The following is a 43,612-nucleotide window of genomic DNA, read 5'->3' as shown; positions in this document are numbered from 1 at the left end:
GCGCTGCATGCCGAAAAGGACGGCGTCGTTGCCGAGGTGCTGGTCCGGGCCGGCGACCAGATCGATGCCAAGGATCTGCTGGTGGTGTTTGGTGGTTGATGCCCTCATACGGCATGGTCGGCTCCGCAGTGTTACTGTAAGGGAGCCGGTTGCCGCCGAACTGATCGGGGTTACCACGTGAGCGAGTTGTTCGAAGGCGGCTGTCAATGTGCCGGCTGCCGCTACCGCGTCAGCGGCAAGTCGTTATCGCTGTTTGCCTGCCATTGCCGCTAATGTCAGAAGCAATCCGGCAGTGCCTCGGCATGGCGCTATGGATCCAGGCTACGGAAATCACGCTGCTCTGCGGCAAACTCGCGTCATGGACACGTGAGACCGCAGGCGCCCGGCGCATGATTTGCGAGTTCTGCCCTGAATGCGGCACCCGCTTGTTCCATCGCCAGGAGAGCCGGCCCGACACGATCAGCATCAAACCGGGAACACTCGACGATACCGCGTCCTTGGCTCCGATTGCCCATATCTGGCTCGACAGCGCTAAGCCGTGGAGCCGAGTGAGCGACGAGTGCCTGCAATACCCGGGCAATCCAGAGGACTTCGCGCTGCTGTTTGCGCGTTGCGACGAGCGTCGAATGCTACCCGAACGAGTTGATGGGAATGCGCTCTAGAATTGACGCTTACGAACCAGGGCCGGTCTCGGACGAGGAGGATGGCGGGGAGAGAAGTGCCACCTGCCGTCGGCGACGGCGCCCGGCTCGCCTCCGACTATTCAAATATCATAGCTCATCGGCGCGCTCAGCGATGCTATGAATCTCTTGGTCCGCTCCCGCTCCGGCGTCGAAAAGATCTTGCGCGGCGGACCGCTTTCGACGACGACACCGGCGTCGAGGAAAACGACGTGGTCAGCGACGCGGGAGGCGAGGCGGAGGTCGTGAGTGGCCATGATCATCGTCGTGCCTTCGCGGGCGAGGCGGCTCAACACTTCCACCACTTCTTCCGCCAATTCCGGGTCGAGCGCAGAGGTCGGCTCGTCGCAGAGGAGGACGCGCGGCGAGGGGGCGAGCGCACGGGCGATTGCCACGCGCTGCTGCTGGCCGCCGGAGAGCGTCGCCGGCCAGGCATCGGCCTTATGGGCCATGCCGACCTTTTCGAGGAGTTCGAGCGCCCGGGTGCGGGCCCGGTCGGCCGGCCATTTGAGCACGGTCACAAGGCCTTCCATGACGTTGCCGAGGGCGGTCTGGTGCGGGAAGAGCTGGAAGTTCTGGAACACCATGCCGGTCTGGCGGCGCAGCCGCTGGATCGCCTGCCAGCCGACCTTGCGGGCTGGAGCGAATTCCAGCCGCTCGTCGCCGAGCCGGATCGCGCCGCTGGTCGGGATTTCCAAGAGGTTGACGCAGCGCAGAAGCGTGCTCTTGCCGCCGCCCGACGGGCCGACGAGCGCAGTGACGGTTCCTTCCGCCAGGCTGACGCTGATGTCGTTCAGGACCGTGTTGGTGCCGAAGCGCTTGACGATGTGCGCGAGCTCGATCATGCGCGCGCCTCCAGGAAGCCGCCATAGCGGGCGAAGCGTTTCTCCAGCTTCACCTGCAGAGCGGAAAGCACGGAACTCATCACAAGGTAGATCAGCGCTGCCTCGATATATAGGATCAGGGGTTCATAGGTGGTGGCGACGATGCGCTGCGCCGTCTGAAAGAGCTCGGGAACGGTGATCGCCGCGGCGAGCGAGGTGTCCTTGACGAGCGATATGAAGGTGTTCGACAGCGGCGGCACGGCGACGCGGCCGGCCTGCGGCAGGATGGTGCGGCGCATCGCCTGGCTCCAGCTCATGCCGATCGAATAGGCGGCCTCCCATTGCCCGCGCGGCACGGAGGAAATCACCGCACGGATGATCTCGGAGGTATAGGCGCCGATATTCAGGGTGAAGCCGATCAGCGCCGCCGGAAAGGCGTCGAGCAATATGCCCATGCTCGGCAAGCCGTAGAAGATGACGAAGAGCTGCACCAGCAGCGGCGTGCCGCGGATCACCCAGACATAGTAGCGCGCCACGGCGACGAAGGGCGCCGGTGCGAACAGCCTGACGATGGCGGTGACGAGGCCGAGCAGCAGCCCGAGGACGAAGGAGAGCAGGGTTAGCGGCACCGTGAAGATCAAGCCGGCCCAAAGCAGGGTCGGCAGCGATTCGGCCATGAGGTTCAGCCAGTTGGGCAAGGGGAAGCCTTTCAAATGCGCGGATCCGCCCCGGGTTCGGAGTGGATCGTAATTCATGGAGAGGGATGGGGAAAGCCGTGGAGCCTCTGCAACTGTTCTGCTGGCCTTGGCACGCAGGAAGTTGATCCTGCCGCGGAAAAAGTGTCGACGCGGTCTGCGATTGCCCCTCACCCTAGCCCTCTCCCCGCACGCGGGGAGAGGGGGCTGGAGCCGGCGCGGCATCGCCCCTTCTCCCCGTCAGTACGGGGAGAAGGTCGCGGCAGCGGGATGAGGGGGCCGACGCGGCGTCTTCAACATCCCTACCTGGAGACGTCGGCGCCGAAATATTTCTGCGAGATTTTCTCGTAAGTGCCGTCTGCCTTGATTTCCTTGAGCGCCTTGTTGATGGCTTCGAGCAGTTCCGGTTCGTCCTTGCGGATGATGATGCCGGAATAGTCGGCATCGGCCTGCTCGGCAGCGATCTTCACCGGGGCGTCCGGCTTCTGCTTCTTGAAGTCGAGGAAGGACAGACTGTCGTTGATGGTCGCGTCGGCGCGGCCGGTCAGCACGAGCTGGATCGACTGGTCGAAGCCGTCGGTGCCGACGAGCTCGGCGCCCGAGGCTTGTGCAAGCTTGCCGAAGTTGCTGGTCAGCGACTGGGCCGACTTCTTGCCCTTCAGGTCGGCGAAGTCCTTGATCTCCTCGTTGTCGGCCTTGACGATCAGCACCGCCTTGGAAGCGATATAGGGCTCGGAGAAATCGTATTTCTTCTTGCGTTCCTCGGTGATGCCGACCTGGTTGATGACGGTGTCGTAGCGGTTGGCGTCGAGGCCGGCGATCAGGCCGTCCCACTTGCCTTCGAGGAACTCGGCCTTGACGCCGAGACGCTCGGCGACCGCCTGGCCGATCTCGACGTCAAAGCCGACGAGCGTGCCGTTCGCATCATGATAGGTGAAGGGGGCATAGGTGCCCTCGGTGCCGATCTTCAGCACGCCGGCCGATTTGATGTCGTCGAGATTCGACCCTGCCTCGGCCGGCGCAAAGGCGGCAAGTTGCAGCAGGGCGGCAGCGAAAAGTGTCGGAAGGAGCTTCATTGTCTTGTTTCCATCTTTGTTGTCTCCGGCCCGTCATCCGGATTGCGGGCGAGACTCGCACAAAATCCGGGCCGCCAGAGCGCATAAAAGACCAATCCCCAGCCGGTTCGGTAGAATATTTTCTCAGGCGAACCGTCCGCCGCCGGAACGGACCCCATAAGAACCGTCAGGCGGCGTGCCTGTTCCCATTGTTCGAAGGTTGAAACCGCAAGGCAAGGATGGTACTCACGTTTTCAGCGATTCATGCACGTTTATGCACGATTAGGAAAATGCCCGTCGAACTGCTGCTCCGCGAAAGAAAATCCCTGATCCGGGAGCGCCTGAGGACCGATGGCCGCGTTCTCGCGGCAGACCTGGCGCGCGAACTCAACGTTTCCGAGGACACGATCCGGCGCGACCTGCGCGAAATGGCCGCGGCAGGCCTCTGCGAGCGCGTCTATGGCGGCGCCCTGCCGATCGCTCCGGACGCAGGCTCGTTGAGCGAGCGGGCAGCACTCGCCCCGGGCCGCAAGGCGGCGCTGGCGCGGGCCTCGGTCGGCTTTATAGAGGGCGGCATGACGGTGTTTCTCGATGCGGGCTCGACCAATCTGGCGATTGCGCGGGCGATCGCCCCGGACCTGTCGGCGACGATCGTCACCCACACGCCGCTGATCGCCTCCGCTTTGATGGAGAAGCAGGGTCTCGACCTCATCCTGATCGGCGGCGCGCTCGACCGAGCCGTCGGGGCGTCGGTCGGGGCAAGGGCACAGCGCGATGCGGAATTGCTGCGACCCGACCTCTGCGTCCTTGGGACCTGCGGCGCCGACGCTCAAGCGGGCCTCACCGCCTTCCATTACGAGGACGCGGAGTTCAAGCGGCTGATCGCCTCGCGCAGCTGTTCGGTGCTCGCCGCCGTCATGAGTGACAAGCTGGGGACTGCCGCACCACACGCGGTGATCGGCATCGACGCCCGTTCAACGCTCGTCCTCGAGGCCGACGCGCCGGAGGCCCAGATCGCCGCATTCACCGAGCGACGGGCAAGCGTCATCCTTGCGGGCGAGCGCGCCGGATGAGCATGGCGCCGCGGCCGCAAGCTTATCGAAATCAATGTGAGCCGGAGTTAACAATGGATCAGCGCACAGACACCGCCCCGAAGGCCGCAGTCCGGCAGGGCTATATGTCGAGGAACCGGCTCGCCGTCTCCCTCCTGTTCCTGATGAACGGCTTCGTCACCGGCAGCTGGGCCCCGAAAATCCCCGAATTCAAGGATCGGCTCGGGATCGGCGAGAGCGTGCTCGGTCTGTTGATCCTGGTGTTCGGCATCGGTTCGCTGGTGCTGATGCCGATCGCTGGCGGTTATATCGCCCGCATCGGCTCGCAGAAGGTCGCCAAGGTCACGGCGGTCGTCCTGTCGCCGCTACTCCTCGTCCTGACGCTGGTGCCGAACGTCTGGACGGCGGCGATCGGCATGTTCCTGCTCGGCGGCTTCGTCGGCGCCATGGACGTGGCGATGAATGCCAATGCCGTCGAGGTCGAGAAATCGATGCGGCGCGCCATTATGTCCTCCTGCCACGCCTATTGGAGCCTCGGCGGGCTGATCGGCGCGGGCATCGGCGGCTTCCTGATGGCCCGCGTCGGCGTGCTGCCGCATGCGATCTTGGTGACTTGCCTCTGCGCTGCCATTCTAGCGGCGGCCTGGCCGATGATCCTCGCGGATCAGCCGCATCCCGCGGCCGCCAAGGGGGAGCTCAAGCTGCCGTTGACGCCGCTGCCCTGGTTGGTCGGCCTGATGGCGCTGTTCTCGATGGTGCCGGAAGGGGCGGTGCTCGACTGGGGCGCGCTTTATCTGCGCAACGAACTCGGCGCCTCGGTCGAGCTATCGGGCTTCGGCTTTGCCGCCTTCTCGGCGACGATGGCGGCGATGCGTTTTGCCGGCGATCATGTGCGCGATCGCTTCGGGGCGACGACGACGCTGCGCGTCTGCACCGTCACGGCGCTGGTGGGAATGGTTCTGGCGGGGCTTGCGCCGAACGCAGCCTTCGCGGTTCTCGGTTTTGCCATCGCCGGCATCGGCATTTCCAACATGGTGCCGATTGCCTTTTCGGCCGGCGGCAACATGCCCGGCCTGCAGCCGGGCATCGGCCTAGCCGTCGCGACCACGATGGGCTATTCCGGCATGCTGTTCGCCCCGTCGCTGATCGGTTTCATTGCCGAGCACAGCGGCTTCGCGGTGATCTTCGCATCGCTCCCCGTTCTCTTCGTCGTCGTGCTTCTTCTGTCGCACCACGCCATTCATGCGGATCAGGGCAGGGAGCACTGACGCGGGCGCGCCATCAATTCGCCGTCAGCGCATGATGTTGCCGTTGACAAGCAGGTTTTCCTTCGCCACCTGAAGGGCAAACGCAGCAAAAGGGACCAAGAAGAGGCCTTCATGTCTTCTGCCTTCGATTTCGAGCCAAAGCCGCGCCGTGCCTCGGTCGCCGTCGATGTCGGCGGCGTGATCGTCGGCGGTGCCGCGCCGGTCGTCGTCCAGTCGATGACGAACACGGATACGGCCGATATTGATGCGACGGTCGCCCAGGTGGCAGCACTCTCGAAGGCCGGTTCCGAACTGGTGCGCATCACCGTCGACCGCGACGAAAGTGCTGCCGCCGTGCCGAAGATCCGCGAAAGGCTGCTGCGGCTCGGCATGGACGTGCCGCTCGTCGGCGACTTCCACTATATCGGCCACAAGCTCCTGGCCGACCATCCGGCCTGCGCCGAGGCGCTCGCCAAATACCGCATCAATCCGGGCAATGTCGGCTTCAAGGACAAGAAGGACAAGCAGTTCGCCGAGATCATCGAGATGGCGATCCGCTACGACAAGCCGGTGCGCATCGGGGTGAACTGGGGCTCGCTCGACCAGGAACTGCTGACGCGGCTGATGGACCAGAACCAGGCCGCCGGCTCGCCGCTGACGGCGCAAGAGGTGACGCGCGAGACGATCGTGCAGTCGGCGCTGCTCTCGGCGGAACTGGCGGAAGAGCTCGGCCTGCCGCGCAACCGCATCATCCTTTCCGCCAAGGTCTCCGGCGTCCAGGACCTGATCGCCGTCTATGCGATGCTCGCCGCGCGCTGCGACCATGCGCTGCATCTCGGGCTTACCGAGGCCGGCATGGGCACCAAGGGCATCGTCGCCTCCTCGGCCTCGCTCGGTATCCTGATGCAGCAGGGCATCGGCGACACGATCCGCATCTCGCTCACTCCGGAGCCCGGCGGCGACCGCACCCGCGAGGTGCAGGTGGCGCAGGAGCTCCTGCAGGTCATGGGCTTCCGCCAGTTCATTCCCGTCGTCGCCGCCTGTCCCGGCTGCGGCCGCACCACGTCCACGGTCTTCCAGGAGCTCGCCCAGAAGATCCAGGAGGACATCCGCGCCAGCATGCCGGTCTGGCGCGAGAAGTATCCGGGCGTCGAGGCGCTGAAGGTCGCCGTCATGGGCTGCATCGTCAATGGCCCCGGCGAGAGCAAGCATGCCGATATCGGCATTTCGCTGCCCGGCACCGGAGAGATGCCGGCTGCACCGGTCTTTATCGACGGCCAGAAGGCGATGACCTTGCGCGGGCCAAAGATCGCCGAGGAGTTCCAGCTTCTCGTTGCCGACTATATCGAAAAGCGCTTCGGCCACGGCCAGGCGGCGGCCGAATAAGTCAGCGTCAGAGAATCTCGTCGAGCGCCGCGACCAGCCTTGCACATTCCTCGTCGGTGCCGATGGTGATGCGCAGGAAGTCCGAGATTCGCGGCTTGGCAAAATGGCGCACGATGACGGCGCGTTCGCGCAGCTTCGCGGCCAGCGCCTGTCCTTCATGGCCCGAATGACGGGCGAAGACGAAATTCGCCTGCGACGGCAGGACTTCGAAGCCGCGTCTTTCGAGCTCGCTCCTCAACCTCGCGCGCGTCGCGATGATCTTGCCGCGCGTCGTCTCGAACCATCGCTCGTCCTTGATCGCAGCGGTGGCACCGGCCTGGGCAGCGCGGCCGAGCGGGTAGGAATTGAAGCTGTCCTTGACCCGCTCCAGTGCCTCGATCAGCACGCGCTGGCCGATTGCGAAGCCGACGCGCAAGCCCGCCAGAGCCCGCGACTTGGAGAAGGTCTGGACGACCAGCAGGTTGTCGAATTTCGGCACGAGCGCGGCCGCGGATTCGCCGCCGAAGTCGATATAGGCCTCGTCGATCACCACCGGCTGGTCGGGGTGCTCCGCCACCAGTCTTTCGATCTCGGCAAGCGGCAGGCCGATGCCGGTCGGCGCGTTGGGATTGGGAAGGATGATCGCGCCTGAGGCGCGGCGATAGTCGGCAATGTCGATGCGGAAGGCCGCATTGAGCGGCACTTCGATCGCTTCGATGCCGAAGAGCCCCGCATAGGTCGGATAGAAGCTGTAGGAGATATCCGGATAGAGCAGCGGCTCGTCGTGCTTCAGCAGCGCGGCGAAGGCGTGCGCCAGCACCTCGTCGGAGCCGTTGCCGACGAAGACCTCGCCGGCCGAGACGCCATATCTAGCGGCGATCGCCTCCCTCAGGCCGAGCGCGACCGGATCCGGATAGAGCCGGAGATCGGCGCTTGCCGCCGCCCGGATCGCCTCGAGCGCCTGTTCCGAGGGGCCGTAGGGGCTCTCATTGGTATTGAGCTTGACGAGATTGGCGATGCGCGGCTGTTCGCCCGGAACATAGGGCTTCAGCGTGGAAACGATCGGCGACCAGAATTTGCTCATTTCAGTTCATTTCCTCCGGTTCGCGATGAAGCGGGCTGTTTCGACGAGAACGGCCGAACGGCTGCCGTAGGGCGCCAGCAGTTCTTCCGCCTCGACCACCAGCCTTTCAAGCTCTCGTTCGGCCCAGGACTGGCCGTGCAGGGCGACGAGCGTGCCCTTGCCGCGGGCGGCGTCCTTGCCGGTGGCCTTGCCCATGGCCTCGGCGTCGGCGGTGAGGTCGAGAAGGTCGTCGGCGAGCTGGAAGGCAAGGCCGATCTTCTCGCCGAAGGCGCGCATGCGCCTGCGATCCTCGGCCGTCGCGTCGGCAATGATCGCCCCCGCCTCGCAGGCGAAACGGAGGAGGGCGCCGGTCTTCATCGCCTGCAGCGTGACGATCCCCGCCTCGTCCGGCGCCGCCGTCTCGGCGGCGAGGTCGAGCGCTTGGCCGCCCGCCATGCCGCCATGGCCGGCGGCGCGCGCCAGCGCTAGCACAAGCGCCGTCTTCTGGCGGTCAGCAAGCGGCGTTTTCGGTGCCGCGATGATGTCGAAGGCGAAGGTCAGGAGACTGTCGCCCGCAAGGATCGCCGTCGCTTCGTCGAAGGCGATGTGCACCGTCGGCTGTCCGCGCCTCATATCGTCGTCGTCCATCGCCGGCAGATCGTCATGGACGAGCGAATAGCAATGCACGCATTCGAGCGCCGCGCCGATCCTCAGTGCGGCGTCGGCGCTTCCGCCGAGAAGGGCGGTGCTTTCGGTCACGAGAAACGGGCGCAGCCGCTTGCCGCCGTTGAGCACGCCGTGGCGCATCGCCTCGAGAAGCCGTGCCGGGCGGACAATTTCGTCCGCTTGGGCGGTAGGCTCGAGGAGAATGGAAAGCAGGCTCTCCACCGCCAGCGCCGCGGCCTTGAGGCGTTGCGCAAAAAATGATGTCTCGTCTTGCATGAAAGGCTCTTTGGCACGTGGCAGAGCCGCTTTCAACGGACTTTCTAGTCGCAGTTCGCGCGTTTTGTTCGGGATGAGTGCACAGCCGCCCTTGTCTTTCTCCAAGAAAGGCCGTTCAACTTTCGCGTTTCATGAAATAAGAGTGGGCCATGAGATAAGAGCGGGGAATGGACAGAGGGGTGGACAGTCAGGCGGTGGACATCGTTCCGGAAGAACGCGAGGAGGGCGAGTTGCCCGCCGGCCGCTGGTCCACCTTGCGCCGCACCTGGCGAACGCGGCGCCGGCGTCTCGTTCTCGCGGCCCTCTCAATTCTCCTGCTTCCCTACCTGCTGATCTTCGTCTACCTGGTCGATTTCATCCATCCTGTTTCGACGTTGATGCTACGCGATCTCGTGCTGCTGCGCGGCTACGACCGGCAGTGGGTGGAGTTCGACGATATCGCGTCGGTTCTCGTCCAGTCGGTGATGATGTCCGAGGACGGCCAGTTCTGCGCTCACAACGGGGTCGACTGGACACAGATGCGCGGCGTCGTCGAGGATGCGCTGGATGGCGAGCAGACCCGCGGCGCCAGCACCATCCCGATGCAGACGGTCAAGAACCTCTATCTCTGGAACGGCCGCTCCTTCATTCGCAAGGGATTGGAACTGCCGCTCGCCGTCGTCGCCGATCTCGTCTGGAGCAAGCGGCGGATGATGGAAATTTACCTGAATGTCGCCGAGTGGGGCGACGGCATCTACGGCATCGAAGCCGCGGCACAGCATCATTTCGGCGTTTCCGCCGCCAAGCTTTCGCGCCGCCAGGCCGCTCTGCTCGCTGTGGCGCTCCCCAATCCGATCGACCGCAATGCCGGCAAGCCGGGGCGGGGATTGAGGCGCCTGGCCTCGGTGATCGAGCGCCGCGCCGGCCGGTCCGGCGACTACATCACATGTCTTTATGATTGAGATGAAGGCAATTCATTGGTCCTGCCGCCGGTGATGTGGCAATCCTCTGGCCGAATCAAGCGCAATGGGGGATCTATGGCCAAGCTCGCTCTTTATGTCGGCAATAAGAATTATTCGTCCTGGTCGCTCCGGCCGTGGCTGGCGCTCGAAGGCTGCGGCATCCCGTTCGAAGACGTCGTCATCCCCTTCGACTTTCCGGCGGGAAACCCGAAGTTTCGTGAAATCTCCCCGACTGGCCGCGTGCCGGTACTCCACCACGGAGAAATCCGCGTCTGGGAATCGCTGGCCATTATCGAATATGTCGCGGAGCTTTACCCGCAAGCCGGTATCTGGCCCGAGAACCGCGAGGACCGGGCCCGGGCGCGCAGCTATTCGATGGAGATGCTTGCCGGCTTCCGGGCGCTGCGCGGCGCCTGCCCAATGAACATTCGCCGGCCCGTGAAGGCGATTGCCCTTCCCGATGGAGTCATGGACGACGTCGCGCGGATCGAAACGATATGGCGCGAGGCGATCGCCCGCTCCGGCGGACCGTTCCTCTTCGGCCGCTTCACCGCCGCCGACGCGATGTTCGCCCCGGTCGTCAACCGCCTCGAGGTCTACGAACTGACGACCGATCCGGGGACGCTTGCCTATATGGAGGCCGTCAAGGCGCATCCGGCCTTCCGCAAATGGGAGGAAGCCGCAAGGGCGGAACCGTGGATCGTGCCGGAGGACGAGGCCTGAGGTTCCCAAGGAGAGCGGGCGGTTGCGCTTGCTGGCCGATTCGAAAATTTGCGCGCAGGGACTGGTCAAACCGTGGTCGGGCATGTATAAGCGCGCGAAATTCCGAGATCGACATCTGTTTGACCCGGCCATTTTCGGCTGCTGAACAGTGTTTTGCCCGATAAGTGGAGAATGAAATGGCTGTACCCAAAAGAAAAACGAGCCCGTCCAAGCGTGGCATGCGCCGCTCTGCTGACGCCCTCAAGGCTCCGACCTACGTCGAAGACAAGAACTCCGGCGAACTGCGCCGCCCGCACCACATCGACCTGAAAACCGGCATGTACCGCGGCCGCCAGGTGCTGACGCCGAAGGAAAACGCATAAGCGTTTCCGTCTGCGGATGAAGTTCGAAGGGTCGGCTTTGCCGGCCCTTTTTCGTTGGTGCGGTCGGGATCATCCTAAAACCCCTCCCGAGCCCTGCCTACAAGGCGGAGGGCTGGCGAGGGGTTCTTCGTTCGCGAGGACGCTTGGACCTCAGCCCAAATTGTCGAGCTTCGTCTGCAATGCGCGCAGTTGTTCCTTGAGCTCGTCGATGTCTTTCGCCTCGGCCTTCTTGCTTTCCTTTGCCGGAGGAGCGGCCATGAAAGGCGAGAACATCTGCATCGCCTGATGGAACATTTCAGTGTTGCGCTTGACCTGCTCCTCGACGAGCTGCAGGGGCACCTGCAGGTTCTTGCCGAGCGGCGTGTCGCCGAAGGCCTTGTTGATCTGCTCGCGCATCTGCGCCTGCTGTTCGGTGAAGGCCTGCATGGAGTGCTCGAGGTAGCTCGGCACCACCATCTGCATCTGGTCGCCATAGAAGGAGATCAACTGGCGCAGGAAGGAAATCGGCAGAAGCGTGTTGCCGGTCTTCGACTCCTGCTCGAAAATGATCTGCGTCAGCACGGAATGCGTGATGTCCTCGCCCGACTTGGCGTCCTGGACGATGAAGTCCTCGCCCCTCTTCACCATCACGGCCAGATCGTCGAGGGTTACATAGGTGCTCGTGCCGGTATTGTAGAGCCGCCGGTTCGCGTATTTCTTGATAACGATCTGGCCTTCGTTCTTCGCCATCAGGGTCTCCTCTACCCATCGTCCCGTCTTTATTGTGTTTTTTAAGAGTATCCGCAAAAGAACGCCGCTGACAATCTCTTTGTGCGTTGCGGCGACGCAGGTGCAAAAGGTGATGGACGGCGGTGCCCGTGAAGCTTTTGTTGCAGAGCATCAAGGCGTTTGACTTGCGCTCCTGCCTTTGCCAGTCTGCTCGTCCAGGCAAAGGAAACAAGAGGAAACGTCCCATGAGCAATCCCTCCATCGTGATCGCCAGCGCCGCTCGCACCGCAGTCGGGTCCTTCAACGGCGCCTTCGGCAACACTCCCGCTCATGAACTGGGTGCAACGGTCATCAAGGCGGTCCTCGAACGGGCCGGAGTCGAGGCGGCAGAAGTGGACGAGGTGATTCTCGGCCAGGTGCTGCCGGCCGGCGAAGGGCAGAACCCGGCCCGCCAGGCGGCGATCAAGGCCGGCCTCCCGCAGGAAAAGACCGCCTGGGGCATGAACCAGCTTTGCGGCTCGGGCTTGCGCGCCGTCGCCCTCGGCATGCAGCAGATCGCCACCGGCGATGCGAACATCATCGTTGCCGGCGGCATGGAGTCGATGTCGATGGCGCCCCATTGCGCGCATTTGCGCGGCGGCGTCAAGATGGGCGATTACAAGATGATCGACACGATGATCAAGGACGGCCTGACGGACGCCTTTTACGGCTACCACATGGGCACGACCGCCGAGAACGTTGCCCGCAAGTGGCAGCTGACCCGCGAGGAGCAGGACGAATTCGCGCTCCGCTCGCAGAACAAGGCGGAAGCCGCGCAGAAGGCCGGCCGGTTCGCCGACGAAATCGTTCCCTTCATAGTCAAGACCCGTAAGGGCGACGTGACCGTCGACCAGGACGAATACATCCGCCACGGTGCCACGCTGGATTCGATTGCCAAGTTGCGCCCGGCCTTCGACAAGGAAGGCACGGTCACGGCCGGTAATGCCTCCGGGCTCAATGACGGCGCCGCGGCGACGCTGTTGATGACCGAGGCGGAAGCCTCCAGGCGCGGCATTCAGCCGCTCGCCCGCATCGTCTCCTGGGCAACCGCGGGCGTCGATCCGCAGATCATGGGCACCGGCCCGATCCCGGCTTCCCGCAAGGCGCTCGAGAAGGCCGGCTGGTCGATCGGCGACGTCGAACTCGTCGAGGCCAACGAGGCTTTCGCTGCCCAGGCCTGCGCGGTCAACAAGGATCTCGGCTGGGATCCGTCGATCGTCAACGTCAACGGCGGTGCGATCGCCATCGGCCATCCGATCGGCGCTTCCGGCGCCCGCGTCCTCAACACGCTGCTTTTCGAGATGAAGCGTCGCGGCGTTTCCAAGGGCCTCGCAACCCTCTGCATCGGCGGCGGCATGGGCGTCGCCATGTGCGTCGAGCGCCTGTAGCAGTTCGTGGCATGCAAGGGCGTCCGCCCTGTTCGATCGAGCGTGCGGCCTGGAACTCCGGGCCGCCGAAGGACAATTTTTGACAATTTTAACCCAAGTGGGAGGCAAAGATGAGCAGGGTAGCATTGGTTACGGGTGGGTCCCGCGGTATCGGCGCTGCGGTTTCTGTGGCACTGAAGGCGGCCGGCTACAAGGTGGCCGCCAACTATGCGGGCAATGACGAGAAGGCCCAGGCCTTCAAGCAGGAAACCGGCATTCCGGTCTATAAATGGGACGTCTCCAGCTATCAGGCCTGCGTCGACGGCATCGCCAAGGTGGAGGCGGATCTCGGGCCGGTCGACATTCTCGTCAATAATGCCGGCATCACCCGCGATGCGATGTTCCACAAGATGACGCCGGAACAGTGGGGCGAGGTCATCAACACCAACCTCACCGGCCTCTTTAACATGACGCATCCCGTTTGGTCGGGCATGCGCGACCGCGGCTTCGGCCGCGTCATCAACATCTCGTCGATTAACGGCCAGAAGGGGCAGATGGGCCAGGCGAACTATTCCGCCGCCAAGGCCGGCGATCTCGGCTTTACCAAGGCGCTGGCGCAGGAGGGCGCGGCCAAGGGCGTCACGGTCAATGCGATATGCCCCGGCTATATCGGCACGGAGATGGTGCGTGCGGTACCGGAGAAGGTGCTGAACGAAAGGATCATCCCGCAGATCCCGGTCGGCCGCCTCGGCGAGCCTGACGAGATCGCCCGCTGCGTCGTTTTCCTGGCCTCGGACGAGTCGGGATTCATCACCGGCTCGACGATCTCGGCGAATGGCGGGCAGTATTTCGCCTGACATCCTCGAACTATCGGTCATCGCGGCGCTCTTCGGCGCGCCGCTTTCCTTTTCCGCCCATTGCCCGAGGGGCGGCGCGGGCGGCACCGGATTCGCGACTGGCGCTCCGACATACTATATCTGGTAGCGGACAAAAGCCGATACCGCGCTGTGGCGGCTTGCAAGGGGAGTTGCTCCGATTCATCCGGCCAGCCGAAGTGGCGATTCCTATTCCCGGAATCGGCGCGGCAGAAAGGGAATCTTGGTCAAAATTTTTCAGCTATACCAGACTCTTGGATTCGAAATCCTTTGGGCGATTGTGCCGATCGGCCGCCAGAAAACGGGCGCTTGGAAGGCGTGGAGCGCGCGCCTCTTCAAAGATTCAGCATATGGATGCGATTCGGCTCGGGGCGTCTATATGTAGCCGTGAACATACAGGGAATCTGCGGGAGTCAGCGATTCGTCTCCGATTCGTTCCATCGCTGTTCCAAGTGCCGATCTTCGTTGAATAACCGAGCCCCAAGATATGGGCCGCAACAGCCCGGTGTTTTTATTGCTCGCGCCCCCTTGCGCTTGGCCTCCTGCATGGGCATCTGTTGCCCGCCGGGTGCCTGGCGCTCCGGCTCCTACTGCATGTTCCTTAAATCGGAGCCGATTTAAGGATAAAACCATGCAGCAATCAGAAGTGCTACAGCGACCTTTGTGCGTCTGAAAGACGTATGGCGCTGTAGAGACTGCCCGGGATCGATGACCTTGTCCTTTCAATCCATGATCCTGAGCGGCCGCGGGGTGACCGCGGTCCTCGGACCCACCAATACCGGCAAGACGCATTATGCCATCGAGCGCATGGTCGCGCATGACAGCGGTGTCATCGGGCTGCCGTTGAGATTGCTCGCCCGCGAGGTCTATACGCGCCTGGTCGAGAAGGTCGGGCACCACAATGTCGCGCTGATCACCGGCGAGGAGAAGATCGCGCCGCATCGCGCCCGCTACTCGGTCTGCACGGTGGAGGCGATGCCGCGCGAAACGACGGCGTCCTTCGTCGCGATCGACGAGGTGCAGCTCGCCGGTGACCTCGAGCGCGGTCACATCTTCACCGACAGGCTCCTGCATCTGCGCGGACGGGGAGAGACGCTCCTCCTCGGTGCCGCGACCATGCGGCCGATTCTCGAGCATCTTCTGCCCGGCATCACGGTGGTCGAACGGCCGCGCATGTCGCAGCTTCTCTATGCCGGCTCGAAGAAGATCACCCGGTTGCCGCATCGCACGGCGATCGTCGCCTTTTCGGCCGATGAGGTCTATGCCATCGCTGAGCTCATCCGGCGGCAGCGCGGCGGCGCTGCGGTGGTGCTCGGCGCCCTCTCGCCGCGCACCCGCAATGCCCAGGTGGCCCTCTACCAGGAGGGCGACGTCGACTATCTGGTGGCGACCGACGCGATCGGCATGGGGCTGAATCTCGATGTCGACCACGTCGCCTTCGCCCAAGACCGCAAATTCGATGGCTACCAGTACCGCAACCTCAATCCGGCCGAGCTCGCCCAGGTTGCTGGCCGCGCCGGCCGGCACATCCGCGACGGCACCTTCGGAGTGACGGGCCGCGTCGACCCCTTCGAGGACGAGCTCGTGCACCGGATCGAATCGCACGAATTCGATCCGGTCCGGGTGCTGCAATGGCGCTCCAAGGCCGTCGACTATTCTTCGCTGAAGGCGCTGAAGCACAGCCTCGAGGCGGCGCCGGCCGTGTCCGGTCTGACGCGCGCCCTTCCGGCCGTCGACCAGCAGGCGCTCGAGCACCTGGCGCGCTATCCGGAAGTCGTCGACGTCGCCACGACGTCGGAGCGGGTCGAGAAGCTGTGGGACGCCTGTGCGCTTCCCGACTACCGCCGCATCACGCCGGCGCAGCACGCCGACCTGATATCGAGCATCTATGCCGATCTTGTCCGCCATGGCACGGTCAACGAGGACTTCATGGCCGAGCAGGTCCGCCGCGCCGACCACACGGATGGCGAGATTGACACACTTTCGGCGCGAATCGCGCAGATCAGGACCTGGACCTATGTGTCCAACCGGCCCGGGTGGCTTGCCGATCCGACACACTGGCAAGAAAAGACGCGGGAAATCGAAGATCGATTGTCCGACGCGTTACATGAAAGGTTGACGAAACGCTTTGTTGACCGCAGGACATCTGTGCTCATGAAGCGCCTGAGAGAGAATGCGATGCTGGAAGCAGAAATCAGTGTGAATGGTGATGTCTTCGTCGAAGGGCACCACGTGGGTCAGCTAGCCGGTTTTCGGTTCACGCTTGTGGCCGGCAGCGAAGGAACGGATGCCAAGGCTGTCCAAGGCGCTGCCCAGAAGGCGCTGGCGCTGGAATTCGAGGCGCGCGCCGCCCGCCTGCATGCGGCCGGCAACAACGATCTGGCGCTTTCGTCTGACGGCCTCGTGCGCTGGCTCGGCGATCCCGTGGCGCGGCTTGCGGCGAGCGACCATGTCATGCGCCCCCGCGTCATCCTGCTCGCCGACGAGCAGCTCCAGGCGAACGCCCGCGACCATGTCGTGGCGCGGATCGAGCGCTTCGTGAACCATCACATCAGCACGGTTTTGAAGCCGCTCGACGACATCTCGCGCGCCGAGGATCTCGAAGGCCTGGCGAAGGGTCTCGCCTTCCAGCTCGTGGAAAATCTCGGCGTTCTCTTCCGCCGCGACGTCGCCGATGAGGTGAAGTCTCTCGACCAGGAGAGCCGGGCGTCGATCCGCAAATACGGTGTCCGCTTCGGTGCCTACCACATCTTCCTTCCGGCGCTCCTGAAGCCGGCGCCGGCGGAGCTGATCACGCTTCTCTGGGCGCTGAAGAACGACGGCCTCGACAAGCCTGGCTACGGCGAACTCATTCCGATGCTCGCCGCCGGCCGGACCTCGGTCGTCACCGACCCGTCCTTCGAGCGGACCTTCTACAAGCTTGCCGGCTTCCGCTATCTCGGCAAGCGCGCCGTTCGGATCGACATCCTGGAGCGGCTCGCCGACCTCATCCGGCCGCTCTTGCAATGGAAGCCGGGCGCGACGCCGCGGCCGGACGGAGCCTATGACGGCCGCCGCTTCACGGCGACCACCTCGATGCTCTCTATCCTCGGTGCGACCCCGGACGACATGGAAGAGATCCTCAAAGGTCTCGGCTATCGCGCCGACAGCGTGACCGCCGAGGAAGCGGCAGCCTTCCTTGCGAAGCAGGACGGTACGCCCGCAGAGGCGGCGGCGACCGACGAGGCGGCCGGGGAGCAGGTCGAAGCCGATGCTGATGCTGAGGCGGAATCTGCCGAAGACAATGCGGCGCCGGCGGAAGCGGTTTCGGCAGAAGCCACTCCGGCGCCGCCAGAAGGCGCACCCGTGGAGGCGACCAGCGACGAATCTGCCGCGGCGGCGCAGCCGGAAGAGGCGGCCGAGCCGAAACCGGTGCTTCTGTGGCGTCCCGGCACGCGCCAGGACAACCAGCGCGGCGGCCGCCATCAGGGCGAGCAGCGCCGCGGCGGCCAGCGCCAGGGTGAGCGTCACGGCCAGGGCGAGGCGAGGGAGGGCGGCCGCAAGGGCGGTGCACCGGCGCGCGGCAAGCCTCAGGATGGCAAGCCGGGCGGCCAGCGCAAGGAGCGCCAGGACCGTCACGAGCGGCATGAGCGTCACGACCGGTCTGACCGGGCGGGCAAGTTCGACAGCCGCCCGCCGCGCAAGGAGAAGCCGATCGATCCGGATTCGCCCTTTGCGAAGCTCGCCGCGCTCAAGGAGCAACTGAAAAAGTAGGCGGACCATGGAGAAACAGCCACCCTCATCGCCTGCCGCGCGCCAGCGGCTCGACAAGTGGCTGTTCTTCGCCCGGCTGATCAAGTCGCGCTCGCTCGCCCAGAAGGCCATCGAGGCCGGCCATGTGGCCGTCAATGGTGAGCGGACGACGCAGCCATCGGCACAGGTGAAGGCCGGCGACAGGCTGGAGCTTTCGCTCGAACGTCGAGACCTCGTCGTGCGGGTCCTGCTGCCGGGCAGCCGGCGAGGCCCGTATGAGGAGGCGCGGCTGCTTTACGAGGACCTGACGCCGCCCGCGCCCGCCGAGCGTCGCACAGCCTTCGAACAGGCGACCCGCGATCGCGGCGCAGGACGGCCGACGAAGCAGGAGCGGCGCGAGACGGACCGGCTGAGGCCCGATTTCGGCGACGACGACTAGGGCCCCGTCGGCGTGTTTTGCGGGGCCGTCCGGCAAACTTGGATGCTACGATCCGGTAGCGCGTCGATGCTGGAAAACTCTGCCCTTTTCGCGGCAAAAGGCGAGTGGATTATTCTTGCAAAGGCCGCCCAAAGCCTTTACGTCACAAGCCATGTTACAGCCCCGTGTGCCCGTTCGGGCGCGCACGGGTCGCTGTAGGAAATTTGAAATGCTGCATGGTTTTATCCTTGAACCGGTGCCGATTTAAGGAACCATGCAGGAGGTGGCACTTGCGGTTTGCTTCGGGCAGCTATGCGCGCCGGACATTCCTAGCATGCACGGACGATCGAGCGTACCGACTGCCATCTGATGAGAGCATTGGCTGGAGTACCTCATGACGTATGTCGTGACCGACAATTGCATTCGCTGCAAGTACACGGACTGCGTGGAAGTCTGCCCGGTGGATTGCTTCTACGAGGGCGAGAACTTTCTCGTCATCCATCCGGACGAGTGCATCGATTGCGGCGTGTGCGAACCGGAGTGTCCCGCGAACGCGATTAAGCCGGATACCGAGCCAGGCCTCGACATGTGGTTGAAATTGAACGCCGATTTTGCGACACAGTGGCCGAACATCACGGTCAAGCGGGACCCTTTGCCGGACGCCAAGGAGATGGACGGCGTCGAAGGGAAATACGAGCAGTATTTCTCCGAGAAGCCCGGCCAGGGCGACTGAAGCCTCGGCCGTTCGGTTCGTCGCGGCTGACAAAGGGCCAAAAGCGCGAGGCCGGAAATCTGGGGAAATCCCATCGGTGCCTCGCACGTGCGAGCATGGCGGCTTGATCGTTGCCATGCAGCAAATTATTGATTTCCGCTCTTTTTTGTGATAGGTTCCAGACACTGATCCACAGAGGGTGTTTTTGCGCGCCCGAAAACCAGCACGAAAGCAAATCGATTTCCACGGCGCGGCACTTTCAAAATAGGCAACGTTCCGTTGCTCGTGACTGCGACGCAAGAAGCCGTTTGCATATCGTTGGACGGACCAGGATTGACCCCACCCGGCGGTATCCCCGTCTATCCGGGCCTCACGACCCGGCCCGGCCGATCGAGGCCGGTGCGCACTAGGGAGTGTTTGAAACGTATGACGACCCAGCAGAAAAAATCTTCAACGCGCCAAGGCTTCAAGACCGGTGAATCGATCGTTTATCCGGCTCATGGCGTTGGTCAGATCGTGGCGATTGAGGAGCAGGAAGTCGCCGGCATGAAGCTCGAGCTTTTTGTCATCGATTTCGAAAAGGACAAGATGCGTCTCAAGGTTCCGGTGGGCAAGGCCGTCAGCATCGGCATGCGCAAACTGTCCGAAACAGATTTCGTCGACCGCGCATTGAAGGTTGTGCAGGGCAAGGCACGCGTGAAGCGGACCATGTGGTCGCGTCGCGCGCAGGAATACGATGCCAAGATCAATTCCGGTGATCTCATTTCCATCGCGGAAGTGGTGCGCGATCTCTATCGTGCGGAAAACCAGCCGGAACAGTCCTATTCCGAGCGCCAGCTCTATGAAGCCGCTCTCGACCGCATGGCGCGCGAAATCGCTGCCGTGAACAAGATGTCGGAAACGGAAGCCGTGCGCCTCGTCGAAGCCAATCTGAACAAGGGGCCGAAGCGCGGCAAGGCCATCGAGGAAGACGAGCAGGACGAAGCCGCCTGATCGGCAGCGAAACGCTTCGCAAAGCTTCAGCGAATTGGATCAAGGCCCGGCATCAGCGCCGGGCCTTTTTCTTGCCGTGATGCGGTTCGCGCGCGGCGGCACAGCTTGAAGTGCATGGCTAGCGCGCTGCAATCTAAAATCGTCACTACGAGGGGGAACTTTTCGACCCTGCGCACGTTTCTCGTTCACGGGACAGGCGTGCGCCTGCGTTCCCGCGCGATCGAGGTTCTGTGAGTCCTCACCGTCTCAGGTCTTATTCCTCGATGTAGGGCATTGCTTCAATTCGTCAAGCAGTGCCGGCCGCCCTTCAACCGACCGCCGCGACAGGCGTTCGGCTCTTCTAGGATCAACAGCGTTGGCGTTCGGCGCCAGCCAGGGAGCAATCGATGAAGACCCTTACAGCAGACAGGCGTTTGATCAAGATTGCAATGGATGCCCCTTATCTCGAGCGGGACGAGGAGCATGCGCTGGCCGAGGCCTGGCGGAACGACCACGACCAGGAAGCCCGCAACAAGATCGCCATGTCGCATATGCGGCTGGTGATCGCCATGGCCGCCAAGTTCCGCAGTTTCGGCTTGCCGATGGGCGATCTGGTGCAGGAGGGACATATCGGCCTTTTGGAGGCGGCGGCGCGGTTCGAGCCGAGCCGCGAGGTCCGCTTCTCGACCTACGCCACCTGGTGGATCCGCGCATCCATGCAGGACTTCGTGCTGCGCAACTGGTCGATCGTCAGGGGCGGCACCAGTTCGGCGCAAAAGGCGCTGTTCTTCAATTTGCGCCGGCTCAGGGCGCGCCTCGCCCAGGGTGACCGGCAACTTACATCGCAGGCTATGCACGAGGAGATCGCTGCCGCCCTCGGCGTCAGCCTCGCCGACGTGCAGACCATGGATGCCCGCCTGTCCGGTAACGACGCCTCACTGCAGGCGCCCGTCGGCCACGGCGACGCCGATGGCGGCGCGCGGCTCGATTTCCTGCCGAGCGATGCGCCGCTCCCCGACGAGCAGGTGAGCGACATGATCGACGGCGAGCGGGCGCGCCGCTGGCTGCAGCTCGCACTGACGCAACTGACCGAGCGCGAGATGAAGATCATCCGGGCACGCCGTCTTTCCGAGGACGGCGCAACGCTCGAGGAGCTCGGCCTGGCGCTGGGCATATCGAAGGAGCGCGTGCGGCAGATCGAAACCCGGGCGTTGGAGAAGCTGCGGACGGCACTGGCGGCAAAGGCCCCGGCACTGACTGCCGCCATGCACTGATCCGTTATTGGGCGCTCGTCCCTGTGTCCTCGAGCGCCGTCAGAATTCGGTAGGCGGCCTTCACCCGCGCCGGAATGGGATAGGCCCTGTTGGCAAAGATGACCACGCCGATTCGTTGCGCGGGAACAAAGGCGGCATAGGCGCCGAATCCGCTCGTCGAGCCGGTCTTGTTGATCAGCACGTTCTCCCGTGGCGCCAGCGGCGGATCGTGCCTCGTGACCTTGTTGGGCTTGAAGCTCACCTCGGGCGAGTTGCCCGCCAGTAGCGGTTCAAGCTCGGCCGGGTAGGAATACATCTCCCATCCAAGACCCTGGGTCATGTCGCCGACACTGAAGTAACCGGTGTGCGTTGCGGCAATCGCCCGCCGGAGCGCATCGTCGAGTTCCGCGCCGCCCATGTTTGCCTCGACAAAACGGATCAGATCGGCGGCCGTCGTCTTAACGCCATAGGCTTCCGAATCGAGCACGCCGGGGCTCACACGGATGGGCTTGCCGGCCTTCGAATAGCCATGGGCGTAGGCTTCCATCCGATCTTCCGGCACGCTGATATGGGTCTCGGTCAGACCGAGTGCCGGGAAGAGCGTCTTTTCCATGAGATCGTCGAAGGGCTCGCCGATGCCTCTGGCGGCAAGGTAGCCGAACAGGCCGATGCTGGGGTTCGAATAGAGCCTGTGGGTGCCGGGGGCGTAGTCCGGCCGCCAGCCTTTGAAATAGGCGATCATCTCCTTCTCATCGGTGACCGACGCCGGGAACTGCAAAGGCAGGCCGCCCGCCGAATAGGTGGCGAGATCGAGAAGGCTGATTTTCTCGAAACGGCTTCCGGCGAGCGCCGGCAGGTGCTTGCTGGCCCTATCGGAGAGGGACAGGTCCCCACGCGCTTCGCCATAGGCGGCGAGAGTCGCCGTAAAGGTCTTGCTGATCGAGCCGATCTCGAAAAGCGTCTCATCGCCGACCTTTCGTCCGGTCTCCTTCGAAGCGACGCCGTAGTTGAAGACATATCGTCTCCCCTCGACCGTTACTGCGACAGCCATTCCGGGAATGTCGTATTCCTTCATCACCGGGCCGACCGCCTCGTCAACGGCGCGCTCGATGTTTTCCCGGTTATCGCCGGCGATCGCCTGGGTGCATGCACCGCTGAAAAGTGAAAGCGCCATAACGACAGCAAGTGTCTGAAAGAGCCGGTTTTTCATGCTGATTCATCCCCGTCGAAGACCGTCAGTGGCTACTGCATGTTTCCTTGAATCGTAGCCGAATTAAGGACAAACCAGGCAGCAATTCAAAGTTGCTACACTTTGAGGGTGCGTTGCCGAAGAATGAGGAGAGAGCGCCGGCCAATGATCATCACCTATTCGGAGATGATCTTCACCTTGTCGCCCGGCCTGACGGTGGACGTGACCTGCATCGCGTTGATGAGCCGGAAGAGGTCGAGCTTCCGGTCCGTTCCCATCATCCGCGCCGCCAATGTGGCGCTCGTGTCGCCCGGCCGCACCGTTACCACCCTGATGCGCAGCGGCTTCAGGGATTGGACTTCGGCCGATGACATACGGCGGAAGGAGCTGCGCAACTGGCTCGCCGTTGCGTCAAGCGCGGTCGATCCCTTCGGAACCGCGGTCAGGAAGCGGTATATGCGGTCGCCGAGCCGGATGACGGTGACGTCAAAGTCCCAGCGATCGGCGGAGGCTCGCGCCGTCGCAGCTTCGAGGCCGTTGACGGAAACGGGGCGTATGGTGTCCGGCTGCAGGCCGGTCACCCAGCCGCTGGCAATGTAGTCGGTCAGGTTGCGGCGGGCATTGTCGGAAATGCCGTCGAAGCGGATGGCGACTTCGCCGGGACCTGTCGCCAGCACGGCTTCAGCCTTGTTGTCGATCTGGAAACCCTGGGGCACGTCGAAGCGTATGCCGAGCTGCCCGTGCAGGAAGGTCTGGCCGCGGACATAGCCTTCCTGCGGGCTGTCGCCATAGAGCAGCCCGTCGATCCCTGCCAGATAGTAGTCGCGGCCGCGGTCGCCGCTCGTTCCTTCGGGGCCGAAGGCGCGCGCATGTCGGCGGGCGAGTTCGACGCGTTGCGGCGTATTCGGGTGGCTCGACAAAAAATCGAGGCTCTGGTCCGCCTCCGGATCGACCGCGGTGAAGCGGCTATAGGCAGCCATCGAATCGAGGAAGCGCGCGGCGGCATAGGGGTCGTAGCCGGCTTCGCCAAGCATCCGGACGCCGATCACGTCGGCCTGCAGTTCCTGGTTGCGCGAGAAGGCGGCGAGCCGCAGCTTGCCGCGGGCGAGCGCCTGCTTGCCGGCAAGGTTGGAGGACAGCACTTCCGAGACAACGCGGCTGGCGATCACCTCGGCCTCTTCGCGCTGCTGGCGCTGAATGCCGTGGTTGGCGGTGACATGCGCCATTTCGTGCGAAAGCACGGCGGCGACTTCCGAGGCGTCGTCGGCAAGCGCAAGCAGGCCGCGCGTGACGTAGAGATAGCCTCCGGGCAGCGCAAAGGCGTTGATTGCCGGGGAATTGAGGATGGTGATGCGGTAGGACTGCTGCGGGTTTTCCGAAACCGCCGTCAGGGCGCCGGTGATACGGGCGACGAGCCGTTCTGTCTTGGCGTCCTTGTATTCGCCGCCGTAGCTCGCGACGATGCGCGGATGCTCGCGCGCGCCGAGCTGGGCGCGCGGATCGTTCTTCTGCACCTCCTCGACGATCTGCGGATTGGAGGAGGGCGAGACGGCGGGCTCGTAGGTCTGCTCGATGATCGACTGGCAGGCGGAAAGAAGGCTGAATGAAGACAGCGCAACCAGGGCGCGCAAGGCCATGCCGCCATTCCGCGTCGGAAACCAGTCTCTTGTGACTGTCTGCCTTGCCATTCCTCAGCCCGTTCCATCCGCCGATGCGCCCCGCGCCACCGACGAAAAATCCTACTTTTTCAGCCGCATACGTCACCAGCGCCGGGTTTCTCAGCCATAACTCTGCTGTATCGATTTAACCGGTGCCTGCCTAGCTGATCCCAGTAGAAATAGTTGCCCCGTGGTATCACGGCAACGGATGCGCGAGTAACGCGCGGGTCCGGCCGGACGTTCCGCGCGTCGCACAACGGGGCGGTCAAATTGTGGCGAACCGCGCATTGTCCAAAGATACTGCCGCAGTGCCCGATGGATGGCTCATTCCTTCACCGGATCTCGTCATTGCCAAGAAACCGGTTGATCGCTGCCAGATCCCGCCGCGCAAGAAAACGATCCAGGGGGTCGTGAGCGACGATACGCCCCTCATCGAGGAAAAGCACGCTGTCGGCGAGGCTCTTCACGTCATCGGGATGATGCGTGATCATCAGGATGGTGTTGGCTTCTTCGCGATGAAGGTCGCTCAGAAGGCCGCGCATCTCGGCGCGCATTCCCGGATCGAGAGCGGCAAAGGGTTCGTCGAGCAGCAGCAGCGGCCGATGCCGCACCAGTGCGCGGGCAAGCGCCACCCGCTGCCGCTCGCCGCCGGAAAGCGTCGGCGGCAGCCTTCTGCCGAAGTCGGCGAGCCCGACCCGCGCCAGTGCCTCTTCGATCCTGTCGTGATCGGAGGCGCCGAGCCTCAGCGACGGGCTAATGCCGAGGCCGACATTGGTTGCGACGTCCAGATGGGCGAAGAGATTGTTGTCCTGGAAGATCACGGACACGGGCCGCTCGGCCGGAATGCGGCCGGCCATGTCTTCGCCGAGGATCCGTACGTCGCCCGCCTCCGGCGTTTCGAACCCGGCGATGACGCTGAAAAGCGTCGATTTTCCCGAGCCGGAAGGGCCGACGACGGCGACGAACTGCCCGGCCGGAACCGCACAATCAAAGGCCAGCGCCGCCGTTTCGAAACGGACTTTCACGTCCTTGACCGACAAAGCGAGCGAACTCATGCGCCTCGTCCTTCCGCCTGCTTCTCTCCCGCCGTGCCGAGCACCGTCAAAACGAGGCAGATGAGCCCCAGCATCAAGGCAATACCGGCCGCGTCGGCGGTCCGGTAGCTGCCCATCCGGCTGTAGAGCAGCCAGGGCAGGGTCGCGAGATCCTGCGAACCGAAGAGCGCGACCGCACCGAGATCGCCGAGCGACAACGCGAGCGCAAAGGAGAGCGCCATCAGGAGCGGCTTGCGCAGCGCCGGCCAATCGATCCATCGCAGCCGATGGAAACCATGGATGCCGAGGCTGGCGGCAAGGCGCTCGGTGCGCGCGGCATGGGTGGCCATGGCAGGGGCCAGCACGCGGTGGACAAAGGGCAGCGCCATCAGCGCATTGATCGCGATGACGACGAAGGGGGCAAAGCGGGCGACATCGCCGAAGGGCCGCAGGAGGAGGAACCACCCGGCGCCAAGCACGACGGGCGGGGCAAGCAGGATGAAGGACGTGCTGGCACCGATCGTGCCGGCAAACAGGCGGGCCGGCATTTCACGACGCCGCCTTGCGACGAGCAGCCGTTGCGCCCGGATCATCAGGCCGGCCATCACGACGGAAATGATGGCGGAGGGAAGGGCGATGGCGGCGCTGGTGGCAAGCGCCCGTCGGAATGCCGCTTCACTGACGAGGCGGGGGAGATCGGCCTGCAATCCGGATGCCGCAATGGCGGCGAAGGGCAGACCGACGAAAAGGAGGGCAAGCGCCAGCCAGGTCCTGTCGGCAAGGCGCGAAAGCCGGCTCAGGCCGTCGAACCGACGGGCCGCCCGGCCGCTCGTCTGGCCTTCCTCGGGAGACGGGGCGAGAAATCTCAGGGCGACAAGCAGCGCGCCAGTCAGCGCGACCTGAAGGCCGGAAAGGGCGATCGCCCGGGGCGGGTCGAAGTCGAAGCGCAGCGCCTGGTAGATTGACACCTCGATCGTGCTCGCGGCCGGGCCGCCGCCGAGCGTCAGCACCAGCGTGAAGCTGGTGGCGCAGAGCATGAAGATGAGGCCGGCAATGCCCGGCAGCAGGCCCCGGACCGCTGGCCATTCGATGAAACGAAAGATGGCAAGGGAGCCCATGCCGAGATTGGCGGAACTGCGCCAGTATTCGGCAGGAATGCGCTCGATGCCGGCAAGCATCAGCCGGGCCGCAAGCGGCATGTTGAAGAAGACATGGGCAAGCAGGATGCCGAACAGACCATAGACGCTGATCGGTTGCTGGCCCATTGCCGAGAGAACGTGGTTCAGAATGCCCTGCCGGCCCCAGACCTCGATCAGGCCGAGCGCCGCGACAAGCGCCGGCAGGCCGAGCGGCAAGGCCATCAGCCGCAGCATCCAGATGCGGCCGGGGAAGGACGCCTGCCGTGCCAGCGCGCGTGCGACGGGCATGGCGAAGAGGATCGACAGGGCCGTCGAGAGGCCGGCCTGCAGCAGCGTGAAGCGCGTGACGCGCCAGATATAGGCGTCGAACAGGCCGTTGGCGCCGCTCTCGCCCGTCTGCGTGATGAGGGCTATTCCCGCCATGCCGACGAAAAGCAGGATGCCGCCGAGGCAGAAAGCCGCGGCGGCGATCGTCATCCTGTTCTCGGTGCTGTCGAACAAGCCGGCCTCAGTTCTTGCTCATCGCTGCCAGCCATTCGTCGATCCAGGCCTTGCGGTTGGCCGCGACGTCTTCCGAGGACAGCAGCAAGGTCTTTTCGGGATTGATAAGTTTGCCGAAGGCTTCCGGCAAAGGCTCCTTGGTGGCGCCGACCGGCATCATCCAGTTGGTGGTCGGAATGATCGACTGGAATTCCGGGCCGGTCATGAAGGCCAGGAACTGGCGGGCGAGTTCCGGCTCCTTGGCGTTCTTCGTCGCGCCGGCCACTTCGATCTGGATGTAGTGACCCTCGGCAAAGGCTGCTGCCTGATAGCGATCCGTGTTTTCCGCCACCATGTGATAGGCAGGCGAGGTGGTGTAGGAGAGCACCATCGGCGCCTCGCCCTTGGTGAACAGGCCATAGGCTTCCGACCAGCCGGGGGTCACCGTCAGCACGCGCTCCTTGAGCTTGGCCCAGGCCTCGCCGGCCTTGTCGCCATAGACCGACTTCACCCAGAGCAGCAGGCCAAGGCCGGGCGTCGAGGTGCGCGGGTCTTCGATGACGATCTTTTGCGCAGGATCGCCCTCGACCAGTTCCTTGAGGCTCTTCGGCGGGCTCTTCAGGGTCTCGGTGTCGTAGACCACGGCGAAATGGCCGTAGTCATAGGGCACGAAAGTATCGTCGGAAAAGCCGCCGGGAACCTTGAGACCTTTCGTGTCGAGGCCGTGCGGGGCGAAATAGCCGGTGGCCTTGGCCTCGGCGACGAGGTTCGTGTCGAGGCCGAGAACGATGTCGGCCTTCGAGCCTTCGCCTTCCAGTTTCAGCCGCGTCAGGAGCTCGACGCCGTCGGCAACGCCGACATAATTCACCTTGCAGTCGCAGGTCTTGCCGAAGGCTTCGACGACCTTGGCGCCCGGACCCCATTCGGTGATGAAGCTCTCATAGGTGTAGATCGTCAGCGTCTTTTCGGCCGCTGCGGCGGTTGCGGAAAATGCGGCGGTGGCGAGGGCGGCGATGGCCAACCGGCCAAGGATGTTGCGATGGAGTGAACTGGACATCTGGGCACTTCTCCCTGTTGTTGATGTTGCACGGGAAAAGCGCGTATCGGTCCGATCGCTTCTAATCCCTCCGCCGGTACAAGCCGGATCAGGTTCCGCGGGTTGGCTCGAAGCCTCTCAGCCATTGGAACCGCGAGCGGTTACAGGCACCCCGTTAGAGCACCCCAGATTTAGCTTCGGGCGGCAGCCAAGGCAAGCGGAGTTTCGGCCGGCGCATTGGCCCTTGGCGCTGCCTGCGCTATTAAGAGGTCCGAAGCCCGCAAGGCTCTGGAATTCAAACAACGGCGGCGGCGTTTTGTTCGCCGAGCGGGGGCCATTTTATGCCGGATATGCTCGTTCGCCTCTATGCGTTGCCCGAAGGCCGCGCCTCCCGGCTCGGCCCCGACGTTGCCATTCGGCGCGCCTTGGCGGCCGAGCGCAGGATCGTCGTTCCCTGGATCGAGGAACGCTTCGGCACCCTTTGGGCGGGCGAGGCGGAAGCGGCCTTCTCCTCGACGCCGACGCGGATCCATGTCGCGCTCTGCAAGGGCGAGCTTGCCGGCTTTGCCTGCCATGATGTGACGGCGCTCGGCTTCTTCGGTCCGACGGGCGTCGACCAAGCATTGCGCGGCCGCGGCATCGGCGAGGCTTTGCTTTTAGAGAGCCTCTCCGCCATGCGCGCCGCGGGCTATGCCTATGCGATCATCGGCGGCGTCGGCCCGGCCGAATTTTATGCGCGCGCCGTCGGCGCGGTGGAGATTCCCGATTCAACGCCTGGCATCTATGCGGACATGCTGCCGCCGGAAGAAAGCGGAAGCTGATCCAAGCAGTCGCGTTGGCCAAACGGCCCCGAAAAGGCGTTCTACCCTTTTCCTTCGCTGCCGCTTTGCGCTATGGGCTTCTGCCATGACCCGATCGACGTTCACCATTCTTCTCGGCGGCGCGCTCAGCCTTACGGAGCGGCTGGCGGCGCAGCTTTCCGGCAGCCGGTTCATCGCGGCGGACGGCGGCATGCGCCATGCGAAGACGCTCGGTGTGGTGCCGGATCTCTGGGTCGGTGATTTCGATTCGACCGACGAAACGCTGCTGGCGGCGTTCGCCCATGTGCCGCGGGAAAGCTATCCGGCCGCCAAAAACGCCACGGATGGCGAAATTGCGGTGGAGGCGGCGCTTGCGCGCGGTGCGAGCTCGCTGATCTTCGCCGGCGCGCTCGGCGGCACCCGCAGCGACCATGCCTTCCTGCACCTCTTGCAGCTCGCGGCGCTTGCAGAAGAGGGACACGATGCCTTTATGACCTCAGGCGAGGAGGAGGCCTATCCGCTGAGGCCGGGCACGCGCGAGATCGACCTGCCGAAGGGCAGTCTGTTTTCGATCCTCGGTTTCAGCGAGCTTTCCGGACTGTCGATCGAAAATGTCCGCTACCCGCTCGACGATTTTGCGCTTCCCTTCGGATCCTCCCGGACGATTTCCAATGTCGCGGAAGGTGCGGTCCGCTTTTCCCTGAAATCCGGGCGGGCGGTGATTCTCGCCCGACCCTACGATCTTTCCGGAGCCTGACGCCTTGGCGCCCCCCATCCTGAAGCTTGACGATATCTTCCTGACCTTCGGCGGCACGCCGCTTCTCGGGGGCGCCGATCTGCAGGTCGAGCCCGGCGACCGCATCTGCCTCGTCGGCCGCAACGGCTCCGGCAAGTCGACGCTGATGAAGATCGCCGCCGGACTTGCCGAGGCGCAGTCGGGAGAGATTTTCCGGCACCCCTCGGTGACCATCCGGTATCTGCACCAGGCGCCGGATTTCGACGGCTTCGATACGGTGCAGGCCTATGCGGAGGCCGGTCTCGGCCCCGGCGACGATCACTACCGCGTCACCTACCTGTTGCAGCATCTGGGGCTGACCGGCGAGGAGGATCCAAAGCGCCTCTCCGGCGGCGAGGCGCGGCGCGCCGCGCTTGCCCGTGTGCTCGCGCCGGAGCCGGATATCCTGCTTCTCGACGAGCCGACCAACCATCTCGACCTGCCGACGATCGAATGGCTGGAAGACGAGCTCAGCCGCAGCCGCTCGGCGCTCGTCCTGATCTCGCACGACCGGCGCTTTCTCGAGAAGGTCTCGACCGCCACGGTATGGCTCGATCGCGGCCAGTCGCGCCGGCTCGATCGCGGCTTCGCCCATTTCGAAGCCTGGCGCGACGAGGTGCTGGAGGCGGAGGAGCTCGAACAGCACAAGCTCGGCAAGGCGATCGAGCGCGAGGAGCATTGGCTGCGCTACGGCGTCACGGCGCGGCGCAAGCGCAATATGCGCCGTCTCGGCGAGTTGCAGGACATGCGGGCGCGCCACCGCGGCCACAAGGGGCCGCAGGGCACGATCCAGGCGACCGTCGCCGACGCCAAGGAGTCCGGCAAGCTGGTCATCGAGGCGGAAAAGATCACCAAGGCCTATGGCGAGCGGACGATCGTTGCGCCCTTCTCGATCCGCGTCCATCGCGGCGACCGGATCGGTCTGGTCGGCCCGAACGGTGCCGGCAAGACGACGCTGCTCAAGCTTCTGACCAGGCAGATCGAGCCGGACACCGGCACCGTCAAGCTCGGCACCAATCTGGAGATGGCGACGCTCGACCAGAAGCGCGAGGACCTGAACCTCGACGAGACGCTGGCGCATTACCTGACCGACGGGCGCGGCGAGACGCTACTCGTCAACGGCGAACAGCGCCACGTCACCGGGTACATGAAGGAATTCCTCTTCCAGCCGGAACAGGCGCGGACGCCGATCAGCGAACTTTCCGGCGGCGAGAGGGCGCGGCTGATCCTCGCCCGCATCCTGGCGCGCGCCACCAACCTGCTGATCCTCGACGAGCCGACCAACGATCTCGATATCGAGACGCTGGATCTCCTGCAGGAAATCGTCGCCGGCTTTGCCGGAACGGTGATCCTCGTCAGCCACGACCGCGACTTCCTCGACCGCACCGTGACCTCGACGATCGCGCCGGCCAATCCGGAGGCGCCCGACGGCCGCTGGATCGAATATGCCGGCGGCTATTCCGACATGATGGCGCAGCGCCGCGGCGCGATCGAGGAGCGGCGCCGGGCCGAAAGGGCCGAGAAGGCGAAGCCGAGCGAAGCGCCCGCCGAAGCAGTCGAGCCGCAGAAGGCCAAGGGAAAGCTCTCCTACAAGCAGAAATTCGCGCTGGAAAACCTGCCGAAGGAGATCGCCGGGGCCGAGGCCGAAATCGCGAAGCGCGAAGAGAAGATGCACGACCCGGCGCTCTTTTCCCGCGATCCAGAGGGTTTCAACAGGCTCGCCGCCGAGCTCGAAAAGCTGAAGGAGAAGCTGGCCCGCATGGAGGAGGAATGGCTGGAGCTCGAAATGCTGCGTGAGGAACTGGAGGGCTGAGGTCGGGCCGCGATCCATGAGCGGACTTGCGGCCGAAGGTTCCAGCCGCTATCCCGGGTCGCGGGCTTTACGAGGACGGCCATGACGATATTCCAGGCGCTGTTGCTTTTTGTTGCGGGATTCCTGTCCGGTGCCGTCAATGCGATTGCCGGCGGCGGCACGTTTCTGACCTTCGGCGCGATGACGCTCGGCGGCCTGCCGCCGATCGTCGCCAATGCCACCTCCTCGATCGTGCAGTTTCCGGGCTACGTCACCTCGGCGCTCGCCTATGCCAAGGAGATACGCGCCGACCGCAGGAATGCCGTCCTCCTCGGCATCATATCGGCGATCGGCGGGCTCGCGGGCGCGCTTCTCCTGCTGTCGCTCTCCAACCCGTCATTCCGCGCCATGGTGCCCTGGCTCTTGATCGCCGCGACGGCGATCTTTGCCGCGGGCCCTCTCTTGAAGCCTAAGGTCCGCAGCGACGAGCACCGGATCGGCCCGTTCGGTGTGGCGAGCCAGATGGCGACATCCGTCTATGGCGGCTTCTTCGGAGCCGGCATGGGCATCATGATGCTTGCCGTGCTCGGACTTGCGACCGGCGGCAGCTATCACCGGCTGAATGCGCTGAAGAACTTCATCTCGATCGTCATCGCGCTGATCGCCATCCTCGTCTTTTCGGCGGGCGGCGTCGTTTCCTGGCTGCACGCGGCGATCATGGTGCCGGGTGCCGCACTTGGCGGCTATTGTGGCGTCTGGGCCGCCCGGCGCGTTCCGCAGGCGGTCATTCGCGCCATCGTCGTCGCCGTCGGCCTGCTGCTCGCCGCCTATTATTTCTTCACCGGCTGAACCGGATCATGCTCCAAGTCTTTATTTGCGCGTGATTCTTCCGAAAGCCGGCTCCCGCTTTTCGGATCACGCTCCAGCAGATCCGGCCGGCGCTCCGCCGTCAGCCGCCGCGCTTCGGCCGCGCGCCATTTGGCGACGGCGCCGTGATTTCCTGAAGTCAGTACCGCCGGGATCTCATGGCCTTCGAAGACTTGCGGCCGAGTGTAATGCGGGTGCTCGAGCAGCCCGCCCTCGAAGCTTTCATGCACGCCGGACAAGTCGTTGCCCATCACGCCTGGCAGGATCCGGACGACCGCGTCGAGCAGGACCAGCGCCGCCGGTTCGCCGCCGGACAGGATATAGTCGCCTATAGACACTTCTTCGAGATTGCGCGTGTCAATGACCCGCTGGTCGACACCCTCGAAGCGGCCGCAGACGATGACGGCGCCGGGGCCTGCGGCAAGCTCGCGAACGCGCGCCTGCGTCAGCGGCCGGCCGCGCGGGCTCATCAGCAGGCGCGGCCGCTCATCATCCGCCGAGACGTGGTCGATGGCGCGGGCAAGAACATCCGGCTTCAACACCATGCCGGCGCCGCCGCCGGCCGGCGTGTCGTCGACGGTGCGGTGCTTGTCCCCGGCGAAATCGCGGATCTGCACCGCCTCGATCGACCATTGGCCGCGCTCCAGCGCCTTGCCAGCGAGCGACACGCCGAGATGCCCGGGGAACATCTCCGGGTACAGCGTCAGGACCGTCGCGCGAAAGGGCATTGTTAGACTGGAGCTCACTTGCGCTTCGTCGGGAATTGCTTGTCGAGGCTCTCGTCCTTGTCGTCGACGAGCCCGGCGGCAATCGGATCGACCAGCAGTTTGCCGGCCTCGAGATCGATTTCCAGCACCGACCATTCGGTGAACGGGATCAGCACCGGCCGGCGGCCCGGTCCCTTGAGCTCCAGCAGGTCCCCAGCGCCGAAGCCGAAGACGCCGGTCACCGAGCCGTAGCTCTTGCCGGTGCCGTCGACCGCTTCCAGGCCTTCGAGATCGGCATAGAAAAACTCGTCCTCGTCGAGGTCGTCGTCGGGGAGGTTGTCGCGTTCGATGAAGAGTTCGAGGCCGTTCAGCGCTTCGGCGGCGGTTCGGTCGTTGATGCCGCGGAAGCGGACGATGACCACGTTCTTCGCTTCACGGATTTCCAGCACCTCGAAGACGCGGCCGTCCTCGCTGCGCAGGTTGCCGTAGTCGCCGAGCGCCGTCGGATCTTCCGTAAAGGATTTTACCCGCACTTCGCCGCGCAGGCCTTGCGCCGCGCCGATCGTCGCCATCAGGACAGGGTTATCGAGCTTGGTCATTTTCGGCATCCAGGCAGGAGCGTTCTTGCCACCGCTCCAATTCTTTGCCCACTCCAATTGTTTAATGTGCACATAAAGCAAAACGGGCGGCATGAAAATGCCGCCCGTCTGCCACACCGTTTCGACGGATATTATTCCGCGGCGGATTCCGCAGCGGCAGCGGCTGCATCTTCGGCCTTCTGCTTGGCTTCGGCGGCACGCTCCTGTGCCTTCTTGCCGGGCTGTGCCTTGGTCGGGTTGTTGCGGGTCGGGCGCTTGGCGAGGCCGGCCTGGTCGAGGAAGCGCAGGACGCGATCGGTCGGCTGGGCGCCCTGGGCGATCCAGTGGCTGACGCGCTCTGCGTTCAGCTCGACGCGCTTTTCGTCATCCTTGCCCAGCATCGGGTTCCAGGAGCCGATCTTTTCGAGGAAGCGGCCGTCACGCGGGCTGCGCGCATCGGCAACGACGATCTGGTAATAGGGGCGCTTCTTGGAACCGCCACGGGCGAGACGAATTTTCAGTGCCATTTCAGTTACTCCTTGCAGGCTTTCTTGACCGCTTCGTTCAAGCGGAACGGGTGGTGCCGGCGCTGCCCGCGGGCTGCGAGCGATCGGCGGCGATGGCTTCATGGTGCCGGATGACTTCCTTGATGATGAAGTTCAGGAACTTCTCGGCGAAATCCGGGTCCAGATTGGCGTCCTTCGCCAGATGGCGAAGGCGTTCGATCTGGTATTCTTCGCGCGCCGGATCGGCCGGCGGCAACTTGTGCTTGGCTTTCAGAACCCCGACCGCCTTGGTGCAGCGGAACCTTTCGGCCAGCATGTGGACGAGGGCGGCATCGATGTTGTCGATCGACTGCCGGTAGCCCGCCAATTCCTCTTTGATCTCGGGAGCAAGCATCCGTCGCGATCCTCACTTCTTCTTGGGTAGGCCGGGCAAGCCCGGGAAACCGCCAAGGCCCGGCAGCTTGGCGCCACCCAGGCCTGGCAAACCGCCGCCGCCGAGACTCGGGAGACTGCCCGGCTTGCCGAGGCCGGCGGCTTCCGCCTGCTTCTGCAGCGCTTCCAGCTGTTTCGGGTCCATCTTCGACAGGTCCGGCATGCCGCCGCCCAAACCGCCAAGGCCCATCTTGTTGGCAAGGCCGCCCATCATCTGCTTCATCATGCCGCCTTTGCCCTTGCCGCCCATCATCTTCATCATGTCCGCCATCTGGCGGTGCATCTTCAGAAGCTTGTTGATGTCGGCGGCGTCGGTTCCTGAGCCACTGGCGATGCGCTTCTTGCGCGAATGCTTGAGCAGATCCGGATTGGCACGCTCGGCCTTGGTCATCGACGAGATGATGGCGAGCTGTCGCTTGAACAGGCTGTCGTCGAGGCCGGCGGCGGCCATCTTGTCCTTCATGCCGGCCATGCCGGGCATCAGTCCCATGATGCCGCCCATGCCGCCCATCTTCTGCATCTGGCGCAGCTGGTCGGCGAGGTCGTTGAGGTCGAATTTGCCCTTGGCCATCTTGGCGGCCATGGCGGCCGCCTTTTCGGCGTCGATGTTTTCCGCCGCCTTCTCGACCAGCGAGATGATGTCGCCCATGCCGAGGATGCGGTCGGCAACGCGGCGGGGATGGAACTCCTCGAGTTCGTCCATCTTCTCGCCGACGCCGATCAGCTTGATCGGCTTGCCGGTGACGGCACGCATGGAGAGCGCCGCGCCGCCGCGGCCGTCGCCGTCCATGCGGGTCAGTACCAGACCGGTGATGCCGACGCGGTCGTCGAAATTGCGGGCGAGGTTGACGGCGTCCTGACCGGTCAGCGCGTCGGCGACGAGCAGGATTTCGTGCGGATTGGATTTCCGCTTGATCTCGGCCATCTCGATCATCAGCGGTTCGTCGATATGGGTGCGGCCGGCGGTGTCGAGAATGACGATGTCGTGGCCGCCGAGCTTCGCCGCCTGGACGGCGCGGGCGGCGATATCGGTCGGCGACTGGCCGGCGATGATCGGCAGCGTATCGACGCCGGTCTGGACGCCGAGCTGGCGCAACTGCTCCTGGGCGGCCGGACGACGGGTGTCGAGCGAGGCCATCAGGACCTTCTTCTTGTCGCGCGTCGTCAGCCGCTTGGCGATCTTGCCGGTGGTCGTCGTCTTGCCCGAACCCTGCAGGCCGACCATCATGACGACGACAGGGGCCGGCGCATTGAAGTCGATCGTCACGCCCTCGGAGCCGAGCATGGCGACAAGCTCGTCATGGACGATCTTGACGACCATCTGGCCGGGCTTGATCGATTTCAGGATTTCGGCGCCGACTGCCTTCTCGCGGACCTTTTCGGTGAAGCTGCGCACCACGTCGAGCGCAACGTCCGCTTCGAGCAGCGCACGGCGAACCTCCCGAAGCGCCGCGGAAACGTCAGCTTCCGACAGGGCGCCGCGGCCGGTCAGTCCATTCAATATGGAACCAAGACGGTCCTGGAGGCTCTCGAACATTCTCTCTTCCTTCTGGTTTCCGGTTCGCTTCAGGCTCGCCGAAAACTTGGGTACCCTCGCGCGGAAAACAAGGCGCAAAGCCAAAAACCACCCGAGGGCGCAACGCGCTGTCGGGTGTTGACCTCCGGGCTCTCTTTATACCTTTGCGGGGCCCGGTCGGCGGCTTCGAAGTCATCACTTGCGAAGGAATTTGCCGCGATAAACAGCAAAGCGACCGAAAAGTCAAGTTGGAGGAGAACCTTGCGCGACGCGGAAAGGCGGCGTCAAGTTCCTTCGCTCACCTGCCGGGCGAGCGCCTCGAAGGCGGCGTCGATCCGTGCCATCACTCTCAGCGCCACGACCACCTCGGTCTGGTTGATATCGCCGAGGACCGCATGCAGCATTTCGAGCTCGCGCTGATGCACGGCGTTGAAGAGATCCCTGCCGGCCGGACTCGGTGCGCAGAAATAGGCCCGCCGGTGTTCCGGATTGGGCCTCTTCTCGATCAGCCCTTTGTCGATCAGGCCGGCGGCGACGCGCTGGACGAACTGTCGCTTCATCGACAGCCGCCTTGCTGCCTCCGGCACCGTCAGCGGCTCCTCGCAGAGGAGTTCCAGCACGGCGCGCTCGACAACGCTGATTCCTGCGCCCTCGAGCATCTTCTCAACTGTTCTGCTGACGTTGAGATGTACGGGCCGGACGAGTTTGATCGCCTTGTAAAGTCGTTCCTGTCTGTCGAATCGCGCAAGCATGACGGTATGGTAGCAATCGAGTTGCCGTTCACAAGAAATTCTTAACGGATTTTGCCCCCATACTGTGATCGAGCACTGGAGCGCCTATCTTTTTCAGGCATCAAGGTAATCGACAGCTTGGGACGGCAATGGGCAACGGCGGCAACCGCTACTACAACGGACCCGTTTCGGATCATTTCGACGGCGTTCGCTTTTTCAATCCTGGCGGAATGGCGCCGCGCGGCTTTGCCGACCTGTTGCGCTGGCAGCTGCGCGGCAAGCGCGTTCGGTGGCCGAGATACTACGACAGCCCCTTCGTCGAGGTGCGGCCCGAACTCAGTGTCGACGGAGACCGGCTGCGGGTGACCATGATCGGGCACGCGACTCTCCTGATCCAGGTGGCCGGCCTGAACATCCTCACCGATCCGGTCTGGTCGCATCGGGCGAGCCCTTTCGCCTTTGCCGGGCCGCATCGCCATAATGCACCGGGCATTCACATGGACGACCTGCCGCCGATCGACGTCGTCCTCGTCACCCACAATCACTACGACCATCTCGACGTCGAAACACTCGGCACGCTGCATGCCGAACACGCGCCGCTGATCGCAACGCCGCTCGGCAACGACACGATCATCCGCCGCGCCATTCCGGATGCGGAGATCGCCGTTCTCGATTGGGGCGAGCGGATCACAATCGACGACGGCGTCGTCATCCATGCGGAACCCTGCCACCATTGGTCGGCCCGCGGCACGCGCGACAGGCGGATGGCGCTCTGGGCCGCCTTCGTCATCGAGACCCCGGCTGGCAAGATCTACCATGTCGGCGACACCGGCTTTCACGGCGGCATCAACTATCGCGCCGCCCGGGACAAGCATGGCCCGTTCCGGCTCGCCAATCTGCCCTTCGGCTGCTACGAGCCGCGCTGGTTCATGGAAAGCCACCACCAGAATCCGGAAGAGGCGGTCATGGGCATGCTCGCCTGCGGCGCGGGACACGTGGCGGGACACCATTGGGGCACGTTCCGCTTGACGGACGAGGGCATCGAGGAGCCGTTGCGGGCCCTGGAGGCCGCACTCGACAAGGCCGGCATCGAGCCAGGCCGCTTCCGGCCGCTGCGGCCTGGCGAAGTCTTCGACGTTCCCGCCTCGGCGGAATAATGCGCCACTGGTAATTTCCGGCCTTTTCCGCCATATACAGCCCGAATGAAGGGCGCCCCCGGGGTCGGGAGCCGGGTTTGGACAATCGCGACATGGCCGATCAGGTGCAATTTGCCAGGATGAACGGGCTTGGAAACAAGATCCTGGTCGTCGACATGCGCGGCCGCAAGGATCGCGTCACGCCTGCGGCGGCGATCGCTCTCAATGCCGATCCGGCGACCGAATTCGACCAGATCATGGCGATCCACGATCCCAAGGCCGCCGGCACGGATGCCTGGATCGACATCGTCAATTCCGACGGCTCGATGGCGCAGGCCTGCGGAAACGGTACCCGCTGCGTCGTCCAGGCGCTCGCCGCCGAGACCGGCAAAAAGGCGTTCATGTTCCATACGGTCGCCGGCCTGCTCGAGGCCAAGGAACATGACGGCGGCTTGATCTCGGTTGACATGGGAAGCCCGCGCTTCGGCTGGAACGAGATCCCGCTCGCCGAGGAATTCCACGATACGCGCCGAATCGAGCTGCAGATCGGGCCGATCGACGATCCGGTGCTGCATTCGCCGTCGGTCGCCTCGATGGGCAATCCGCATGCGATCTTCTGGGTGAAGAACGACGTTTGGAGCTACGAGCTCGAGCGCTTCGGCCCGCTGCTCGAAAACCACCCGATCTTTCCCGAACGCGCCAATATCTCGATCGCCCGTGTCCGTTCGCGTGAGGAGATGGACCTGAGGACCTGGGAGCGCGGCGCCGGGCTTACGCTTGCCTGCGGCTCCGCCGCCTGTGCCGCCGCCGCCAGCGGCGCCAGAACCGGCCGCACGGATCGGACCGTGACAGTGAACGTTCCGGGCGGGCCGCTTAAGATCGAATGGCGCGAGCGCGACGACCACGTGCTCATGACGGGGCCGGCCGAATGGGAATGGTCGGGCAGGCTCGATCCCGCCACCGGTGCTTTCGAGCGTGATGCGGCGAGCGGCGCAAACGGAGCGCGAGCGCTTTGAGCGGCGTCGAGGTCATAACCTTCGGCTGCCGTCTCAACACCTATGAATCGGAAGTGATGCGGGCGGAGGCCGAGAAGGCGGGGCTGAACAATGCTGTCCTCGTCAACACCTGCGCCGTCACCGCCGAGGCCGTGCGCCAGGCGCGCCAGGCGATCCGTCGGGCGCGGCGCGACAACCCGCATGCCCGCATCATCGTCACCGGCTGCGCCGCCCAGACGGAGAAGGAAACCTTCGCCGAAATGTCCGAGGTCGACGCGGTGCTCGGCAACGAGGAGAAGCTGAAAAGCGCCTCTTATCGCGCACTGCCGGATTTCGGCGTCTCGGCCGAAGAAAAGCTCCGCGTCAATGACATCATGAGCGTGCGCGCCACGGCACCGCAGATGGTGAAACACATTGACGGCCACGTGCGCGCCTTCATCCAGGTGCAGAACGGCTGCGATCACCGCTGCACCTTCTGCATCATCCCCTATGGCCGCGGCAATTCCCGCTCCGTGCCGATGGGCGCGGTCGTCGACCAGGCGCGCCGGCTCGTCGAAGGCGGCTATCGCGAGATCGTCTTGACCGGTGTCGACGCGACGAGCTACGGCGCCGACCTGCCCGGAACGCCGACGCTCGGGCTTCTCGCCGGGACTCTTCTGAAACAGGCGCCGGAAATTCTCCGCCTCAGGCTCTCGTCGATCGACAGCATCGAGGCGGACAGGCATCTCCTCGACCTCATCGCCGACGAGCCGCGTTTCATGCCGCATCTGCATCTGTCGCTGCAGCACGGCGACGATCTGATCCTGAAGCGCATGAAGCGGCGCCATTCGAGCGCCGATGCCCGCGCCTTCTGCGACGAGGTTCGGCGTTTGCGGCCCGAGATCAGCTTCGGCGCCGACATGATTGCGGGCTTTCCGACGGAAACGGAAGAGATGTTCGAGAGCGCCGCCCGGCTTGCCGAGGATTGCGGCATCGCCCATTTGCACGTCTTCCCCTACAGCCCTCGCCCCGGCACACCGGCCGCCCGCATGCCGCAGCTCGATCGGGCGCTCGTCAAGGAGCGGGCCGCGCGGCTGCGCGTCAAAGGGGCGGAGCTCTACGCTGCCCATCTCGACCGCATGGTCGGCAGCGACCAGACGATCCTCGTCGAGATGAACGGGCTGGCGCACACGGAAAACTTTACCCTCGTCGATGCGGCCGGCCTCGAGCCGCGCTCGCTCGCTAAGGTCACAATCACCGGCCACAATGGCAAGCATCTGACGATGCACAGAGAACAGATGGCTGCGGCCTGACACCCGGACATTCCCATGGCGATTGGTTTCATCAAGAAGATCTTCTCCTTCGGCAAGGACACCGTTGAAGAGAAACCTGTGCCGCAGGCGGAGACGGTGCCCGAGGCCCCAGTTTCCGACGAGACTTTAGCAGCCCCCTCGATCTCATCGGGAAGTCTCCCGGGAGAAGGAGAGACTGAGGCAGCCGCTACCGGGGAGGCAAATGTCGGTGGTGCAGACGAGGGTGCGCCAGCCGCCGAGCGCGCCGCTGAGATTGAAACCGGTCATGAAGGGGCAAGCACCGAGGAAAGCGTATCGATTGAAAACGAGCGCGCGCCGCATCCGATCTCCCCCCCTATGGGGGAGATGCCCGGCAGGGTAGAGGGGGATGAACCCCTCGCCGAAGATGCCATCGTAGCCAATGAGGCCGCGATACCCCCCTCTGTCCCTTCGAGACATCTCCCCCACAATGGGGGAGATCAGGGGGAGATCGAGGCAGCCGCCGACACTAGCCGAACCGTCGTCGAGGAGGCAGAGGCCGGTAGTGCAGGCGAAATTGCGCCGACAGCCGAGCCCGCCCCTGATAAGGCTGGTACCCCTAGCGAAGAAGTTGACGAAAGCGTCGCGATAGACGACGAGAGCGTGCCCCATCCAATCTCCCCCCTTGTGGGGGAGATGCCCGGCAGGGCAGAGGGGGTTGAGGCACCAAATGATCTCGAAGCCGCCCCGAGCCTCCCCAAGGGCTTCGCCGCCTCGGACAAGCGCCCGAAGGAAGCAGCACCCGTCCCACAGCCAAAACTTTCCTGGTATCAGCGGCTGCGCCGTGGCCTTGCCCGCACCTCGTCGCAGCTGACCGGCCAGATCGCCAGCCTCTTCACCAAGCGTAAGCTCGACGAGGCGACGCTGCAGGATCTGGAAGACCTGCTGATCCAGGCGGACCTCGGCGTAGAGACGGCGATGCGGATCACCGACACGCTCGCCTCCGAGCGCTACGGCAAGGACGTGACCGGCGAGGATGTCTCGCGCATCATGGCCGGCGAGATCACTAAGGTGCTCGCGCCGGTGGCCAAACCCCTCGAACTCGATCTCAGTCACAAGCCACATGTAATCCTCGTCGTCGGCGTCAACGGTACCGGCAAGACGACCACGATAGGCAAGCTCGCTGCCAAGCTTTCCGGCGCGGGCTTGAAGGTGATGCTTGCGGCCGGCGACACCTTCCGCGCCGCGGCGATCGAACAGTTGAAGATCTGGGCGGAGCGGACGAAATCCGACATCGTCGCCTCGAAGCTCGGCGCCGACGCCGCCGGCCTGGCCTATGAGGCCTACCAGCTCGCCCGCGAAAAGAAATCGGACGTGCTGATCATCGACACGGCCGGGCGGCTGCAGAACAAGGCCGAGCTGATGGCCGAGCTGGAAAAGATCGTCCGCGTCCTCGGCAAGCTCGATCCGGATGCGCCGCACACGGTCCTGCAGACGCTCGATGCAACGACCGGGCAGAATGCCTTGCAGCAGGTAGAGATCTTCCGCAATGTCGCGGGCGTCAGCGGGCTGATCATGACCAAGCTCGACGGCACGGCGCGCGGCGGCATCCTGGTGGCGATCTCCGCCAAGCACAAGCTGCCGGTCTATTTCATCGGCGTCGGCGAGGGGGTTGATGATCTCGAACCCTTCGAGGCCAAGGATTTTGCCGAGGCGATCGCCGGCGTCGCCGCCGCCTGATCAAGAGACCGAGGTTTGCGGACGCAACCGCGGTTGATATGGTTTTGCCGCAATGCTGGTGTTATGAGCGGCCAGAGCGGGACGAGGAAAAGTGTGAAGCGGTTTTCCGCCCGGTCCCGCTTCAGCAAGGTGATATGACAGAACAGGATCCGCACATGTCGACAATTGAGGCAGAGAAGCCGCGGACGGAGGTAAGCCCGCTCCTGAAGCTCATACTGGAGCTCGGGCCGCTGATGGTGTTCTTCTTCGCCAATTCCCGCGGCGACTGGCTGGCAAGCCGCTTTCCCGTGCTTGCCGAGCTCGGCGGGCCGATTTTTATCGCCACCGGCCTGTTCATGGCGGCGACGGCCGCTGCACTTATCGCCTCCTGGATCATGACGCGTACTCTGCCGATAATGCCGCTCGTCTCCGGCATCGTCGTCTTCGTCTTCGGGGCGCTGACGCTGTGGCTGCAGAACGATACCTTCATCAAGATGAAGCCGACCATCGTCAATACGCTGTTCGGCGCGATCCTCCTCGGCGGGCTTTTGTTCGGCAAGTCGCTGCTCGGCTATGTCTTCCACGCCGCCTTCAAGCTCGACGAGGAGGGTTGGCGGAAGCTGACGATCCGCTGGGGCGTGTTCTTCCTGTTCCTTGCGGTGCTGAACGAGATCGTCTGGCGCTCCTTCTCCACCGACTTCTGGGTCGCCTTCAAGGTCTGGGGAACGATGCCAATCACCATCCTCTTCACCGTTGCCCAGATGCCGCTGATCATGAAGCACTCGCTGGAACAGGAGAGTGCCGAGTGACCATCGCCGCCGGTACGGACGACAACAGACAGCGTGCCTGGATCTGGCTGATCGCCTGCCTTGGCGTCGTCGCGATCCAGATCCTGACGCAGCACCTGATGGGGCGGCTGTGGATCTGCGAATGCGGCTACGTGAAACTCTGGGAGGGCGTCGTCAATTCCAGCGGCAACTCGCAGCACATTTCAGACTGGTACACGCCGTCGCACATCATCCACGGCTTCCTGTTCTACGGCCTCGGCTTTCTGCTGCTGCGCGGCAAACCGCTGAGCGCCCGCCTGCTGCTCGCGACCGTCATCGAGTCGGCCTGGGAGATCGCCGAGAACACGCCGATGGTGATCAACCGCTATCGCTCGGCGACGATCTCGCTTGATTATTTCGGCGACAGCATCCTGAATTCCACCATGGACACGCTCGCCATGGCCGCGGGCTTCCTCATAGCCTCGCGGCTGCCGGTGGCGGTGACGATCACGATCGCCATCATCCTCGAAGTCTTTACCGGCTGGCTGATCCGCGACAACCTGATGCTCAACGTGCTGATGCTCGTCTGGCCGCTCGATGCGGTGAAGGCTTGGCAGGCAGGGCTGTAGGACGCCGGGTTGTCTCTGGGGTTGCGCCCATCATCCCGCATGCCACCTACAATCCGGCAAGCGCCTTCTCGATCGCCGGCATCAATCCTTCCTTCAAGGTCTTTTTGTCGAAGGGGCCGGCGCGCTTGTAAAGGATCGTGCCGTCGGCGGCGACGAGGAAGGATTCGGGGATGCCGTAGACGCCCCAGTCGATCGCCGCCTTGCCGTTCGGATCGATGCCGACCGCCGAGAAGGGGTTGCCGAGTTCGCCGAGGAAGCGCAGCGCGTTGTCGTTCCTGTCCTTGTAGTTGATGCCGACGACGGTCAGGCGCGGGTCCTTGGACAGTTCGAGGATGATCGGATGCTCCTGCCGGCAGGGCACGCACCAGGAGGCCCAGACGTTGACCAGCGTCAGCCTGCCCTTGACCGCCGCATCGGTGAGCGCCGGCATTGGCTGGCCTGAGGGCGTCACGGCGCCTTCGAGCGGCGGCAGATCGAGCTTCGGCGCCTTGGTACCGATGAGCGCCGAGGGAATTTCGCTGATGTCCCGGCCGGAGTTCAACTGGCTCCAGAAGATCAGCGCCAGAGCCGCGAAGATCAGAAGCGGAAGCGCCGCGAGGAGATAGCGCAAGGCTCCGGGCCTGCGCTCGTCAGGCTGCGGCGCCTGTGTGCTGGTCATTGGGCTTCTCCGGCCGTCGCTTCCGCCGAACGGCGGCGGATGCCGGCGGCCTCGAGCGCCTTCAATTCGCGCTGCCGGGCGCGGCCGTCGCCGACAACCCAGACGACGAGGCCTACAACGACCGCGAAGGCGACGGCATAGCTGGCAAAGACATAGGCTGCATGGCTCATCATGGCGCCAAGCTCTCCCGTCC

At 64.2% G+C, this 43,612-nt stretch carries 45 protein-coding genes and 1 riboswitch (1 of these 46 cut by a window edge); of the genes, 25 read left to right on the top strand and 20 right to left on the bottom strand.

Annotated features, from left to right (window positions below; translation table 11 throughout):
* The first annotated feature begins 302 nt into the window (after nt 1–302).
* On the top strand, nt 303–662 hold the full coding sequence (locus tag ATC00_RS07225) for a GFA family protein (RefSeq protein WP_161951901.1): 360 nt from the start codon (nt 303–305) through the stop codon (nt 660–662).
* Nucleotides 663–763: 101 nt separating this feature from the next.
* On the opposite strand, the gene ATC00_RS07220 is transcribed toward ATC00_RS07225, so the two are convergent.
* The 3 genes from ATC00_RS07220 to ATC00_RS07210 all read right to left on the bottom strand — a co-directional run bounded on the left by ATC00_RS07220 (nt 764) and on the right by ATC00_RS07210 (nt 3,275).
* Nucleotides 764–1,525, bottom strand: a complete 762-nt coding sequence (locus tag ATC00_RS07220; protein ID WP_064252375.1) for an amino acid ABC transporter ATP-binding protein — start codon at nt 1,523–1,525, stop codon at nt 764–766.
* Nucleotides 1,522–2,202 (bottom strand): ABC transporter permease subunit, encoded by a 681-nt coding sequence (locus ATC00_RS07215; RefSeq protein ID WP_064252374.1) that lies wholly within the window; start codon nt 2,200–2,202, stop codon nt 1,522–1,524. Before ATC00_RS07215 ends, ATC00_RS07220 begins: the two co-directional genes overlap by 4 nt.
* A 299-nt stretch (nt 2,203–2,501) precedes the next feature.
* Nucleotides 2,502–3,275, bottom strand: a complete 774-nt coding sequence (locus ATC00_RS07210; RefSeq protein ID WP_037390311.1) for an amino acid ABC transporter substrate-binding protein — start codon at nt 3,273–3,275, stop codon at nt 2,502–2,504.
* 269 nt (nt 3,276–3,544) lie between these two features.
* Between ATC00_RS07210 and ATC00_RS07205 the strand changes: the two genes are divergently transcribed.
* The 3 genes from ATC00_RS07205 to ispG all read left to right on the top strand — a co-directional run bounded on the left by ATC00_RS07205 (nt 3,545) and on the right by ispG (nt 6,939).
* Nucleotides 3,545–4,327: a DeoR/GlpR family DNA-binding transcription regulator gene (locus tag ATC00_RS07205; RefSeq protein ID WP_037390312.1), complete on the top strand. Its 783-nt coding sequence runs from the start codon at nt 3,545–3,547 to the stop codon at nt 4,325–4,327.
* Nucleotides 4,328–4,380: 53 nt separating this feature from the next.
* Nucleotides 4,381–5,574, top strand: a complete 1,194-nt coding sequence (locus ATC00_RS07200) for an MFS transporter (RefSeq protein WP_064252373.1) — start codon at nt 4,381–4,383, stop codon at nt 5,572–5,574.
* A gap of 111 nt (nt 5,575–5,685) precedes the next feature.
* A complete protein-coding gene (ispG, locus tag ATC00_RS07195; RefSeq protein WP_064252372.1) occupies nt 5,686–6,939 on the top strand; it encodes a flavodoxin-dependent (E)-4-hydroxy-3-methylbut-2-enyl-diphosphate synthase in 1,254 nt (417 codons plus the stop codon).
* A gap of 7 nt (nt 6,940–6,946) precedes the next feature.
* Here ispG and hisC read toward each other — a convergent pair whose 3' ends face one another.
* Entirely contained in the window at nt 6,947–8,002 is a 1,056-nt protein-coding gene (hisC, locus tag ATC00_RS07190; protein WP_037390315.1) for a histidinol-phosphate transaminase, read from the bottom strand.
* 6 nt (nt 8,003–8,008) lie between these two features.
* Nucleotides 8,009–8,923 carry a polyprenyl synthetase family protein gene (locus ATC00_RS07185; RefSeq protein WP_064252371.1) on the bottom strand — a complete coding sequence of 305 codons (915 nt, stop codon included), beginning with the start codon at nt 8,921–8,923 and terminating at the stop codon, nt 8,009–8,011.
* A gap of 194 nt (nt 8,924–9,117) precedes the next feature.
* Here ATC00_RS07185 and mtgA point away from each other — a divergent pair, with 194 nt between their 5' ends.
* The 3 genes from mtgA (at nt 9,118) to rpmF (ending at nt 10,949) form a co-directional block, all read left to right on the top strand.
* On the top strand, nt 9,118–9,864 hold the full coding sequence (gene mtgA, locus ATC00_RS07180; RefSeq protein WP_072597104.1) for a monofunctional biosynthetic peptidoglycan transglycosylase: 747 nt from the start codon (nt 9,118–9,120) through the stop codon (nt 9,862–9,864).
* 75 nt (nt 9,865–9,939) lie between these two features.
* Complete coding sequence (locus ATC00_RS07175) at nt 9,940–10,587, top strand: glutathione S-transferase family protein (protein ID WP_037390319.1); 648 nt, start codon at nt 9,940–9,942, stop codon at nt 10,585–10,587.
* Nucleotides 10,588–10,763: 176 nt separating this feature from the next.
* Nucleotides 10,764–10,949, top strand: a complete 186-nt coding sequence (gene rpmF / locus ATC00_RS07170; protein ID WP_026186748.1) for a 50S ribosomal protein L32 — start codon at nt 10,764–10,766, stop codon at nt 10,947–10,949.
* Nucleotides 10,950–11,099: 150 nt separating this feature from the next.
* On the opposite strand, the gene phaR is transcribed toward rpmF, so the two are convergent.
* The gene (gene phaR / locus ATC00_RS07165) at nt 11,100–11,678 is read right to left on the bottom strand and encodes a polyhydroxyalkanoate synthesis repressor PhaR (RefSeq protein WP_037390320.1); all 579 of its coding nucleotides are present in this window, start codon (nt 11,676–11,678) and stop codon (nt 11,100–11,102) included.
* 224 nt (nt 11,679–11,902) lie between these two features.
* On the opposite strand from phaR, the gene ATC00_RS07160 reads away from it, so the two are divergent.
* The 8 genes from ATC00_RS07160 to ATC00_RS07130 all read left to right on the top strand — a co-directional run bounded on the left by ATC00_RS07160 (nt 11,903) and on the right by ATC00_RS07130 (nt 21,046).
* Nucleotides 11,903–13,084: an acetyl-CoA C-acetyltransferase gene (locus ATC00_RS07160; protein ID WP_037390321.1), complete on the top strand. Its 1,182-nt coding sequence runs from the start codon at nt 11,903–11,905 to the stop codon at nt 13,082–13,084.
* 110 nt (nt 13,085–13,194) lie between these two features.
* Nucleotides 13,195–13,920: a beta-ketoacyl-ACP reductase gene (phbB, locus tag ATC00_RS07155; RefSeq protein ID WP_064252370.1), complete on the top strand. Its 726-nt coding sequence runs from the start codon at nt 13,195–13,197 to the stop codon at nt 13,918–13,920.
* Nucleotides 13,898–14,047 (top strand): hypothetical protein, encoded by a 150-nt coding sequence (locus ATC00_RS32485; RefSeq protein ID WP_156911501.1) that lies wholly within the window; start codon nt 13,898–13,900, stop codon nt 14,045–14,047. The genes phbB and ATC00_RS32485 overlap by 23 nt, the downstream gene beginning before the upstream one ends.
* Nucleotides 14,048–14,667: 620 nt before the next feature.
* Nucleotides 14,668–17,691 carry a DEAD/DEAH box helicase gene (locus ATC00_RS07150; RefSeq protein ID WP_064252387.1) on the top strand — a complete coding sequence of 1,008 codons (3,024 nt, stop codon included), beginning with the start codon at nt 14,668–14,670 and terminating at the stop codon, nt 17,689–17,691.
* Nucleotides 17,692–17,698: 7 nt separating this feature from the next.
* Nucleotides 17,699–18,109, top strand: coding sequence for an RNA-binding S4 domain-containing protein (locus tag ATC00_RS07145; RefSeq protein WP_037390326.1), 411 nt, complete (start codon nt 17,699–17,701; stop codon nt 18,107–18,109).
* 373 nt (nt 18,110–18,482) lie between these two features.
* A complete protein-coding gene (fdxA, locus tag ATC00_RS07140; RefSeq protein ID WP_064252369.1) occupies nt 18,483–18,821 on the top strand; it encodes a ferredoxin FdxA in 339 nt (112 codons plus the stop codon).
* 405 nt (nt 18,822–19,226) lie between these two features.
* Nucleotides 19,227–19,793, top strand: coding sequence for a CarD family transcriptional regulator (locus ATC00_RS07135; protein WP_064252368.1), 567 nt, complete (start codon nt 19,227–19,229; stop codon nt 19,791–19,793).
* A 386-nt stretch (nt 19,794–20,179) separates the two neighbouring features.
* Nucleotides 20,180–21,046 carry an RNA polymerase factor sigma-32 gene (locus ATC00_RS07130; RefSeq protein ID WP_064252367.1) on the top strand — a complete coding sequence of 289 codons (867 nt, stop codon included), beginning with the start codon at nt 20,180–20,182 and terminating at the stop codon, nt 21,044–21,046.
* Nucleotides 21,047–21,050: 4 nt separating this feature from the next.
* Here ATC00_RS07130 and ampC read toward each other — a convergent pair whose 3' ends face one another.
* The 5 genes from ampC to thiB all read right to left on the bottom strand — a co-directional run bounded on the left by ampC (nt 21,051) and on the right by thiB (nt 27,582).
* Entirely contained in the window at nt 21,051–22,235 is a 1,185-nt protein-coding gene (gene ampC / locus ATC00_RS07125; protein WP_064252366.1) for a class C beta-lactamase, read from the bottom strand.
* 155 nt (nt 22,236–22,390) lie between these two features.
* Nucleotides 22,391–23,851, bottom strand: a complete 1,461-nt coding sequence (locus tag ATC00_RS07120) for a M48 family metalloprotease (protein ID WP_268801619.1) — start codon at nt 23,849–23,851, stop codon at nt 22,391–22,393.
* Between the two features lie 353 nt (nt 23,852–24,204).
* On the bottom strand, nt 24,205–24,927 hold the full coding sequence (gene thiQ / locus ATC00_RS07115) for a thiamine ABC transporter ATP-binding protein (RefSeq protein ID WP_064252364.1): 723 nt from the start codon (nt 24,925–24,927) through the stop codon (nt 24,205–24,207).
* Nucleotides 24,924–26,546, bottom strand: a complete 1,623-nt coding sequence (gene thiP, locus ATC00_RS07110) for a thiamine/thiamine pyrophosphate ABC transporter permease ThiP (protein ID WP_072642833.1) — start codon at nt 26,544–26,546, stop codon at nt 24,924–24,926. The genes thiQ and thiP overlap by 4 nt, the downstream gene beginning before the upstream one ends.
* 7 nt (nt 26,547–26,553) lie before the next feature.
* On the bottom strand, nt 26,554–27,582 hold the full coding sequence (gene thiB, locus ATC00_RS07105) for a thiamine ABC transporter substrate binding subunit (protein ID WP_064252363.1): 1,029 nt from the start codon (nt 27,580–27,582) through the stop codon (nt 26,554–26,556).
* Nucleotides 27,583–27,630: 48 nt separating this feature from the next.
* Nucleotides 27,631–27,746, bottom strand: a riboswitch (TPP riboswitch).
* A 156-nt stretch (nt 27,747–27,902) separates the two neighbouring features.
* Here thiB and ATC00_RS07100 point away from each other — a divergent pair.
* The 4 genes from ATC00_RS07100 (at nt 27,903) to ATC00_RS07085 (ending at nt 31,777) form a co-directional block, all read left to right on the top strand.
* Nucleotides 27,903–28,382: a GNAT family N-acetyltransferase gene (locus ATC00_RS07100; protein WP_064252362.1), complete on the top strand. Its 480-nt coding sequence runs from the start codon at nt 27,903–27,905 to the stop codon at nt 28,380–28,382.
* An 85-nt stretch (nt 28,383–28,467) separates the two neighbouring features.
* Nucleotides 28,468–29,118: a thiamine diphosphokinase gene (locus ATC00_RS07095; RefSeq protein ID WP_064252361.1), complete on the top strand. Its 651-nt coding sequence runs from the start codon at nt 28,468–28,470 to the stop codon at nt 29,116–29,118.
* 4 nt (nt 29,119–29,122) lie between these two features.
* On the top strand, nt 29,123–30,949 hold the full coding sequence (locus tag ATC00_RS07090) for an ABC-F family ATP-binding cassette domain-containing protein (protein WP_064252360.1): 1,827 nt from the start codon (nt 29,123–29,125) through the stop codon (nt 30,947–30,949).
* An 81-nt stretch (nt 30,950–31,030) separates the two neighbouring features.
* Nucleotides 31,031–31,777: a sulfite exporter TauE/SafE family protein gene (locus ATC00_RS07085; protein WP_064252359.1), complete on the top strand. Its 747-nt coding sequence runs from the start codon at nt 31,031–31,033 to the stop codon at nt 31,775–31,777.
* Here ATC00_RS07085 and trmD read toward each other — a convergent pair.
* From trmD to ATC00_RS07055, 6 genes are all read right to left on the bottom strand, one after another.
* Nucleotides 31,759–32,523 (bottom strand): tRNA (guanosine(37)-N1)-methyltransferase TrmD, encoded by a 765-nt coding sequence (gene trmD / locus ATC00_RS07080; protein ID WP_064252358.1) that lies wholly within the window; start codon nt 32,521–32,523, stop codon nt 31,759–31,761. The two genes, ATC00_RS07085 and trmD, sit on opposite strands and share 19 nt — an antisense overlap.
* A gap of 14 nt (nt 32,524–32,537) precedes the next feature.
* Nucleotides 32,538–33,101 (bottom strand): ribosome maturation factor RimM, encoded by a 564-nt coding sequence (rimM, locus tag ATC00_RS07075; protein ID WP_064252385.1) that lies wholly within the window; start codon nt 33,099–33,101, stop codon nt 32,538–32,540.
* Between the two features lie 131 nt (nt 33,102–33,232).
* The gene (rpsP, locus tag ATC00_RS07070) at nt 33,233–33,607 is read right to left on the bottom strand and encodes a 30S ribosomal protein S16 (protein WP_064252357.1); all 375 of its coding nucleotides are present in this window, start codon (nt 33,605–33,607) and stop codon (nt 33,233–33,235) included.
* A gap of 37 nt (nt 33,608–33,644) precedes the next feature.
* Complete coding sequence (locus tag ATC00_RS07065) at nt 33,645–33,980, bottom strand: chorismate mutase (RefSeq protein WP_037390342.1); 336 nt, start codon at nt 33,978–33,980, stop codon at nt 33,645–33,647.
* Nucleotides 33,981–33,992: 12 nt separating this feature from the next.
* Nucleotides 33,993–35,555 (bottom strand): signal recognition particle protein, encoded by a 1,563-nt coding sequence (gene ffh, locus ATC00_RS07060; protein WP_064252356.1) that lies wholly within the window; start codon nt 35,553–35,555, stop codon nt 33,993–33,995.
* Between the two features lie 263 nt (nt 35,556–35,818).
* Nucleotides 35,819–36,286, bottom strand: coding sequence for a MarR family winged helix-turn-helix transcriptional regulator (locus ATC00_RS07055; protein WP_064252355.1), 468 nt, complete (start codon nt 36,284–36,286; stop codon nt 35,819–35,821).
* Between the two features lie 128 nt (nt 36,287–36,414).
* Here ATC00_RS07055 and ATC00_RS07050 point away from each other — a divergent pair, with 128 nt between their 5' ends.
* The 6 genes from ATC00_RS07050 (at nt 36,415) to ATC00_RS07025 (ending at nt 42,761) form a co-directional block, all read left to right on the top strand.
* On the top strand, nt 36,415–37,422 hold the full coding sequence (locus tag ATC00_RS07050) for an MBL fold metallo-hydrolase (RefSeq protein ID WP_064252354.1): 1,008 nt from the start codon (nt 36,415–36,417) through the stop codon (nt 37,420–37,422).
* Between the two features lie 92 nt (nt 37,423–37,514).
* A complete protein-coding gene (gene dapF, locus ATC00_RS07045; RefSeq protein WP_064252384.1) occupies nt 37,515–38,417 on the top strand; it encodes a diaminopimelate epimerase in 903 nt (300 codons plus the stop codon).
* Entirely contained in the window at nt 38,414–39,688 is a 1,275-nt protein-coding gene (gene mtaB, locus ATC00_RS07040) for a tRNA (N(6)-L-threonylcarbamoyladenosine(37)-C(2))-methylthiotransferase MtaB (RefSeq protein ID WP_064252353.1), read from the top strand. Before dapF ends, mtaB begins: the two co-directional genes overlap by 4 nt.
* 15 nt (nt 39,689–39,703) lie before the next feature.
* Nucleotides 39,704–41,386: a signal recognition particle-docking protein FtsY gene (gene ftsY / locus ATC00_RS07035; RefSeq protein ID WP_064252352.1), complete on the top strand. Its 1,683-nt coding sequence runs from the start codon at nt 39,704–39,706 to the stop codon at nt 41,384–41,386.
* Nucleotides 41,387–41,541: 155 nt separating this feature from the next.
* Entirely contained in the window at nt 41,542–42,174 is a 633-nt protein-coding gene (locus ATC00_RS07030; protein ID WP_064252383.1) for a septation protein A, read from the top strand.
* Nucleotides 42,171–42,761, top strand: coding sequence for a DUF2585 domain-containing protein (locus ATC00_RS07025; RefSeq protein ID WP_064252351.1), 591 nt, complete (start codon nt 42,171–42,173; stop codon nt 42,759–42,761). Before ATC00_RS07030 ends, ATC00_RS07025 begins: the two co-directional genes overlap by 4 nt.
* 46 nt (nt 42,762–42,807) lie before the next feature.
* Here the strand turns inward: ATC00_RS07025 and ATC00_RS07020 are convergent, their stop codons facing one another.
* The 3 genes in view from ATC00_RS07020 to ATC00_RS07010 are tightly spaced (each overlapping or abutting the next) and all read right to left on the bottom strand, a layout consistent with a single transcriptional unit that may run on beyond the window.
* Nucleotides 42,808–43,419, bottom strand: a complete 612-nt coding sequence (locus ATC00_RS07020; protein ID WP_064252350.1) for a DsbE family thiol:disulfide interchange protein — start codon at nt 43,417–43,419, stop codon at nt 42,808–42,810.
* Complete coding sequence (gene ccmD / locus ATC00_RS07015; RefSeq protein ID WP_082912107.1) at nt 43,416–43,592, bottom strand: heme exporter protein CcmD; 177 nt, start codon at nt 43,590–43,592, stop codon at nt 43,416–43,418. Before ccmD ends, ATC00_RS07020 begins: the two co-directional genes overlap by 4 nt.
* Nucleotides 43,589–43,612, bottom strand: partial view of a heme ABC transporter permease gene (locus tag ATC00_RS07010; protein ID WP_064252349.1) — the 3' portion only. It continues 747 nt past the right edge of the window; only the last 24 of its 771 coding nucleotides appear in the window; its start codon lies beyond the right edge, outside the window; the stop codon is at nt 43,589–43,591. Before ATC00_RS07010 ends, ccmD begins: the two co-directional genes overlap by 4 nt.

It is taken from the genome of Sinorhizobium americanum (assembly GCF_001651855.1).
In the GTDB taxonomy this organism is placed as follows: domain Bacteria; phylum Pseudomonadota; class Alphaproteobacteria; order Rhizobiales; family Rhizobiaceae; genus Sinorhizobium; species Sinorhizobium americanum.
The sequence above is the reverse complement of the archived record's forward strand: the minus strand, read 5'-3'. Positions and strand labels throughout refer to the sequence as shown.

Excerpts from the sequence above, each read along its gene's own strand:
- ATC00_RS07095 (WP_064252361.1), top strand. The coding sequence starts at position 28,468 with ATGACCCGATCGACGTTCACCATTCTTCTCGGCGGCGCGCTCAGCCTT.
- ATC00_RS07020 (WP_064252350.1), bottom strand. The coding sequence starts at position 43,419 with ATGACCAGCACACAGGCGCCGCAGCCTGACGAGCGCAGGCCCGGAGCC.
- ffh (WP_064252356.1), bottom strand. The coding sequence starts at position 35,555 with ATGTTCGAGAGCCTCCAGGACCGTCTTGGTTCCATATTGAATGGACTG.
- phbB (WP_064252370.1), top strand. The coding sequence starts at position 13,195 with ATGAGCAGGGTAGCATTGGTTACGGGTGGGTCCCGCGGTATCGGCGCT.
- thiQ (WP_064252364.1), bottom strand. The coding sequence starts at position 24,927 with ATGAGTTCGCTCGCTTTGTCGGTCAAGGACGTGAAAGTCCGTTTCGAA.
- thiB (WP_064252363.1), bottom strand. The coding sequence starts at position 27,582 with ATGTCCAGTTCACTCCATCGCAACATCCTTGGCCGGTTGGCCATCGCC.
- ATC00_RS07050 (WP_064252354.1), top strand. The coding sequence starts at position 36,415 with ATGGGCAACGGCGGCAACCGCTACTACAACGGACCCGTTTCGGATCAT.
- ftsY (WP_064252352.1), top strand. The coding sequence starts at position 39,704 with ATGGCGATTGGTTTCATCAAGAAGATCTTCTCCTTCGGCAAGGACACC.
- rpmF (WP_026186748.1), top strand. The coding sequence starts at position 10,764 with ATGGCTGTACCCAAAAGAAAAACGAGCCCGTCCAAGCGTGGCATGCGC.
- dapF (WP_064252384.1), top strand. The coding sequence starts at position 37,515 with ATGGCCGATCAGGTGCAATTTGCCAGGATGAACGGGCTTGGAAACAAG.
- hisC (WP_037390315.1), bottom strand. The coding sequence starts at position 8,002 with ATGAGCAAATTCTGGTCGCCGATCGTTTCCACGCTGAAGCCCTATGTT.
- ispG (WP_064252372.1), top strand. The coding sequence starts at position 5,686 with ATGTCTTCTGCCTTCGATTTCGAGCCAAAGCCGCGCCGTGCCTCGGTC.
- ATC00_RS07210 (WP_037390311.1), bottom strand. The coding sequence starts at position 3,275 with ATGAAGCTCCTTCCGACACTTTTCGCTGCCGCCCTGCTGCAACTTGCC.
- ATC00_RS07200 (WP_064252373.1), top strand. The coding sequence starts at position 4,381 with ATGGATCAGCGCACAGACACCGCCCCGAAGGCCGCAGTCCGGCAGGGC.
- ampC (WP_064252366.1), bottom strand. The coding sequence starts at position 22,235 with ATGAAAAACCGGCTCTTTCAGACACTTGCTGTCGTTATGGCGCTTTCA.
- ATC00_RS07185 (WP_064252371.1), bottom strand. The coding sequence starts at position 8,923 with ATGCAAGACGAGACATCATTTTTTGCGCAACGCCTCAAGGCCGCGGCG.
- ATC00_RS32485 (WP_156911501.1), top strand. The coding sequence starts at position 13,898 with ATGGCGGGCAGTATTTCGCCTGACATCCTCGAACTATCGGTCATCGCG.
- ATC00_RS07085 (WP_064252359.1), top strand. The coding sequence starts at position 31,031 with ATGACGATATTCCAGGCGCTGTTGCTTTTTGTTGCGGGATTCCTGTCC.
- ATC00_RS07130 (WP_064252367.1), top strand. The coding sequence starts at position 20,180 with ATGAAGACCCTTACAGCAGACAGGCGTTTGATCAAGATTGCAATGGAT.
- ATC00_RS07145 (WP_037390326.1), top strand. The coding sequence starts at position 17,699 with ATGGAGAAACAGCCACCCTCATCGCCTGCCGCGCGCCAGCGGCTCGAC.
- ATC00_RS07160 (WP_037390321.1), top strand. The coding sequence starts at position 11,903 with ATGAGCAATCCCTCCATCGTGATCGCCAGCGCCGCTCGCACCGCAGTC.
- ATC00_RS07175 (WP_037390319.1), top strand. The coding sequence starts at position 9,940 with ATGGCCAAGCTCGCTCTTTATGTCGGCAATAAGAATTATTCGTCCTGG.
- ATC00_RS07135 (WP_064252368.1), top strand. The coding sequence starts at position 19,227 with ATGACGACCCAGCAGAAAAAATCTTCAACGCGCCAAGGCTTCAAGACC.
- ATC00_RS07100 (WP_064252362.1), top strand. The coding sequence starts at position 27,903 with ATGCCGGATATGCTCGTTCGCCTCTATGCGTTGCCCGAAGGCCGCGCC.
- ATC00_RS07205 (WP_037390312.1), top strand. The coding sequence starts at position 3,545 with ATGCCCGTCGAACTGCTGCTCCGCGAAAGAAAATCCCTGATCCGGGAG.
- ATC00_RS07055 (WP_064252355.1), bottom strand. The coding sequence starts at position 36,286 with ATGCTTGCGCGATTCGACAGACAGGAACGACTTTACAAGGCGATCAAA.
- ATC00_RS07150 (WP_064252387.1), top strand. The coding sequence starts at position 14,668 with ATGATCCTGAGCGGCCGCGGGGTGACCGCGGTCCTCGGACCCACCAAT.
- rimM (WP_064252385.1), bottom strand. The coding sequence starts at position 33,101 with ATGACCAAGCTCGATAACCCTGTCCTGATGGCGACGATCGGCGCGGCG.
- ATC00_RS07065 (WP_037390342.1), bottom strand. The coding sequence starts at position 33,980 with ATGCTTGCTCCCGAGATCAAAGAGGAATTGGCGGGCTACCGGCAGTCG.
- ATC00_RS07220 (WP_064252375.1), bottom strand. The coding sequence starts at position 1,525 with ATGATCGAGCTCGCGCACATCGTCAAGCGCTTCGGCACCAACACGGTC.
- ATC00_RS07120 (WP_268801619.1), bottom strand. The coding sequence starts at position 23,851 with ATGGCCTTGCGCGCCCTGGTTGCGCTGTCTTCATTCAGCCTTCTTTCC.
- phaR (WP_037390320.1), bottom strand. The coding sequence starts at position 11,678 with ATGGCGAAGAACGAAGGCCAGATCGTTATCAAGAAATACGCGAACCGG.
- rpsP (WP_064252357.1), bottom strand. The coding sequence starts at position 33,607 with ATGGCACTGAAAATTCGTCTCGCCCGTGGCGGTTCCAAGAAGCGCCCC.
- ATC00_RS07030 (WP_064252383.1), top strand. The coding sequence starts at position 41,542 with ATGTCGACAATTGAGGCAGAGAAGCCGCGGACGGAGGTAAGCCCGCTC.
- ccmD (WP_082912107.1), bottom strand. The coding sequence starts at position 43,592 with ATGATGAGCCATGCAGCCTATGTCTTTGCCAGCTATGCCGTCGCCTTC.
- ATC00_RS07225 (WP_161951901.1), top strand. The coding sequence starts at position 303 with ATGGCGCTATGGATCCAGGCTACGGAAATCACGCTGCTCTGCGGCAAA.
- fdxA (WP_064252369.1), top strand. The coding sequence starts at position 18,483 with ATGACGTATGTCGTGACCGACAATTGCATTCGCTGCAAGTACACGGAC.
- trmD (WP_064252358.1), bottom strand. The coding sequence starts at position 32,523 with ATGCCCTTTCGCGCGACGGTCCTGACGCTGTACCCGGAGATGTTCCCC.